General features: G+C 27.5%; 52 protein-coding genes and 3 tRNA genes (2 of these 55 cut by a window edge). 26 read left to right on the forward strand and 29 right to left on the reverse strand.

What is annotated here, in order from left to right; translation table 11 throughout:
* The 7 genes from F811_RS0114190 to F811_RS0114220 form a co-directional block, all read right to left on the reverse strand.
* A protein-coding gene (locus tag F811_RS0114190) for an Rpn family recombination-promoting nuclease/putative transposase (RefSeq protein WP_020005903.1) crosses the window boundary here: on the reverse strand, positions 1-29 show its 5' end (the start). 898 nt of this gene lie to the left of the window's left edge; 29 of the gene's 927 nt are visible here — the first part of the coding sequence; its start codon is at positions 27-29; the stop codon falls past the left edge of the window.
* Between the two features lie 111 nt (positions 30-140).
* A complete protein-coding gene (gene hydF / locus F811_RS0114195; protein ID WP_020005904.1) occupies positions 141-1,325 on the reverse strand; it encodes a [FeFe] hydrogenase H-cluster maturation GTPase HydF in 1,185 nt (394 codons plus the stop codon).
* 170 nt (positions 1,326-1,495) lie between these two features.
* Positions 1,496-2,920, reverse strand: a complete 1,425-nt coding sequence (gene hydG / locus F811_RS0114200) for a [FeFe] hydrogenase H-cluster radical SAM maturase HydG (protein WP_020005905.1) — start codon at positions 2,918-2,920, stop codon at positions 1,496-1,498.
* Between the two features lie 32 nt (positions 2,921-2,952).
* Complete coding sequence (locus tag F811_RS0114205; RefSeq protein ID WP_008727843.1) at positions 2,953-3,204, reverse strand: TM1266 family iron-only hydrogenase system putative regulator; 252 nt, start codon at positions 3,202-3,204, stop codon at positions 2,953-2,955.
* A gap of 143 nt (positions 3,205-3,347) precedes the next feature.
* Positions 3,348-5,174: a methyl-accepting chemotaxis protein gene (locus F811_RS0114210; RefSeq protein WP_020005906.1), complete on the reverse strand. Its 1,827-nt coding sequence runs from the start codon at positions 5,172-5,174 to the stop codon at positions 3,348-3,350.
* Between the two features lie 341 nt (positions 5,175-5,515).
* The gene (locus F811_RS0114215) at positions 5,516-6,379 is read right to left on the reverse strand and encodes a tetratricopeptide repeat protein (RefSeq protein ID WP_020005907.1); all 864 of its coding nucleotides are present in this window, start codon (positions 6,377-6,379) and stop codon (positions 5,516-5,518) included.
* Positions 6,380-6,397: 18 nt separating this feature from the next.
* Positions 6,398-7,813 (reverse strand): fibronectin type III domain-containing protein, encoded by a 1,416-nt coding sequence (locus F811_RS0114220; protein WP_020005908.1) that lies wholly within the window; start codon positions 7,811-7,813, stop codon positions 6,398-6,400.
* Positions 7,814-8,100: 287 nt separating this feature from the next.
* On the opposite strand from F811_RS0114220, the gene F811_RS0114225 reads away from it, so the two are divergent.
* Complete coding sequence (locus tag F811_RS0114225; RefSeq protein WP_020005909.1) at positions 8,101-8,736, forward strand: ankyrin repeat domain-containing protein; 636 nt, start codon at positions 8,101-8,103, stop codon at positions 8,734-8,736.
* Positions 8,737-8,810: 74 nt separating this feature from the next.
* Here the strand turns inward: F811_RS0114225 and F811_RS0114230 are convergent, their stop codons facing one another.
* Complete coding sequence (locus F811_RS0114230; protein ID WP_020005910.1) at positions 8,811-10,283, reverse strand: 4Fe-4S dicluster domain-containing protein; 1,473 nt, start codon at positions 10,281-10,283, stop codon at positions 8,811-8,813.
* A gap of 327 nt (positions 10,284-10,610) precedes the next feature.
* Here F811_RS0114230 and ald point away from each other — a divergent pair, with 327 nt between their 5' ends.
* The gene (gene ald, locus F811_RS0114235; protein ID WP_020005911.1) at positions 10,611-11,723 is read left to right on the forward strand and encodes an alanine dehydrogenase; all 1,113 of its coding nucleotides are present in this window, start codon (positions 10,611-10,613) and stop codon (positions 11,721-11,723) included.
* 326 nt (positions 11,724-12,049) lie between these two features.
* Here the strand turns inward: ald and F811_RS0114240 are convergent, their stop codons facing one another.
* Entirely contained in the window at positions 12,050-12,787 is a 738-nt protein-coding gene (locus tag F811_RS0114240) for a lysophospholipid acyltransferase family protein (RefSeq protein WP_026364471.1), read from the reverse strand.
* A 109-nt stretch (positions 12,788-12,896) separates the two neighbouring features.
* On the opposite strand from F811_RS0114240, the gene F811_RS0114245 reads away from it, so the two are divergent.
* The 10 genes from F811_RS0114245 to F811_RS0114290 all read left to right on the forward strand — a co-directional run bounded on the left by F811_RS0114245 (position 12,897) and on the right by F811_RS0114290 (position 25,084).
* Positions 12,897-13,766 (forward strand): NAD(+)/NADH kinase, encoded by an 870-nt coding sequence (locus F811_RS0114245; RefSeq protein WP_020005913.1) that lies wholly within the window; start codon positions 12,897-12,899, stop codon positions 13,764-13,766.
* Positions 13,766-15,490 (forward strand): DNA repair protein RecN, encoded by a 1,725-nt coding sequence (recN, locus tag F811_RS0114250; protein WP_020005914.1) that lies wholly within the window; start codon positions 13,766-13,768, stop codon positions 15,488-15,490. The genes F811_RS0114245 and recN overlap by 1 nt, the downstream gene beginning before the upstream one ends.
* A gap of 59 nt (positions 15,491-15,549) precedes the next feature.
* Positions 15,550-17,106, forward strand: coding sequence for an FGGY family carbohydrate kinase (locus F811_RS0114255; protein WP_020005915.1), 1,557 nt, complete (start codon positions 15,550-15,552; stop codon positions 17,104-17,106).
* Positions 17,107-17,247: 141 nt separating this feature from the next.
* Positions 17,248-17,487 carry an FmdB family zinc ribbon protein gene (locus F811_RS0114260; RefSeq protein ID WP_020005916.1) on the forward strand — a complete coding sequence of 80 codons (240 nt, stop codon included), beginning with the start codon at positions 17,248-17,250 and terminating at the stop codon, positions 17,485-17,487.
* Between the two features lie 61 nt (positions 17,488-17,548).
* The gene (gene rlmN, locus F811_RS0114265; RefSeq protein WP_020005917.1) at positions 17,549-18,577 is read left to right on the forward strand and encodes a dual-specificity RNA methyltransferase RlmN; all 1,029 of its coding nucleotides are present in this window, start codon (positions 17,549-17,551) and stop codon (positions 18,575-18,577) included.
* Positions 18,578-18,655: 78 nt separating this feature from the next.
* Positions 18,656-21,367, forward strand: a complete 2,712-nt coding sequence (locus F811_RS0114270; protein ID WP_020005918.1) for a DUF4132 domain-containing protein — start codon at positions 18,656-18,658, stop codon at positions 21,365-21,367.
* On the forward strand, positions 21,364-22,086 hold the full coding sequence (locus tag F811_RS0114275) for a polyprenol monophosphomannose synthase (RefSeq protein ID WP_020005919.1): 723 nt from the start codon (positions 21,364-21,366) through the stop codon (positions 22,084-22,086). The genes F811_RS0114270 and F811_RS0114275 overlap by 4 nt, the downstream gene beginning before the upstream one ends.
* Before the next feature lie 5 nt (positions 22,087-22,091).
* A complete protein-coding gene (locus F811_RS0114280) occupies positions 22,092-23,084 on the forward strand; it encodes an ABC transporter substrate-binding protein (protein ID WP_020005920.1) in 993 nt (330 codons plus the stop codon).
* 13 nt (positions 23,085-23,097) lie between these two features.
* Complete coding sequence (locus F811_RS0114285; RefSeq protein ID WP_020005921.1) at positions 23,098-24,084, forward strand: ABC transporter substrate-binding protein; 987 nt, start codon at positions 23,098-23,100, stop codon at positions 24,082-24,084.
* Between the two features lie 13 nt (positions 24,085-24,097).
* Positions 24,098-25,084 (forward strand): ABC transporter substrate-binding protein, encoded by a 987-nt coding sequence (locus F811_RS0114290; RefSeq protein ID WP_020005922.1) that lies wholly within the window; start codon positions 24,098-24,100, stop codon positions 25,082-25,084.
* On the opposite strand, the gene aroA is transcribed toward F811_RS0114290, so the two are convergent.
* The 4 genes from aroA to F811_RS0114310 all read right to left on the reverse strand — a co-directional run bounded on the left by aroA (position 25,079) and on the right by F811_RS0114310 (position 29,586).
* Positions 25,079-26,341, reverse strand: coding sequence for a 3-phosphoshikimate 1-carboxyvinyltransferase (gene aroA, locus F811_RS0114295; protein WP_020005923.1), 1,263 nt, complete (start codon positions 26,339-26,341; stop codon positions 25,079-25,081). The two genes, F811_RS0114290 and aroA, sit on opposite strands and share 6 nt — an antisense overlap.
* Positions 26,342-26,363: 22 nt before the next feature.
* Positions 26,364-27,323 (reverse strand): signal recognition particle-docking protein FtsY, encoded by a 960-nt coding sequence (ftsY, locus tag F811_RS0114300; RefSeq protein WP_020005924.1) that lies wholly within the window; start codon positions 27,321-27,323, stop codon positions 26,364-26,366.
* Between the two features lie 348 nt (positions 27,324-27,671).
* Positions 27,672-28,082 (reverse strand): ferritin family protein, encoded by a 411-nt coding sequence (locus F811_RS16145; RefSeq protein ID WP_020005925.1) that lies wholly within the window; start codon positions 28,080-28,082, stop codon positions 27,672-27,674.
* 316 nt (positions 28,083-28,398) lie between these two features.
* Complete coding sequence (locus tag F811_RS0114310) at positions 28,399-29,586, reverse strand: aminotransferase-like domain-containing protein (protein WP_020005926.1); 1,188 nt, start codon at positions 29,584-29,586, stop codon at positions 28,399-28,401.
* Between the two features lie 181 nt (positions 29,587-29,767).
* Here F811_RS0114310 and F811_RS0114315 point away from each other — a divergent pair, with 181 nt between their 5' ends.
* The 6 genes from F811_RS0114315 (at position 29,768) to F811_RS0114345 (ending at position 36,568) form a co-directional block, all read left to right on the forward strand.
* Positions 29,768-30,175 (forward strand): rhodanese-like domain-containing protein, encoded by a 408-nt coding sequence (locus tag F811_RS0114315; RefSeq protein ID WP_020005927.1) that lies wholly within the window; start codon positions 29,768-29,770, stop codon positions 30,173-30,175.
* A 262-nt stretch (positions 30,176-30,437) separates the two neighbouring features.
* On the forward strand, positions 30,438-31,391 hold the full coding sequence (gene arsS, locus F811_RS0114320; protein WP_020005928.1) for an arsenosugar biosynthesis radical SAM (seleno)protein ArsS: 954 nt from the start codon (positions 30,438-30,440) through the stop codon (positions 31,389-31,391).
* A 70-nt stretch (positions 31,392-31,461) separates the two neighbouring features.
* Positions 31,462-32,511, forward strand: a complete 1,050-nt coding sequence (gene mtnA / locus F811_RS0114325; protein WP_020005929.1) for an S-methyl-5-thioribose-1-phosphate isomerase — start codon at positions 31,462-31,464, stop codon at positions 32,509-32,511.
* A gap of 26 nt (positions 32,512-32,537) precedes the next feature.
* Positions 32,538-33,800, forward strand: coding sequence for an S-methyl-5-thioribose kinase (gene mtnK / locus F811_RS0114330; RefSeq protein ID WP_020005930.1), 1,263 nt, complete (start codon positions 32,538-32,540; stop codon positions 33,798-33,800).
* Between the two features lie 124 nt (positions 33,801-33,924).
* Positions 33,925-34,317 carry a rhodanese-like domain-containing protein gene (locus F811_RS0114335; protein WP_020005931.1) on the forward strand — a complete coding sequence of 131 codons (393 nt, stop codon included), beginning with the start codon at positions 33,925-33,927 and terminating at the stop codon, positions 34,315-34,317.
* 250 nt (positions 34,318-34,567) lie between these two features.
* Positions 34,568-36,568, forward strand: a complete 2,001-nt coding sequence (locus tag F811_RS0114345) for an OLD family protein (RefSeq protein WP_020005932.1) — start codon at positions 34,568-34,570, stop codon at positions 36,566-36,568.
* 69 nt (positions 36,569-36,637) lie between these two features.
* Here the strand turns inward: F811_RS0114345 and F811_RS0114350 are convergent, their stop codons facing one another.
* The 5 genes from F811_RS0114350 to F811_RS0114370 form a co-directional block, all read right to left on the reverse strand.
* Complete coding sequence (locus tag F811_RS0114350) at positions 36,638-37,837, reverse strand: pyridoxal phosphate-dependent aminotransferase (RefSeq protein ID WP_020005933.1); 1,200 nt, start codon at positions 37,835-37,837, stop codon at positions 36,638-36,640.
* 165 nt (positions 37,838-38,002) lie between these two features.
* Positions 38,003-38,075, reverse strand: a tRNA-Glu gene (locus tag F811_RS0114355).
* A gap of 26 nt (positions 38,076-38,101) precedes the next feature.
* Positions 38,102-38,174, reverse strand: a tRNA-Lys gene (locus F811_RS0114360).
* 86 nt (positions 38,175-38,260) lie between these two features.
* Positions 38,261-38,974, reverse strand: a complete 714-nt coding sequence (locus F811_RS0114365) for an RluA family pseudouridine synthase (RefSeq protein WP_026364472.1) — start codon at positions 38,972-38,974, stop codon at positions 38,261-38,263.
* 122 nt (positions 38,975-39,096) lie between these two features.
* Positions 39,097-39,169: transfer RNA gene (locus tag F811_RS0114370), tRNA-Phe, on the reverse strand.
* A gap of 183 nt (positions 39,170-39,352) precedes the next feature.
* On the opposite strand from F811_RS0114370, the gene F811_RS0114375 reads away from it, so the two are divergent.
* From F811_RS0114375 to F811_RS0114385, 3 genes are all read left to right on the forward strand, one after another.
* Positions 39,353-41,392 (forward strand): GldG family protein, encoded by a 2,040-nt coding sequence (locus F811_RS0114375; protein ID WP_020005934.1) that lies wholly within the window; start codon positions 39,353-39,355, stop codon positions 41,390-41,392.
* 5 nt (positions 41,393-41,397) lie between these two features.
* The gene (gene radA / locus F811_RS0114380) at positions 41,398-42,780 is read left to right on the forward strand and encodes a DNA repair protein RadA (protein WP_026364473.1); all 1,383 of its coding nucleotides are present in this window, start codon (positions 41,398-41,400) and stop codon (positions 42,778-42,780) included.
* Positions 42,781-42,926: 146 nt separating this feature from the next.
* Complete coding sequence (locus tag F811_RS0114385) at positions 42,927-44,063, forward strand: HD-GYP domain-containing protein (protein WP_020005936.1); 1,137 nt, start codon at positions 42,927-42,929, stop codon at positions 44,061-44,063.
* Here F811_RS0114385 and dxs read toward each other — a convergent pair.
* The 10 genes from dxs to F811_RS0114435 all read right to left on the reverse strand — a co-directional run bounded on the left by dxs (position 44,058) and on the right by F811_RS0114435 (position 53,093).
* Positions 44,058-45,914 carry a 1-deoxy-D-xylulose-5-phosphate synthase gene (gene dxs / locus F811_RS0114390; RefSeq protein WP_020005937.1) on the reverse strand — a complete coding sequence of 619 codons (1,857 nt, stop codon included), beginning with the start codon at positions 45,912-45,914 and terminating at the stop codon, positions 44,058-44,060. The two genes, F811_RS0114385 and dxs, sit on opposite strands and share 6 nt — an antisense overlap.
* 237 nt (positions 45,915-46,151) lie before the next feature.
* On the reverse strand, positions 46,152-46,553 hold the full coding sequence (locus tag F811_RS0114395) for a hypothetical protein (RefSeq protein WP_020005938.1): 402 nt from the start codon (positions 46,551-46,553) through the stop codon (positions 46,152-46,154).
* A gap of 407 nt (positions 46,554-46,960) precedes the next feature.
* On the reverse strand, positions 46,961-47,953 hold the full coding sequence (locus F811_RS0114400; protein WP_020005939.1) for a heterodisulfide reductase-related iron-sulfur binding cluster: 993 nt from the start codon (positions 47,951-47,953) through the stop codon (positions 46,961-46,963).
* A 10-nt stretch (positions 47,954-47,963) separates the two neighbouring features.
* The gene (locus F811_RS0114405) at positions 47,964-48,644 is read right to left on the reverse strand and encodes a TIGR04283 family arsenosugar biosynthesis glycosyltransferase (protein WP_020005940.1); all 681 of its coding nucleotides are present in this window, start codon (positions 48,642-48,644) and stop codon (positions 47,964-47,966) included.
* The gene (locus tag F811_RS0114410) at positions 48,645-49,304 is read right to left on the reverse strand and encodes a TIGR04282 family arsenosugar biosynthesis glycosyltransferase (protein ID WP_020005941.1); all 660 of its coding nucleotides are present in this window, start codon (positions 49,302-49,304) and stop codon (positions 48,645-48,647) included.
* Positions 49,305-49,709: a hypothetical protein gene (locus tag F811_RS0114415; RefSeq protein ID WP_020005942.1), complete on the reverse strand. Its 405-nt coding sequence runs from the start codon at positions 49,707-49,709 to the stop codon at positions 49,305-49,307.
* Positions 49,710-49,729: 20 nt separating this feature from the next.
* Positions 49,730-50,431, reverse strand: coding sequence for a YdjY domain-containing protein (locus tag F811_RS0114420; RefSeq protein WP_020005943.1), 702 nt, complete (start codon positions 50,429-50,431; stop codon positions 49,730-49,732).
* Between the two features lie 65 nt (positions 50,432-50,496).
* Entirely contained in the window at positions 50,497-51,195 is a 699-nt protein-coding gene (locus F811_RS0114425) for a YdjY domain-containing protein (protein ID WP_020005944.1), read from the reverse strand.
* 481 nt (positions 51,196-51,676) lie between these two features.
* Entirely contained in the window at positions 51,677-52,354 is a 678-nt protein-coding gene (locus F811_RS0114430) for a TVP38/TMEM64 family protein (RefSeq protein WP_020005945.1), read from the reverse strand.
* Complete coding sequence (locus F811_RS0114435; RefSeq protein WP_020005946.1) at positions 52,338-53,093, reverse strand: TVP38/TMEM64 family protein; 756 nt, start codon at positions 53,091-53,093, stop codon at positions 52,338-52,340. The genes F811_RS0114430 and F811_RS0114435 overlap by 17 nt, the downstream gene beginning before the upstream one ends.
* A 506-nt stretch (positions 53,094-53,599) precedes the next feature.
* On the opposite strand from F811_RS0114435, the gene F811_RS0114440 reads away from it, so the two are divergent.
* The 5 genes from F811_RS0114440 to F811_RS0114460 all read left to right on the forward strand — a co-directional run bounded on the left by F811_RS0114440 (position 53,600) and on the right by F811_RS0114460 (position 57,211).
* A complete protein-coding gene (locus F811_RS0114440; protein WP_020005947.1) occupies positions 53,600-54,217 on the forward strand; it encodes a CD3073 family putative ECF transporter S component in 618 nt (205 codons plus the stop codon).
* Complete coding sequence (locus F811_RS0114445) at positions 54,210-54,728, forward strand: CD3072 family TudS-related putative desulfidase (RefSeq protein ID WP_020005948.1); 519 nt, start codon at positions 54,210-54,212, stop codon at positions 54,726-54,728. Before F811_RS0114440 ends, F811_RS0114445 begins: the two co-directional genes overlap by 8 nt.
* Before the next feature lie 81 nt (positions 54,729-54,809).
* Complete coding sequence (locus F811_RS0114450) at positions 54,810-55,640, forward strand: energy-coupling factor ABC transporter ATP-binding protein (RefSeq protein ID WP_020005949.1); 831 nt, start codon at positions 54,810-54,812, stop codon at positions 55,638-55,640.
* Complete coding sequence (locus F811_RS0114455) at positions 55,625-56,458, forward strand: ATP-binding cassette domain-containing protein (RefSeq protein WP_020005950.1); 834 nt, start codon at positions 55,625-55,627, stop codon at positions 56,456-56,458. Before F811_RS0114450 ends, F811_RS0114455 begins: the two co-directional genes overlap by 16 nt.
* Positions 56,459-56,470: 12 nt before the next feature.
* Entirely contained in the window at positions 56,471-57,211 is a 741-nt protein-coding gene (locus F811_RS0114460) for an energy-coupling factor transporter transmembrane component T family protein (protein WP_020005951.1), read from the forward strand.
* 55 nt (positions 57,212-57,266) lie between these two features.
* Here the strand turns inward: F811_RS0114460 and F811_RS0114465 are convergent, their stop codons facing one another.
* Positions 57,267-57,671, reverse strand: the 3' portion of a protein-coding gene (locus F811_RS0114465) for a transcript cleavage factor (RefSeq protein WP_020005952.1). It continues 1,803 nt past the right edge of the window; only the last 405 of its 2,208 coding nucleotides appear in the window; its start codon lies off the right edge, out of view; it ends in the stop codon at positions 57,267-57,269.

Genomic DNA, 57,671 nt, shown 5'->3' on the forward strand with positions numbered 1-57,671 from the left:
TCATTTAAAACATTAATATCTCTTCTCATAATATTATTATACTAAAATAAATATAAATGTAAAGTTATAAATAAAAACATCATTACATATAAAAATACACACTATTTTTATTAATGAATTATTTTAATCACTTTATATTATTAAATATATTTCACCCCATTAATTTTAGCTATAGTCATACCATAATTAGTTATAGGAACATTCTGCTCTTCGCATATTCTTATCCTATTTAAAATATGCTTTCTAGTACCCATACACCCGCCGCAATGTATTACCAAATCATATTTAGACAAATCGTCTGGAAAATCATTTCCTACAGCATAGTCGATATCAAAGTCAAAACCAAATTTCTTTTTTAAAAGATTAGGTATTTTTACTCTTCCAATATCACCCTCCAAAGGAACATGGGTACAGCTTTCTGCAATTAATAATTTGCTCTCTTTTGTAAGATTGTCTATAAAGTCAGCACCTCTTTTATATACTTCTTCATTTCCTTTGTATCTTGCAAAAAGTACAGAAAATGAAGTTAAAAGACTTTCCTCTGGTTTTAACTTTTCTACTTCTTTGAATACTTGAGAATCTGTTATTATTACTTTAGGAGGCTTACTCAATGCTCTAATAGCTTTTTCAAATTTATCAAAAGTAGAAGCTATGATTACAGCTTTATTGTCTAGTATATCTCTTATAGTCTGCACTTGCGGAAGTATAAGACGCCCCTTTGGTGCTTGAATATCCTGAGGCATAACAAGCATTACAATATCATCTTCTTTAATTATATGTCCTGTTATACTAATTTCTTCTGTTTTTGGAATTGATAATTTTATAGCTTCTATTAGATTATCAATATTAAATCTATTATTTGCACTAATAGAAATAACTTCTAAATCGAACATTTCTTTTATATTCTGTTCTATATTTTTATAGTTATCGTTTAAATCTATTTTGTTTAATACAGCTATAACAGGTATCTCTAAACCAAAAAGCTCATTTTTCCATTTTAATTCAAGCAAATAATCATTATTAATAAAAGAAGCATCAAATACAAGCAAAGCAATATCAGTAGATTCCATAATTTTTCTAGTTTTATGTATTCTTAAAACACCAAGCTCACCCTCATCATCAAAACCAGCAGTATCAACTATGGCACATGCTCCTATACCGTTTATTTCTATAGCTTTTTTAACAGGGTCTGTAGTAGTTCCTGCAGTATCAGATACTATTGCTACATCTTGATTGGCAATTGCATTAATAATACTGGATTTACCTGCATTTCTTCTTCCAAATATTGCAATATGCGTTCTGTTTGAATTTGGTGTGGTATTCATATTTTATCCCATTTGTTTATAATATATATATATTTTATTAAAAACTTATTTTTTTATTTAATATTATTCTATAAAATACACCGAGCAAATAAAATTATATTTTTCTGCTCGGTGAAATAAATATCTCATAAAATTAAATCAATAATTTATACATCAATATATAAAATTAATTAAAATTTAAAATCTCTTCTTCCTTCATCTATGCCTTTTAAAGCATCAACCAATTTCATTTTTACCTTTTCATTAGGTACTCTCTCTATCTCATTTGCCATAACTTTATCTATAGATTTTTTAGTTTCTTCTTTGGCATAATCGTTTTCATATTCTTTTAAAGTTATTATAGCATTGGCCTGACAGAAATTTTTTATTTGTCCGCTCTTAGCAAAAGCCATAAATCTGTCTCCTGTTCTTCCTTCTCTATAGCAAGCTGTACAGAAACTAGGAAGATATCCAATATCAGAAAGCCATTTTATAATATCATCAAGCGAACGGTTATCAGATATTTCAAACTGTTTTGAGTTCTCTTCTTCCTCTTCAACATATCCTCCAACACTAGTTCTTGAACCTCCGCTTATTTGAGAAACACCAACCTCTAATGCCTCCTCTCTTGATTTTTGACTCTCTCTTGTAGAAACTATTATACCAGTATAAGGAACAGCAATTCTTAAAACCGCAACTATCTTTTTAAATAAACTATCAACAATAGCATTAGGGAAACTTTTAACATCAACATCATCAGCAGGTCTTATTCTAGGAACACTTATAGTATGAGGTCCGCAGCCAAAAGTATCTTCTAAGTGTTTAGCATGATAAAGCATAGCGGTAAAATCATATTTATAATCATAAAGCCCAAATAATACGCCTATACCTACATCATCAATACCGCCTTCCATAGCTCTGTCCATTGCCTCAGTATGATATTCATAATTGCTTTTAGGTCCGCTTGGGTGAACTTTTTCATAAGTAGGTTTATGATAAGTTTCTTGGAATAATACATAAGTACCTATTCCTGCATCTTTTAACTTTTTATAATTTTCAACTGTAGTAGCTGCAATATTAACATTAACTCTTCTAATAGCTCCGTTTTTATGTTTAATGCTGTATATTGTTTTTATAGATTCAAGTAGATATTCCATACTAGCATAATCTGGGTCTTCTCCAGTTTCTAATGCTAGTCTTTTATGCCCCATATCCTGCAATGCTGTAACTTCTGCTCTAATCTCATCTTGAGTTAATTGCTTTCTTGCTATATGGCTATTTTTAGCATGATAAGGACAGTAGACACATCCGTTTATACAATAGTTAGATAAATAAAGCGGAGCAAATAAAACTATTCTTTTACCATATATTTCTAATTTGATTTTCTTTGCTATTTCAAACATCTCATTTTCAGCATCTTTGTCATTGCAAAGAAGTAAAGCTAATGCCTCATAAGGTTCAAGACCTTTCATTAGACTTGCCTTATCTAATATCTCTCTTATATTATAATCGCCGCTTTCTACTTTGGATATGGTTTTTAATATCTCTTCATCATTAATAAACTCATTTGCATTTCTTGATTTAGAATCGTACTTGAATAAAGTTTCTAAAGACATAAAATATACTCCTATTTTATAATTAAACTGTATTACTTTTTACTGGCATAAAGTGCTTTAGCAGAAACATTTTCAATCATGCCAAGTTTGCCTGTTAAACTATTAATTTTATCGATAGGAGCATTTAATACTATGCTTATGATATTTATATTTTCTTCTCTGTAAGGTATGCCCATTCTTCCTATAACAAAATCACTGTAGCTATGAAGAATTTCATTCACCTTTGCCGCAGCATTGGTGTCTTCAATTATTATACCTATAACAGCAATTCTATTATTTTCCATAAACTAACAAAAAAGATAAATATAATTTTAAAATACATTCCTTTATGATAAACATTAATAGTTATTCACTTAGGTAATTTTATTATAAAACTATAAATTATTTTGTAAATAGTTTTTTATTAATTTTTTATTAACTTATTGCATTATTTTTCTATATGGAAAAAGCTAACAATATTTTGAAGTTCTTTAGCATCATTATAAAGCGATATAGAAGAAGCAGTAGACTCTTCAACTAAAGCAGCATTTTCCTGAGTGATAGAATCCATTTCCATAACTGCTTTATTAACCTGAGCTACTCCAGACTGTTGTTCTACGGCAGCCGAACTTATATCTTTTATAATATTTGCAGTTTCTTCAATTTGCTCTTTTATTCCTATAAATAATTGTTCCTGACTTTCTACTATCTCATTAGCCTTATTAATTTTTTCATATACCTGATTAATTAATTCTGTAATATCTTTAGCAGAAGTCTGACTATTTTGTGCCAAACTTCTAACCTCGCTTGCTACAACAGCAAAACCTTTACCTTGATCTCCAGCACGTGCTGCCTCTACTGCTGCATTAAGTGCCAAAATATTAGTCTGAAAAGCAATGCCTTCTATAACTTTTATTATATCTTTAATTTTCTCACTGTCATTATTAACTTCATTCATACTTTTTACTGTTTCTGATACCACTGAAGCTGCATTTTCTATAGATTCCTTACAGCTATTCATCATATTATTACCTTTTACAGAATTATTAGTAGCCATAGATATTGCTGAAGATATTTCTTCCATAGATGAAGCAGTCTCTTCAAGGTTGGCAGCTGTATTTTCTGCTTTAGCAGCTAAATTCTTATTTCCAGAAGCAAGTGCATTAGCCGCCTGAGACATCTTATCAGCATTATGCAAAGTAGTTTCTATTACTTCTATAAGTTTATATTTCATATTATGAAAAGAATGTGATAATTCTCCAAGCTCATCTTTTCTATTTAGCTTTCTTTTATGCATAATAAGTCTGCCGCTTTCTATCTCCTTAGCCTCTTCAACTACAATATTAAGAGGTTTTATTATGCTTCTAGTAAATAAAAATACTACTAATGTCATAATAACCATTGATATAATACCTATAATTATACTTATAACAATAATAGATCTATTAACTTCATATATCTCTTCAGTATCCATAGCATAAGCAACTACCCAAGGCTGAGCAGTCATTTTCCTATAAAATCCTTCTCTTACACCATATCTTAATTTTCCAGACACAGATGTATCTTGCATTATATTATTATATTCACTTGGAGCCTGATTATTTATTTCTTTAGGATCTGTATCCATTACAACTACGGATTTATTATTAACCGTTACTATTCTTCCAGATTTTCCTAATCGTACATTACTAAAATAAGCGTCATATATAGACATTATTTTTATAATAGAAACTAAATAACCTATTAATTGATCATTATAATCAAGTATTCTCACCCCTAAAGATATTGTAAGATCACCTGTAGCAGCTGATTTAACAATATCATCTCCAAAAGCCACTTCTTCTCCCGCTAATAACTTATTCATCATAGTGGGTCTTAAATCCATGAAATTTCGGCCTATTAATTGCGAGTTTCTATCAAAAACTATCACACCTCTTGTATCCATTATAGATATGTTTTCTATAAAATTATTATTTTCTACAAATGATGTTATATCCAAATAAACATTATTACTATAGGCAGCGGCATTTGAAAAGAAATTTTTTATATTAGCACCGCTCGTATATGATTTGTTAACCATTACCTGAGCATTTAATATAGAATCAAACAAATTAGCATATCCGGCAACAGTATTCTCAAAGCCTGTATTAGTACTTTCAGTTATTCCTTTATTTGAAAAATATACTGATGCAGATAACAAAAATCCTAGCATTAATATAGACATTAAACTAATAATAACAGGCAGTTTAAAAGATAAACTATGGATTTTCTTCATAATAGACTCCTAAATAATTAGATAAATTTGTATTAAATGAATGATAAGTATAAAATTTTATAAATTTAGTATAGTAAAATTATATATGAGTGTCAATAAAATAAATTTAATTTTTATAATTATGAAATTATAAAAGTTTTATTACTGAATGTTTAAAAATAAGTAATAATCTTAATATTATACTTGCAGCAAAACTAATAATTATTTTAGTAATTAAATTAAACTAATGAAATATTATTATATATATTAGAAATTATATTATTTTATAATATAATTAATATATAACTCAGATTTATAATAAAAAGTTTTATTTATATGTAATTGCCGAAATAAGCTGTTATTTAAGATACGCAGACTTTCTCTTCATAAACTTCTTTAGCTTTAGAATAAAACTCTGCTGCTTTTTCATAATTTCCATTAATAAATTCAATATTACCTAAATGGAAATAAGAACTAGAATCAGGATTTTCTTTTATTTTTTTAGTATATTTAGCTTTGCTTTCTTCCAAATTAGGATAATTATCTCTTAAACTTTTACTTCTAAGATTTTTAAGAGCAAGAATCTCTGGAGTATCAGCAGGATACATAGCCAAAGCCTGCAAATACATATTTTCAGCTCTTTTATAATCTTTAATTTCATGAAGACATACACCATAATAATGATAATCATTATGGTCAGCCAAATTATTATCTACCAATATTTTATAAAAATTCATAGCCTCTTTATAAAGTTCATTTCTAAAGAAGTAATTAGCCATATAAACCAAAGCAACTCTGTCTTTTGAATTAATTTTAAGTACATTTTTAGCAGCTTCCAAACCCTTATCTTCTTCTTTAAGCATAGTACATAAAGATAAAAACTCATAATAAGGATCTAGATTCTGAGAAGTATATAATGTGATACCTTTTCTATAAAGTTCAAAAGCCTCTTGAAGTCTGTATTCTTTTTTGGCAATAGCTCCTAAAATAAAATATGCTTCAGCTGCCATCCAATATTCTAAGAAAGTGTTTAAAAATATTTTAGCATGTTCATAATCGCCGTTTTCAAATAAGGAAACAGCTACCTGTAAATACGACTTCATATCTTCAGAAGTACTTAATCTCATACTTCTTTTTAAAGCCTCGATAGCCTCTTCGTTTACTCCTTTCTTTAAAAGTTCCTCTGCAAGATTACTTAATTTCATTGCTTTAGTATTAGTAGACACGTTAATCTCCTTTTTATTTTAATGAACTGGTCTAACATAAACTTCTTTGGAAAAACCGCTCTCCATATTTCCGCCCTCGCCGCCTATAGCAGTTATAGTAAAATAATAAACCTCATTGCTATTAAGTCCTTTTATATAGTATTCACTCTGATTTCCTATCTGTATAGGAGTATACTGAGCATCATTGTAAACCCCAGACTTTGTACCGTAATATATTTTATATCCAACAACATCTTCATGAACAGCATCCCATTTTAGCATAACAGAATTATTATTAACCGCTGATGCTGTTAAATTAACAGGTATCTGCGGAAGTCTTCCCTTATGATATGAAATATCAACATTATTTAATATAGGTGTTATATTTCTATCAATATTACTCTTTAATACAGCTCTTATCTGAACATATTTTACATTTGATGTAATAGTATTTGTGTTATTATCTAAATACTGCCAAGCTATATTATTATCATCTGGAGCAAAATAATAGTCTGAAGTTCTATAATAAACATCTATATAAGAACCATTTGTAAAACTTCCTTTATAATTTATAGAGTCTATAAATGTATTTTTATCTTCAAAATCTATAACTCTGCTTATTATTTCTCCGTTTGATGAATATCTATATAAATTAAAATCTTGTTTATAATTAGGTGTAAAATAGAAAGAATCCAAACCTCCTATAAAACCTTGTCCTAAATAGAGAGGATCTAATTTTATATTGTCAAACTCTGCTACATAAGGAGATCCGTTTCTATCACCTGTACTTGTCAAATAAACAACTTCTTCTTCAAGCCCGTCTATATATTTTACTAATTTTCCAGTAGAAGCATCAAAACTAACACTATGATGTCTCCATTCATTTTCTTTTAAGTACTCTCCTCCTGATAAAGTAACATTCGTATATTGACCATTATAAGAAAATATATTATTAAACTGCCAAACTAATCTGCCATTAATAATATTTGCTCTTATACCTGCATACTTTGTAACACCATTATCATTATATATAGCCATTTTTGAAAGTACTTTAGAGTTCATTCTTACTCTGTAAGGATTTAAATAAAATTCAAAAGTAAAACTTGCTGTAGAAACATCATCAGAACTATCTAAATAATGATCTATTTTCACATAAGAGCGAATATTTGGGAAAAATACGGCCTTTCCTCCATTAGCCCCTGTAATATACTTGATATCAGGGCTATAGCTTAGTCCATGAAAATATGAAGAACCTAAAAGTGCTCTTTCAAATATCAAATTAATGTCATTTGAAACTTCATCTGAATTCCCATTATTTAAGACAAAGCTATTAGTAATATTATCTAATGAACTGTAATAAATATTATTTGTATCTGAAAAAACGTTAATAACAGCCGCATTTAGATTGACTGTACAAAATAAAATAAACGCTATAAAAATACCTATATAACGCACTTTCAATTCCTAATTATTTTTATAATTCTTTAATAATTCTTCGGATATTTTTTTAATTCCATTATTAAAAATATAATAAAAACCTTTATTTACAACTATATATTTATACTAACTGTAAAAATATACTAAAATAAATACTATATTTTAAATATAAAAAAAAATTAAAATATGTTATCATAATTTTTATATTTGGAAGTATTTTTCAGTTATTTAATAGTAATGTTATTTTAGTAATATAAAAATATATTGTTTGAATTGATAAAAAGAGTACAATTTAAGGACTAAATATGAGAGTTTTAATTATTATCAGTTTATTAATATCAAATGCGATACTATTTGCAGATATAAAAATAGGTTTCTTTTCGGCCATACATAGCGGAGATATAAAAACTGTACAGGAATATATAGAAATGGGTATTAATGTTAATATACAAGATGATATGAAAAGAACACCATTAATGATAGCAATGTATAAAAATGATATGAAAATGGCTAAACTTTTTATTGATAATGGAGCAAATGTCAATATACAGGATAATAAATTTAATTCTCCGTTTTTATATGCATGCGAGAAAGGATATATAAATACAATAAAAATAATGTATGGGAATGCTGATACTAAAGTAGTTAATATATACGGAGCAAATGCACTAACACTGGCATGTGAAAAAGGACATTGGGAAACTGTTCAATTTCTGCTTGAAAATACAGATGTGGATGTTAATCATATAGATAATTTATCAAGAACAGCTTTGCTTGAAATAGCAATATTTGGAAAAGACACTATTAATTATGTAGAAATAGTAAAACTACTATTAGAACATAATGCTGACAAAAACATAAAAGACAGTAAAGGAAATGATGCTTTATACTATGCAAAAGAAAGAAATTTGAAAAATATAGAAAAATTATTGGCAGAATAATTAAATACATAAAAAAGGCAAGAGTAATGATAATATTAACTCCTGCCATTATTGTTACTTATTTTAATAAATCATCAGTCTTTTTTTACTTCAGTACCAGTAGAAGCATATCTTTGTAATTGAACCGTAGCAGCTTTAGGGTTTTTTACTACGCAAGGACCGCCTACACAGCCTCCATTACAAGCCATAACCTCAACAAGATTAGGTGTATCAGCGGTAATAGGAGTTTCTCCAGACTGAACTTTACCGTATCCTTTAAGCTGTTTCATACCCTCTTTATCAAGTCCGTTAATAACAGCAGCTTTTAATTTTTCAGGGTGTTTTAATCTTATTTTAACAGCTTCAGCTACACCTCCGCTCATAGCATATTTTCTTCCAGAAGCAGTAGGAACAGTTTCTATATCCAAATCTGGTTCTTTAGCAACTTCTGTACCTGTAGCTATAAATAAAGCATCAAGCTCTTCCATAGATAAACAATAATCTACCAATTCATCATCTATGCTTTCTCTTCTTTTAGCAAGACAAGGACCTATAAAAACATTAACAGCCTCAGGATCTTCAGCATGCATCATTTCAGCAGTATAATGCATAGGAGTTTTAGTTTCAGATACACAAGGAATCAATTCAGGTACATGTTTTCTAACAGCTTTAACATAAGCAGGACAGCAGGAAGTAGTCATAAGTTTATCTCCCCTCTCCATTCTCTCTTCAAATTCAGCTGCTTCTCTGTCAGAAGTAACATCAGCACCTAAAGCTACCTCCCAAACTTTGTTAAATCCTATCTTTAATAAAGCACTTTTTAATTGTCCAGGTTTAGCATTAAACTGTGAAGCTATTGCAGGAGCATACATAACATTAACTTTTTTATCTTCTTTTAGGTGTTTTAAAACATCTACAAGCTGTCCCTTATCCATCATAGCACTGAAAGGACATTCTCTCATACAATTACCGCAGAATATACATTTATGATAGTCTATTACTTCTTTACCCTGTTCATTTTTATTAATTGCTCCTACAGGACAAGATTCCTCACAAGGAACAGGTATATATATAATAGCATGATAAGGACAATTTTTTAAACATAATCCGCAGTTTATACATTTGCTGCTGTCTATATGTGCCCTTTTTTCATCTAAAATAGTAATTGCATTTTTAGGACAGTTCATCATACAAGGTCTTGCCAAACAAGCCTGACAAGCATTAGTAACCATAAAATTTGCCCTAACACAAGCATTGCAGGCCTCGTCAAGTACTGTAAGCATAGGCCAAGTTGTTTTTTCCCTTTCTAATGCCAATTTAGCATACTCAGACAATGGTATTCCGCTGTCTTCTTTACCTTCAACACTTATTCCAAGTCTGGCCATAATTCTATTTTTTATGATTTCTCTGTCGTTATGTATACAGCATCTTATAGATTTACTGTCTCTTGGTATAATTTCTATAGGCAATCTATCTATATCCTCTATTAATCTGTCTTCAATAAACATTAATGCTATTTTTACCAAAATTTCTTTTTTTAACTGAGAGGCATTATTATTAATATTCACCTTTATATTCTCCTATTATTTTTAAGTGATTTGATATTAAATTAAATTAAGTAATATCATTTTTATTATTATATATTATAATATGAAGTCTAATTTTTTCAAGTATAATATTCAAATTATGTACAAAAATTTATTGTATATAGTATTCATATTAAATGTGTAATAATCAAATAAAAATGAAAAATAAAAATATATTAAACAAAATAAAAAACAGATTTATTTCTTGACAAACCGTAATTAAATAACTATATTGTATACATATAGAAGTTTATATACAATATAATATACTTCTATATAAAGTAATTTTAATTTTAAAGGAGTTTTTATATGCTTATAGGATGCCCAAAAGAAATTAAAAATCAAGAATATAGAGTTGGATTAACACCAGCTAATGCAGCTGATTATATACTGCATGGTAATAAAGTAATTATGGAAAAAGGTGCTGGAGAAGGGTCTGGATTTAGCGATGAAGAATATAAAAAAGTCGGTGCGGAAATAGCTGACAAAAAAAGAGTATTTGAAGCAGATATGATTATTAAAGTAAAAGAACCTATAGAAGAAGAATATGAATATTTCAGAGAAAATCAGATATTATACACCTACCTACATTTAGCTGCCGATAAACCTTTAACTGAAATGCTATTAAAGAAGAAAATAAAATCTATTGCATATGAAACTATGAAAGATGAGATGAATCAGCTGCCTTGTTTAGCTCCTATGAGCGCTATAGCTGGAAGATTATCTATTCAGGAAGCTGCTAAATACATGGAAAAGAAATTCGGAGGAGAAGGAGTATTATTAGGAGGCGTTCCTGGAGTACAAAAAGCAAATGTTGTTATATTAGGTGCTGGTGTTGTAGGGCTTAATGCTGCTCAAATAGCTATGGGATTTGGGGCTAATGTATCTATTACTGATATTAATGTAGCAAGACTATCGTATATAGATCAAATATTTAATATGAGGATAAATACATATTTTAGTGCTCCTTCAACTTTAGAAGAATTATTTAAAACTGCTGATGTTGTGATTGGAAGTGTACTTATACCTGGTGCCAAAGCTCCTAAACTTTTAAGAAAAGAGCATCTAAAAATGATGAAAAAAGGGGCTGTAATAGTAGATGTTGCTATTGACCAAGGAGGCTGTTTTGAAACATCTCACCCTACTACTCATGATGATCCTATATTTATAGTAGATGATATTGTTCATTACTGTGTTGCCAATATGCCGGGAGCTGTGGCAAGAACTTCTACTATAGCACTTACTAATTCTACAACTCATTACGGAATAATGCTTGCCGAAAAAGGATTAGAAGAAATTTGCAAAACAAATAATACTTTTCTTACTGGACTTAATACTTATAATGGAAAATGTACATTCAAAGGTGTTGCTGAAGCATTTGGCATTGAATATACAGATCCTAAAGCTGCATTAGGCAACTAAAAATAAATAAATTTTATATAAAGTGCCGTAAAGTTTTAATGAGCTTTACGGCTTTAATTTAAAATTATTAAAAAAACACATATAAATATATTGACTTTAATACTTATTTAATATAGTATTACTACTAAAAATAACGGTTTTTTAATTTACTAAAAGCCTTTTACTAAAAAAGAAAATTATCAATTTTTTATAAGTACATAAAACTCCAAAATCGCTATAAGTTATACTTGTAGCGATTTGCTTTTTAAAGTTATAAATTATTTTTTATTAATAAAATTTATTACTAATTCATATAAACTTGTAATAGATAAATATTTTTTAATACTTTATTTTCTATTTTTAAGTTCATTATAATTCCTATCCATAATTTCATACCAATAATTTAATTTGGCATTATCATCTCCATCTATATCTTTTAAATAGAAAGGTTTTAAAAATCTTACTTTTATTTTTCTAAAAGGATTAATTTTAATACTCTTTGCTTTCATAATATCTTTAGTTCCATATATGACAACAGGGAGTACTTCTACATCAGGACATCTCTCTGCTATTTTTAATATCCCTCTTTTAGGTTTTCTTATTTCTCCGTCAGCACTTCTGCTTCCTTCTGGATATATAACTATACTAGTACCATTTTTTAATCTGTCTTCCATATCGTCTATAGATTTTACAGCTCCTACTGTACCGCGTTTTACAAATATATAATTGGCAAGAGACATACCAAAACCTATTAAAGGTACTTTTCCATAAGTGTCTTTTGAAACAAAAGCATATGATTTTTTAAATATTGAAAAACATGCAAATATATCAAATGAACTTTGATGATTAGGAGTAAGAAGGTATGTTTTATTAGGATTATAATTTTCTTTTCCTTCAACATCAAATGATATAAAAGCCATTTTCATAAGTCCTCTTCCCCACACTTTTGCTATCGAATGCACCCAGTATTTTGCTTTCTTCTTACTAAAAATACGGATAAAAGGATAAATAGGAAATGCTACAATAACGCATAACAATGTATGGATAAATCCCAACAAAAAATAAATTAAACTAAACAATATCATATCAATAGTTTATTATAAAAATTAAAAATTATCAATATATAACTTGATATATTAATTACAGTTTGATATAATCAAATGAATTATTTTTAGAGTTTTTAATTAAAGTAATATGAATAACAAAGCAAAAAAGCAAATAGGAATTATCGTAAATACGCTTAGGGGTGATCCTGCTTGCATTCTAAAAAATATTAAAAAGATATTAAAAAAATACAATATAGAACCTATTATAATAGATTATGATATATCTACTTATATGAATATTAAGAAAGCAATAAGAAAATTAAGAGATGTATCAATGCTTATATCTATTGGCGGAGATGGTACTTTATTATCCGCTTTAAAAATCGCTATAAAATATGATATCTCCGTACTTCCAATATATAACGGTACACTTGGTTTCATATCAGAGATTCCTCCAAATGAAGCATATATGATACTTAATGAATATCTTGAAGGTAAAAAAACTCTTTATGAAATAGAGCCTAGAACTTTATTATCTGTAAGTCTATACTCTACTAACAAAAAAATTATTAAAGAATATTTAGCTGTTAATGAACTTGTACTTAGCAAATGTTCTGGAAGGGCTATATATATTAATATTATGATATCAGGCAAACTTATATCTTCAATAGTAGCTGACGGAGTAGTGATAGCCACACCTACAGGATCTACTGCATATGCATTAAGTGCTGGAGGACCTATATTATCACCTAGTATTGATGCTATATCTTTTGTACCTATAGCTCCGCATTCACTTACGTTTAGACCATTGGTTGTTCCAAAACATGATACTATAGAATTAGAATTAACAGAAAAATCTCTAAAAGCTATGGTTATTATAGATGGATATGATATATGCCAATTTAAAAATTATGATAAAATAAAGGCACAAATAAGTGATAAAAACTGTTACATATTTCAAAGTGCTAACAGACTGTTTTATGATATACTTAGAAATAAACTTAATTGGGGCAGATAATGCTTAAATATCTTGAAATAAGAAATTTTGTTTTAATAGATAAATTAAAAATTAATTTCAGCAGCGGTTTTAATGTACTTACTGGAGAAACTGGAGCTGGTAAAAGTATTATAATCAGTGCTTTAGAACTTATTACAGGTGAAAAAGGCTCTATAAGAATGGTAGGCTCTAATGGAGACAGACTTATTGTTACTGGTAACTTCAAACTTCAGTCATCTTCAGAAATAGTAAAAAATAAATTAAAAGAATGGAATATAGAAATTAATAATGATGAGCTTACTATAAAAAGAGAAATTACTAAAGACGGAAAAAGCAAATCATTTATAAATAATGTTGGTGTAAAAGTTGCTGAATTAAAAGAGCTTGGAGATTTAATAGTTGATATTCATGGACAGCATGAACATCAGTCTCTTTTTAATCCTGCAAATCATATTAACTTTTATGACAGTTATCTAAATATAGAAGATAAACTTGAAAATTATAAAAATCATTATTATAAATTAACAAAACTCATAAGACAATATAATGAAATATCTCAAAATAAAAACTCAATTCTAAAAGAAAAATCTTTTTTGGAATATGCAATAGATGAAATAGAAAAAGCAAAATTAAAACCCAATGAAGATGAAGATATAAAAAACGATATAACAATGATGTCAAATGCTGAAAGTATAGCTTCATCGCTTTCTTCTATAAATAAAGATATATTTGGGAGCGAATCTGGGGCTTATACAAAACTCACAAGAAGTATAGGAGCATTACAAACGGTATCAAAATATGACAGCAGACTTTCAGATATTGCCTCACAGATAGAAGGAATAACATTAAATCTTGAGGATATAAAAAGCGTATTGACAGAGATAAGATCCAAAACAAAATTTGACCCTGAAGAGCTTCAGATGCTTAATGAGAGACTTTTCTTTATAAACAATCTCAAAAAGAAATACGGCTCTAATATAAAAGAAATTGTATCATATGCCAAAGATGCAAAAGAAAAATTGGAGTCTTTAAATTTTTCAGAAGAAGATATCGAAAATTTAAAAAAAGAAATAGAAGTTCTAAGAGAAAAAGCTTCAATACTTGCTAAAGAAATATCTGATATAAGGCATAACAGAAAAGATGAATTCATAAAGGCAATAGAAAGCGAGATGAATGATTTAGGTATGTCATCTACAAAATTTGATGTTGAAATAACTTTAGATGAAGATGATGATGGAATACTAAATATTGACGGCTCAAATATAAAGGCCAATTCTAATGGAATAGATAATATAGAGTTTATAATAGCACCAAATAAACAAAGTATATATCAGCCTCTTAGAAAAATTGCTTCTGGAGGCGAAATATCAAGGATAATGCTTTCATTAAAAAATGTACTTTCTTTAGGTGACTACTGTGAAACATGCGTTTTTGATGAGATAGATGTAGGAGTTGGCGGAAGAATTGCTGAGGTAATAGGAGAAAAAATAGCTGCTCTTTCAAAAAGGAAACAGGTATTAAGTGTTACACATTTGGCACAAATTGCAATATATGCTAATAATCATTTTAAAGTTACAAAAAATGAAGGTGAAGATACTGTAACTTCTACTATTGAAGAATTAGATAATTCTATGCGTGTTAATGAAATTGCAAGAATGATAACTGGAAAAGAAATTACAGAAGCAAGCATAAAACATGCTGAAGAATTATTAGAACATGCTAAAAATAATAAAAAAATTATATAAATAATAATACATATCATAAAAAATAATACAATCAATTTATAAAATATCAGGAAGTAAAAATGTATACATTGGGAATAGATTTAAGCACTCAAAGTGTAACTTTAAGTATTTTAAATTATGAAACTAAAAAAAATGAATTAAATATATCTATAGCTTTTAACTCATTAGAAGAAATAAAAAAAACATCTATGAATAAAAATAGCCTTTTAATTTATTCTAATGTAAGAGGAAAAGCTGAACAAGACCCTAATATATTTTTGGCAGCATTAAATAGAGCATTTGATGAACTCAAAAAAAAATGCAGTATAAAAGACATAAAAGCAATACAAATATCAGCACAGCAGCATGGACATGTTTATTTATCTGAAAAATATAAATATAATTTAGAAAAGTTGAGAGATAGATCATCAGCAAATCAAAGTTTAATGGATATGTTTAAAGATTCATATTCATATAATGCCGCACCTATATGGAGAACTTCCTGCACACAGAAAGAGGCTAATGAATTAAGAGAAGCGGCTGGCGGAAAAGAAAAAATGATACAAATAACTGCCTCAAACTCTCCTCTTAGATTTACAGGTGCTGTTATAAAATACTATTTTGATCATAACAAAGGTTTATCAGAAAATACATACAAAATATTTTTATTAAATACATTTATAGCCTCAATATTAACTGCTAAAGATGATGTACCTGCAGATTTTGGAAATGCTTCTGGTACAAGTTTAATGGACTATAATAAAAGAGAATGGAATGATACATTATTAAACACTATATCAACTGATTTAAAACAAAAATTAGGAGAAATCGATGCTCCCTCTAGTTTTGCAGGTTATATATCTGAATACTTTATGGAAAGATACGGTTTTGATAGTGAATGTATAGTTGGTATAGGAAGCGGTGATAATCCTCAGACAAAAGTTTTATATAAAGGAGATATATTATCATTAGGAACAAGTTTTGTTTATATGCTTGATATAGATGAAAACACAAGAGATTATTCAGGTGCTGCTAACAATATGTATGATGGTATAGATAATCCTTTTATGATATTATGCAGAACAAACGGAGGCATAGTTTTAGATGAAATTATGAACTCTTATGACAGAACATACAAAGAAGCTGAAAAATCTTTAGAAAAAAATGCTGATAATCTTCCAATAATGCTATGGCAGAAAGAATATGAGTCTGCCCCTATAAGCAAGGCATTTCCTATAAAAAGATATTATGAAACTCCTTCATTTGATGATGATTATAAAGGTATAGTTTTAAGTTCTTTAGGATTATTAGAAATATATTTGAGCAAATTTACTCATAAAAACAGAGATGATAATAAAATAGATCTTGCTGTTACAGGAGGCGCTTCAAACAATAAAGAGATAGTAAAAATAATAGCAAATATTTGGGAATCTACTATAAAAATACTGCCTTCAGCTGGTGCTTCTTTGGGTGCTGCTTTATCTGCATTACTTCTTCTAAAAAAGCAAGTTTCTTTAGATGAGATTAGAGAATCTTTAATTGATAATAATATAATAGAGCCTGATTTGATGCTTGCAAATAAATATCATAATTATATGAAAATTTTAAAAGAAAGATATGAAGATATTATTAAATAGCTATAATTTTAATTTGTAGCAATATTTATAGGTATTCATAAGCAATTACTTATATAATCTGTAAATAAATATACTTGACATATTTTTATTAACATAATATATTTATCAGCAATTAATTTTTTAAAATTAAAAGGAAAAATTATGCCAACTTATGAATATAAATGTGAAAACTGCGGTCATGAATTTGAAGAGTTTCAATCAATAACTGCAGAAGCTAAAGCTACTTGCCCAGAATGTGGCAGCGAAGCTAAAAGAATGATATCTTTAAATAGCGGTATCATATTTAAAGGAAAAGGCTTTTATGTAAATGATTATAAAGCTAAAAACAGTGCAGCAGGCTCTTCAAATTCTTCCTCTACTCCGCCTACAAAAAGCTGCTGAGGGGTTTGATTAAAACTTATAGGTTATAAGTTAAATAAAATAAAAATATATACAAAAAACTATGTCAAAAAAAATATCTATAATGAATGTTTCAGAAGAGGATTTATCTAAATTCTGTGAGGATAATAATTTCCCAAAGTTCCATGCTTCTCAGGTGCTTGATTGGATATATAAAAAGTATGCTGTAAGTTTTGAAGATATGAGCAATATACCAAAAAATTTAAGAGCATTACTTGATGAAAACTATTTTATACATAATTCCAAAATAGAAACTATATCTGAAGATGAATACGGAACAAAAAAATTATTAATTTCATTATATGATAAGAAAAAAATAGAATCTGTTATTTTACAAAAAAAAGATAGAGTAACTTTTTGTCTGTCATCGCAGGTAGGATGCGGTTACGGCTGTGCTTTCTGTGCCACTGGAAGTATGGGCTTATCACGCAATCTTACTGCTGATGAAATACTTGCTGAATTTATTTTAATGAGGGCTGTTACAAAAAAGGTAAATTCTATTGTATTTATGGGTATGGGCGAACCTTTAGCTAATACCAAAAATCTTTTCAAAGCCATAGAAACTATTAACTCTTTTAAAGGCTTTAATTTGGGTATAAGACATATTACTATATCAACTTCAGGAGAGGTAGTTGGAATAAAACAGCTTATAGAAAAAGATTTGGACTGCCGTCTTGCCGTTTCTCTGCATTCATTAAAAAATGAAGTGAGAGATAAGATTATGCCTATTAACAAGAGATATCCTATTGAAAACCTTATGGCTGTACTAAAAAGATACAGTAAAAATGGAAAAAGAATGATAACTTTTGAATGGGTACTTATCAAAGATATTAATGATTCTGTTAATGATGCCTACAGACTTGTAAATTTAAAAAAAGAGTTCCCTTTCAAAGTAAATGTAATTCCTATGAATCCAGTAGAACATGCCCCAGAACTCCAAAGACCTAATAAAGATATTATATTAAGATTTAAGTCTATACTAAAAGATAATGGTATTGAAGTAGTAGAAAGATTTAAACAAGGTCAGGAAATTTTGGCAGGCTGCGGACAATTAGCTGTAAAAAATTTATAAAATATATACTATTTATTTTTTGTGTAAATAATAGTATAATAGTATTAGATAAAAGTTAATAACAATTAAGAGTTTTTTATGGAAAAATTTAATAGTTCTTTATTTAGCAGAAGATATGAGGGCTATAATTTAGAAAAGGAAATATGCATAATTAACAGAGGAATAGTAGAAAATGATATATATGCCCTAGATTTTCTAAGAGAAGCTAATTATACATACGGCAAAGACAGGGATTATTTCTACACTCTCTATTCTAAACTAGAAAAAAGTAATAACTGCGGAATATATTTAATATTAACTGCCATTCTCTTAAAAAAAGGAGATGAAAAAGCAAATATAAAAATAGCCGAAAAAAAAATAGATATGCTTATGCATAAAATATATGACTCTTATTATGCCAAATACAATATAGTAGAACATTTAGGCACTCCAAATAGTATTACAGTTATTAATGATGATATAATATACGAAGATGATAAAAGATATGAACTTATTAAAAGATTTCATGTAAAAAAATCAGCTTTCGGATATTTTAGTGCATTAAAACCATATGCCCCATATAATTTAAAAAAAACTCCAAATTCTAATGATATTTTATTCATAAAAAAATCTCTTCTTACAAACTATAGAATATATTATATACTTTTATTGGCTGAATATTCTAAAAAAGCAAAAAGGCTTCTCAATATTATACTAAAAACTAATAATTATAAAGCCTTAATATATTTAATATTGATAGCAAAAGAAGGATTTAATATAACATATAAGGAAAGCCTTGATTATTTAAATGACTTTGATATAACTTTATCAGACATAATCATATCATATATATTTTTCTACTCCTATAATGACAGAATATCGTATTATGATTCATTTGCTGTACAGATAAAAAATAAAGAGTTTAATAATTTTTTCTATTCTCTTATAAAAGACAACAGCGACTATTTTGAAAACTTATTCTCTAATAAAAACTTTACAAAAAGAATAACAAAAAACAGCAAAAATTTTATACCATTTTTAAATGAACTCTATAGTAAAGAAGTAAATTTTAGTTCAAGTAAAGTACTATGTTCTTTGCTCGAAAATAAATCAAAAAAAATAAGACAAGCTGCTATAAAAATCATTAATCGAAAGAAAAAAGAATCGTATGAATATTTGAAAGGTTTGGATAGTGATTTAGCAAAAGATATATTAAAAAAATGGAAAAATAAAAAGATTATTAATTCTGGTTTTAAAGATATCAATACTCTTGTAAACTTTGTTAATAAAAACTACAATAAAAAATATGAAAAAAATCTTCTATGTATAGATGAATCTATGCTATATGGTGTTGTAAGCAAAGACACTAATCAAAATATTCCAATTATAGTAATGAAGTATATATATATGGAATATTCAAGGTTAAAAAATCCTATAAAGATAAAAGATTTGGATAAACTTATATCATATTTTGATTTTAATTCATTTATAACAGTGATAAAAAATGTATACGAAAAATGGATTTATGAAGGTGCTGATACATCTTATAAATATGTGATGATACCATATTTAGTATATGAAAATGAATATAAAATAGATAAGATAGTTTATAAAATAAAAGAATGGTGCGAATCTGGGAGAATATCACTTGCCAATTATGCCATATCAGCATTAGCTTCTAACGGCAGTATTAATTCTCTTATAGTTATTGATTATATATCTAGCAACTTTAAATATTTCCAAATAAAAAACACATCAAAATTGGCATTTAAATCAGTTGCTAAAAGATTAAACATATCCGAGGACAAATTAAGTGATAAGATAATACCAGATTTTGGAATAGATTTAAATGGTACAAAAACTCTTAAAGATGAAAAATATTCTTTTACTATATATTTAAATGAAAAATTGGATATAGATAAAATATTAGATAATAACACTAACAAATATATTAATAAATTAGATAAATACAGCAATTTAGATAAAAACATATTAGATGAATTTAATAGTATCAAAAATCATATAAAAATATGCTATAAATTCCAAATAAGCAGATTGTACAAAGCATTAATGACTGGAAAAAGATGGACTATTGAAGATTGGAAGGAAGTTTTTGCAAACAACTATATTATGAATATATTGGCTGATATGTTTATATGGACTCTCTACAATAAAAATGGCAAAATAGTAAAACATTTAAAATACAATAGAAATGATAATTCATTCTATACATTGGATAATGAAAAGTATAAAATAAATAAGCAGTATCAATTATCATTAGCAAGTCCGATAGAGATGTCTAAAGAAGATATAGAAAAATCAAAAGCAGTTATATCAAAATTAAAAATTAAACAGCCTTTTAATCAAATGCAGGAAATAAAATTCCATTTTGAAGAAGGCGATATAAAAGAAAATATAATAGTAAAATATAGAAATAAAGAAGTAAAAATAAAAACTTTTAAAAGTTTAATAGATACATTAGATATGGAATTAGATTATGAAAACTCTTATATAGTAGGATATAAAATCATAGATTCTTCTATATCTATAGGAGTAAAAATAAATTTAATAGGAATGGATACTGCCATAGAAGATAATGATATAATATTATTCGGAGATATAGTATTTTATAAAGTAGATTCTAATGAAGTATTTTCATATAAAAATATTATAGACCCTGCAGCATCAAATTTAAGATATGTGCACTATATAATGTTTAACATAGATAATCATATAAAAAAGAATGCAAACAAAACAAAAAAAATAGAAACCATACAAAATAGGAACAGAAGGATAACAGATAATAAATGAAAGCTATTATAGTACTTCCAACATACAATGAAAAAGACAATATAGAAAAGATGATAAACACAGTGTTAAACCTTCCTGAATATATAGAGCTGCTAGTTGTAGATGATAATAGTCCTGATGGAACGGCTAGTATTGTAGAAAAATATCTTAATAATGATAGAGTTCATCTTTTAAAAAGAGAGAAAAAAGAAGGATTAGGACCTGCATATATAGCTGGTTTTAAGCATTCATTTCAATATAATCTAGACTATATAATAGAAATGGACGCTGATTTTTCTCATGATCCTAATTTTGTAATTAAATTTATAGAAAAAATGGAAGAAGAAAAACTTGATTTAGTTATAGGTTCAAGATATTGTAATGGAATAAGTGTTGTTAATTGGCCTTTGAGAAGACTTTTTTTATCATATTACGGAAACAGATATGCCTCATTTGTATTGGGTTCAAAGATTATGGACATAACAGGCGGATTTAAATGTTTTAGAGCTTCTGTATTAAAGAAAATGAATTTTGATAATATTCTTTCTGCAGGATATTCTTTTCAAATAGAAATGAATTACTCTTTTGAAAGCAACGGATACAAAGTAAAAGAAGAGCCTATTATATTTTATGAAAGAAGAAACGGACAATCTAAAATGTCTAAAAATATTATAGCGGAAGCATTATTTAGAGTTGTGCGTTTGAGATTCAGAAATAAAAAGAAATATTTTAATGGATAGTTAAAATGAAAAAAACAATATACCTCTTAATAATAATTTTTATAATATTATCCTGCAGTAATAATGAAAATAATATTGATAATAATATTATAAAAATAAAAGTGGGGTATTTATCAGATTTTGCTGGGGCTTCTGCAATTGCAATAGCCAAAGGAAAGGGATTTTTTGAAGAGGAAAATTTAGACGCAGAAATAATAAAATTCGATAACGGACCTTCTGAAATATTATCAATGATAGGGCATGAAATAGAATTCGGATATATAGGAAATGGAGCACATTCTCATGCCATAAAAGGATATGTAAAAGTATTGTTTCCTAATGGTATAAGTAAAGCTGAAAAAATAATAGCAGGAAAATGGACTAATATAAAAACTATATCAGACTTAAAAGGAAAAACTGTAGCTACTCATCTTGGTACTTCTGGAGAAACAATGCTCAATATAGCTTTAAAAACTGCCAAATTGACAAAAGATGATATAAACTTATTAAATGTAAATATTACAAACTTGGCTAATATGATAATAAATAAAAAAGCAGATGCTGTTTCTATTTGGGAGCCGCATACAAAAGAAATTATTGATGCTATACCAAATCAATATGTTGTAATATCTAGTATAACAAACTATTCAAATGAAGCAGTATTCATAAGCAGCTTTATAACAACCGCTGAATATATTAATAATAATCCGTATGCTGCAGCAAAATTTTCAAGAGCAATATTAAAAGCTATGGATTATAGAAAATATAATATAAATGATGCAGTAAAAATCACAGCTGAAATAACTGGAATAGATGAAAATATGATGAAGCAGGAAATAGATACTGCTGTTTGGTTTTCATCATCTGATTTAAAAAATTCATGTAAATATAAAAATATAGAAAAATGGTATAATACCCAGCAAAAATTATTTTTAGATTCTGGTATTATTAAAGAAAATGTGCCTATTACCAATTATCTAGAATTAGATATGTTAAAAAATATATTATCAGATTTATGATTTGGATTTAGATATGAAAAAAGCAGTATGTATCATTATTTCTATAATTTTCATTATATCATGCAATTCAAATGAAATTAAAGAAACTGAAAAAGAAAGTATAGAAAATAATTCTATAAAGATAAATGTAGGTTATTTATCAGATTTTGCAGGAGCTTCTGCAATTGCAATAGCCAAAAATAAAGGATTTTTTGAAGAAGAAAATTTGGATGCAAAGTTATATAAATTTTATAATGGTCATTCTGCCATATTATCAATAGTTTCTAAAGAAATAGATTTTTCATATATAGGTCATGCTGCTCATAATTTAATCATAAACGGCAAAGCACAAATTTTAGTTCCAAACGCAATAAGTAAAAGTGAAAAAATAATAGTCAATAAGGATTCTAATATTAATAGTATACAAGATTTAAAAGGAAAAACTGTAGCCACTCATTTTGGAACATCAGGTGAGGCTATGCTTTATATATCTTTCAAAAAATCAGGATTAAAGAAAAAAGATGTTAATCTTATGAATATAAACATAACCAATTTGGAAAACTATCTAATCAATGGAAAGGCTGATGCCATATCTACTTGGCTGCATTTTACAAATGATTATAAGGTGCTCGCATATATTACAAACTATTCAGATGATATTGTATTAACAAGCAGTTTTGTATCTAGTTTAGAATATATTAATAAATATCCGCAAATAGCAAAAAAATTTTCAAGAGCAATATTAAAGGCAATGGATTATAGAAAATACAATATGGACGAAGCAGTTAAATTAGCGGCAGAACTTATAGGAAGTGAAACAGATGAAGTAAGAAAAGAAATTGACAGCGGTGTATGGTTTTCATCATCAGATATAGAAAATGCTTTAAAATCAGGAGATATATTAAAATGGTATGAGGCTCAAGAACAGGTATTTTTATATTATGATACAATAGAGCAAGCTGTACCTGTAACAAATTATATACAATTAGAAATGCTTAAAAATGTATTAAACAATTTATAATAAGGATAATTTTATGAAGAAAATAATTTATATGATTTTTATAATGATAAGTATTATATCATGCTCTAATAAAGAAGAGAAAGAAAATAAGGTTCAAAAAACAAAAATAAGAGTAGGATATTTATATGAATTTGCTGGAGCTTCTGCTGTAGCGGTGGCTAAAGAAAAAGGATTTTTTGAAGAAGAAAATTTAGACGCTGAATTATATGAGTTTTTTAACGGACATGCTGCTATTTTGTCTATGATATCAGAAGAAATTGACTTCGCTTATATTGGACATGCAGCTCATAATCTAATAATAGATGGAAAAGCACAAATTTTAATACCAAACGGAATAAGCAAGGGCGAAAAAATAATAACAGCTAAATCCAACAATATAAATACAATATCAGATTTAAAAGGAAAAACTGTAGCCACTCATTTAGGTACATCGGGAGAAGCTATGCTGCTTATAGCTTTAGAAAATGCAGGACTTACAAAAAAAGATATTAATTTATTAAATGTTAATATTACAAATTTAGAAAATACCCTTATAAATAAAGAAGCTGATGTTATATCTACTTGGGAGCCTTATACAACACATATAAGAGGCAGTAATTATAAAATGCTTGCTGATATTACTAACTATTCTGATAAAATTATATTAACAAGCAGCTTCGTTTCTACTTTGGAATATATAAATAATCACAGAGAAACAGTATCTAAATTTTCAAGAGCAATATTAAAAGCAATGGATTATAGAAAAGATCATATAGATGAGGCTGTAGAGTTTGTATCAAAACTTAATGGAAATAGTATAGATGCAGTAAAAGAAGAAACAGATACTGGAATATGGTTTTCTTCATCAGATATAAGCAATGCCTGCGAATCAGGAGATATAATAAAATGGTATGAAACTCAGCAGAAAGTATTTTTGCATTCACAGATAATTGATGAAGATGTAGCAGTAACAAATTATATACAATTAGAACTATTAAAAAGTATCTTAAATACTTTATAATACCATATTAACACCAATACTTCTAAACTGCTCTATAAAGTTAAAAGATGATTTATTAATAGACTGAGCATCATCTATTGTTATAGGATTATTTGAAACTATAGCAGCAACTGCAAGAGACATAGCTATTCTATGATCATTATGAGAAGTTGTTTTACCGCCTTCCAATTTTTCTATTCCCTCTATAAAAATCTCATTTTCTGTAACTTCTATTTTTGCTCCTATTTTACTAAAACTATCTTTAAGATCATTTATTCTGTCGCTTTCTTTATATCTTAATCTTGAAGCATTATATAATTTTGTTCTTCCTTTTGCCGTAGAGGCAAGAGAGGTTATTATAGGTGCTAAATCTGGTATATTTGCAATATCTATGTCCATAGCATTAAGCCTGTTTGCTTTCTTTATAGTTATAGAATTATCATCATTATAGATTATAGGTGCCCCCATAAACTTAAGTATATTAAGTATTTCCTTATCACCCTGAAGAGAATATTTATTAAGCCCATACAAAGTAACCTCGCCTCCCAAAGCACCAGCAGCAGCAAAAAAAGCGGCATGCGACCAATCAGATTCTACTTCATAGTCACTAAGAGAATACCCCTGATTACCACATACTTCTATTATATTTTCACCCTGTCTTGAAGTTTCTATATTTGCATGTTTAAGCGTCTTTAATGTCATCATAACATAAGGTGCAGACTCAAGCTCCCCTTCTATTATAATCTTAGAATCTCCTTCTAACAAAGGCAATGCAAATAAAAGCCCGCTTACAAATTGACTGCTTACATTACCAGCAACTCTAAACTCACCGCTTTTTAATTTACCAGATACTTTAAGAGAATCCTCATTAAGAGAAAACTCTAGTCCCTGTTCTTTCCATATATTTTTATATACTTCCATAGGTCTTGAAAATAACTTTTTAGAACCTATAAAAGTACAGTTAAGTCCAAGTGCCGATACAATAGGAATTAATAGCCTCAAACTAGTACCTGATTCTTTTACATCTATAGTTAATTCTTTTTTATATTCTTTTTTAGGAACAACTTTAAGCCCGTCATCAATAACTTCTAAATCTGCAAAATTAGAAACAGCCTCTTTAGTAACCTCTATATCTATACTTACATTATCAATCCAAGGCTTTATAATATTAGGATTTTTAGATAAAGCAGAAGCTATCAAAGCTCTATGGGCATCACTTTTACTCATTTGAATATAAACAGAACCAAAAATTTCTGAAGGTTTAATAGTCAAAGGCATAAAAAACTCCTAAATATAACTTTTACTGCAATATAGAATCTACAAAACTTTCAGCATCAAATTCTTTAAAGTCATCAACCTTCTCACCAAATCCTCCGTAATATATAGGGAGAGATAAATAATGAGCTATACTTATAGAAACCCCGCCTTTAGCAGTGCTGTCTAATTTTGAAACTATAGCACCCTGTATATTCAAAGCATTAGTAAAAACTTTGGCTTGCTCTATTCCGTTATGTCCTACATTAGCATCCAATACCAATATAGGTATAAAATTAAACTCACTAAATCTTTCAGTAGCTATTTTTTTCATTTTTTCAAGCTGTCTTACCAAATTTTCCTGATTATGAAATCTTCCAGCTGTATCAACTATTACAATATCAGCATCTGTAGCCTTAGCTTTATCTAAAGCTGAAAATAATACGCTTGCTGGATCTCCTGCCTGCTGACCTTTTACTATTGTAACAGAAAGTCTATTAGCCCACTCTTCTAACTGCTCTATAGCTGCTGCTCTGAATGTATCTGCTGCTGCCAGTATTACTTTATGATCTTTCTTTAGTATATTGGCTAATTTTGCTATTGATGTGGTTTTTCCAACACCATTTACTCCAACTATAAAAAGTATATTTTTATCTTTTAATTCTATTTTTTTAGATATAAACTTTGATATTAAAATTTCTCTTAAATATTTTTTTGCTTCTGAAGGCTCTTTTATATTTTCTTTTTGTATAGCTTCTCTTAATTTTGAAATAATATCTTTTGTAGTTTCCACTCCAGCATCGGCTGTTATCAATGTATTTTCCAAACTCGCAAAAAACTCATCATTAATAGATGAAGTGTTAAAAATTGATGATAAAGAAAATTTGCTTTTAGCACTGGTTAAAGATACTTTAGGTTTGCTTTTAGATTTTTTCATTAAAACTAAAAGTATAATAAGTACAACTATAACAGCACAAGCTATTATTATAATATTCATAGATGACATTTATTTCTCCAATTAAAAAAATTATTGAAAATATTATATAGGCTATTGATATTTTTTCAAGTTATAATTTGTATATAATAAAAAAAGCATCGATAATAAAATTACTATAAATACTTCTTTTGCCTCTTTCAATAAATTGAAAAATTATAATTTTAATTAATTAAAAACTTGAAAAGAACTAGTTGTAGCGTTACAAAGAGAACATTTGCTAGGAGCACTTCCTGCTTCTATATATCAACAAAATAGGCATAGATAATATCCTTCTGGTAAGTTTTATTAGCATTTAAGTCTTGCATAGTTTAGTATATAAACTAGTATGAGTTTTTTCTACAGCACCTGTTATGTTCATTAAATCAGCAACATTTTTATTTTTTTTTCAGCAGAAGCTACTTTACTGAATGCATGATACATTTTTGTATATTCATAAGTTTCGCCAGCTATACTGCTTTTAAAATTATCAACATCAGAAGAAGTTTTTACAGCATTGATTGTAGCTTTCAAAGGAGCTGTTGATAATTTAGAAGAAATAGCAATCTCATTTAAAAGTTTAGCATGTATAGCTTCAGCTGCAGAAGCTGCTCTAAACATAGCTGCTACGCTTTTATTTTTTGCTGCTTTAGCATATTCAGCATAAGAAGCAGAAGCATTCATTTCACCATTATATGATTGTGATAAACCGTCTAATGTAGATTTAGCTGTTTGTCCGTATACAAAACTAGCAAAAACAAATGATAATAATAAACTAATTTTTTTAATCATACTTTTTTCCTTTTTTTAATATAGTGTTTAGATTTTTATATGCAGAGGCAATCATATACGATATAAACAGTTTATATCAAAAAAGCTAAATAAAAATCTAATATTTTTATTATATTATATTTTTTATTTAATAATGAATACATTAAAATATTGTAAATTAATTAAAACGTATATTAGATATATATTACATTTTTTTATATACTTCATACCTGTATGATGTTTATAAAAAATTACATATTTTAAAATATAAAATTAATTATTATGCAATAATAAAGGGGCCTTATAAAGCCCCTTATATCATTTTATTATAAAAATATTATTTACGCATATCTTTAATAACTTTTGCAAGTATAGACATACCTTTATCTATATCTTCTGGTTTAGAGTTAGTATAATTAAGTCTTAAAGTACCTAATCCTCTTTTAGCCTCATAGAAAGGCTCTCCAGGAACAACCGCAACTCCAGCATCGGCAGCTTTCTTATAAAACTCAACAGCATCTATTCCTTTAGGAAGTGTAGCCCACACAAACATACCGCCTTCTGGGTGAGTCCAATGCATATCATCAGGTAAATGCTTATCCATAGCTTCAAGCATATATCCGCATTGTTTTCCATACATGTCTATGATTTTTTTGATATGGGCATCATAATCATTGTCTTCAAAATACTGACTAACAACTACTTGAACAAATGTGCTGGTATGCATATCTATAAGCTGTTTATACTCTGTCATTTTCTGCATAAGCTCTTTAATACCGCAAACTATCCAGCCTATTCTCAAACCTGGTGAAACTGTTTTTGAGAAAGTACCCAAAAGTATAGCCTGATCTCCCAAATATGTATAAAGTGATTTTTGATGTTCGCCTTTAAATCTTAATTCCCCGTAAGGATTATCTTCTATAAAGAATGTATCCTTGCCTTTCATTATTTCAGCTATCTTTTCTCTTACAGCATTTGTATAAGTTATTCCTGTTGGGTTTTGGAAGTTAGGAACTGCATAAAAGAATTTATGGTCATATTTATTCATAGATTCTCTAAATTGTTCTACATCTGCTCCGTCTTCATTTAAATCAATAGTTTTAATATTAGGATTATATAGATGAAATGACTGCAAAGCTGCTAAATATGACGGATCTTCTACTAAAACAGTATCACTTGGGTCTACCAAACATGAAGAAATGACATCTAACGCCTGCTGTGAACCGTTTGTAATGAGAATATCTTTTGCTTCCACATTAACGCCTTGTTTTCTGTACCTATTGGCAATAAACTCTCTTAAAGGTCCATATCCTTCAGCACTATTATACTGAAGAGAATAACTGCCTTTAGTTTCCAATACTTTAATAGCTGCTGCTTTTATTTCCTCTACTGGGAAAGAAGCTGGATTAGGCAATCCTCCTGCAAATGATATTAAATCACCTTTGGCAGCTACTTCTAAAATCATCTTAACAAAATTACCCTGAAAATCTTCTTGTAATGCTCTTTTTGATAATCTTAATTTCATAATCCTATCCATTTAAAAAATTTGTTAAGTATTATACACTACTATTAATAATAATGCTATATTACTTTACAATTTTTTATCAAAAAGATAAATAAATTATATAAATAAAATTCTAATTGACTATAATTGTTTGTATGATATTATATAAAAAATTTTATATAAAAAAAGGAGAATTTTATATATGAAAAAAAATATTATTATCACTTTTAGCCTATTGTCTATCATATTATTAATTGCAGGCTGTCAGAAAAAAGAAACTTCTGAAGCTGTAAACTACAAAAATTTAAACGTAGATGAGGCTGTTGAACTAATAGCATCTAATCCTAATATTATAGTAATAGATGTTAGAACTCCAGATGAAATCAAAGAAACAGGTACTATAGAAAACGCTTCTAACATAGATTTCAAAGCAGCTGATTTCAAAGAAAAAGTATCTGAATTAGATAAGAGTAAAGAATATTTATTATTCTGCAGAACAGGAAACCGCTCTGGTCAGGCATCTCAAATAATGGCTGATTTAGGATTCACTAACATTAATAATTTAAAAGATGCTGGATACGATGAGTTTTCTAAAGCATTAGCTAAATAATTTATCATTATTTTTTTATTATGAAATATAATTTTTATAAATACAGAACATTACATTATAAAAATAAAATCCCTCTTATTTTCATTTAATTAGATCGTGAATCTATAAAAATAATTCAAAACTATTATTATCATTATTATTTTATATAATTAATTACAGATAAAACAATCATATAAATAAACAATTAAAAAAATTAACAAGTATAGTAATATGATTTATTATACTTGTTAGTTAACATTAATAAAATATTTACGGAGATATTATGACTCATTTTTCAGAAATGTTAAAAAAATACTCAATTAAACTAAATAAAAAAGAGATTAAAACAATACAAATCAATACTGGATATGCCTGCAACCTAAATTGTGCTCACTGCCATGTGGATGCTAATAAAAATAGAACAGAAACCATAACAAAAGAAGTAATAGACGACTGTTTAAAATTTATAAAAAACTGTAGAAAGGAAATTGATATTGATATTACTGGAGGAGCCCCTGAAAAATCAGAGTTTATAGAATATTTTATAAAAGAGCTTAGAAAATTAAAAAATGTAAAAAGAATAATATTAAGAACAAATTTAACTATTTTAGAAGATAAAAAAGAACTTATAGATGTTTTCAAAGAAAATAATGTAGAATTAACTGCATCCCTTCCATGCTACACGAAAGAAAATGTAGATGAACAAAGAGGAAACGGCACTTATGAAAAATGTATAAATATGCTTAAGTATCTAAACTCTATAGGATATGGTATAGATGAAAACTTGATAATAAATTTAGTTTATAATCCTTTGGACGATTATCTGCCTTCTTCTCAAAAAGAACTTGAAAAAGATTATAAAACCAATTTAAAAAATGATCATAATATAGTGTTTAATAATTTATATACAATAGCAAATATACCTATAGGAAGATTTGAAGAAAAACTAAAGAAAAATAATAAATACGAAGCATATATGCAGCTTCTTGAAGATAATTTTAATGCATCAAATGCATTTAAAGTAATGTGCCTTGATACCATTAATATAGGATATGACGGAAAGGTTTATGACTGTGATTTTAATCAAATGAAAAATCTTTTATCTCAGAACGGAAAATCTTATTATATAGGAGATTTAACTATTGATGATTTTAAAGATAATAATATACCAGTTGAAGATTACTGTTACGGATGTACTGCGGGTGAAGGAAGCAGCTGTCAGGGTAATTTATCTTAAATAATTATTGAAATTAAAAAATCATTTTACTATACTTTATTATAATACATAAACTATTCGGAGACTTTTTATGCAAAATAAAAATATACCTACTGTAAGATGGACTGGGGAAGAATTATATATACTTGACCAAACATTGATACCCATAACAGTAAAAGAAATAAAACTATCAAATGAAGAAGAAGCATATAATGCGATAAAAGAATTAAAGGTAAGAGGTGCTCCTGCAATAGGTGTTGCTGCTGCATATTCTTTGCTTATAAACTTAAAAAATAAAACTAATTTAAATACTAATGAGTTTATAAACTTTGTAGAAGAGAGAGCAAAATATTTAAACTCTTCAAGACCTACTGCTGTTAATTTAAGCTATGCCTTAAATAGAATGATAAACACTATAAAAGATAAAAAAGACAAATCATCTTTAGAACTATATAACATACTAGAAGAAGAAGCCAAAAAAATACATTCTGAAGATATTGATATATGCCAGAAAATAGGAGAATACGGTTCAGAGCTTTTAAAAGATAACTGCGGTATATTAACACATTGCAATGCAGGAAGATTAGCTGTAAGCGGAATAGGAACAGCACTTGCCCCTATGTATATAGCTCATCAGAAAGGAATAAAAATAAGAGTATATGCTGATGAAACAAGACCGCTTCTTCAGGGAGCTAGACTAACTAGTTTTGAACTTCAGGAGGCTGGTATAGATGTTACTTTAATATGCGATAATATGGCTGCTTTTATAATGTCGAAAGGACTTGTTGACTTGGTAATAGTAGGCTGCGACAGGGTTGCTGAAAACGGAGACGCTGCAAATAAAATAGGAACTATGGGTGTAGCTATTTTAGCTAAATATTTCAATATACCTTTTTATATAGCATGTCCTTCTACAACATTTGATTTAAATACTAAAACTGGAAATGATATAATAATAGAAGAAAGAGATGCTAAAGAAGTTATTAATTTTGCAGGAGTACAAACTGCTCCTTTAGATATGAATGTAAGAAATCCAGCTTTTGATGTTACGCCTAATGAACTTATAACAGGATTTATCACTGAAAAAGGCATAATAAAACCGCCTTACATAGAAAATTTAAAAGCACTTCTAACTAAATAGATAAAATATATAAAGGAGATATAAATATGGCTTATAAACAATTAAATATTAATACTATATCAGACTATTTAAAAACAATTGATGAAATGAAAAATATATTCTCAAGTTTTGATGATTTAGTTATAACAGAAATTGGAGATGGAAATTTAAATTATGTATACAGTATTACAAATAAAAACAATGATAAGGAAACTGTAATATTAAAACAGTCCGTTCCTTTTTTAAGATGCGTTGGAGAAAACTATCCATTAGAAAAAGACAGAATGAAAATAGAAATAAAAACACTCAAAGAACAGTACAAATTATGTCCTAATTTAGTGCCTAAAATATATTATGATTCTGATGATATGTGCGTTGTTATAATGCAGAACCTAAATAAACATAAAGTACTCAGAGGAGAAATAATAAACGGAAGAAAATTTCCAAAAGCTGCAGAAGATTTAACCGATTTTCTTTCAAAAACATTATTTTTCACATCCGATTATTATTTAGACAGCAAAACAAAAAAGGCACTTGTCTCTGAATATATGAATGCTGAATTATGCAGTTTAACAGAGGATTTTATTTTTACTCACCCTTTTGAAGATAATGAAACCAATGTGTTTTATGATGAATTAAATATAGAAAAAGTAAAACAATTTCAAAGAGATTCTAATCTAAAAACAGCAGCAGCTGAAATGAAATACGCCTTTATGACAAAAGCAGAAGCATTACTTCATGGAGATTTTCATTTGGGAAGTTTTATGGGCAATGAAGAAGAAACTTATGTAATAGACCCCGAATTTGCATTTTATGGTCCTATAGGTTTTGATATAGGAAAAGCAAGTGCTAACTTTTTTATGGCTTATATATCTCAGGAATATCATCAAAAAAGACTTGGTACAAATTCTATAGAGTTTAGAAAATGGCTTTTTGATACTGCTAAATATATGATAACAGGTACTTTAGAAAAATTTGAAAAATTATGGAAAAAACACTTAAAAGAAACTAAACCTCTATATTGGAATTATGATGAAGGAGAAAAACATTCTGAAGAGTATATAAAAACTGTATTAAACAGAATATTTAAAGATGCTGTTGGTTTTGCAGGCTGCGTACTTATAAGAAGAACTTTAGGACTTGCTAAAAATAAAGATATTGCTTCAATAGAAGATTTAAAAGAAAGAGCAAGGCTTGATTGGATATGTTTAGAAATAGGAAGAGAGTTTTTAGTAAATAGAGATAGTATTGAAAATATAGAAAAAGTTTCTGATATTGTAAATAAATATTCAAGCATAGATAAAATTTAATCTATTTTAAGCTTATAACTATAACTTTGATTACAAGGTGAAATGCATATTGTAGAAATTATTGACTATAATATTTAAAGTGTTATCATTAACATAAACAATTTATTAAAAGGAGTTTTTTATTATGAAAAAACATATTAGTATTTCATTTATTATTTTATCATTATTACTTTTTAGTATTCAGGCATTCTCTCAGGCAAAAGCAAACGGATTGGATTTAAAGAAAACTGTATCATTATTAAAATCTGATTCAAGCATTGTAATACTTGATGTGAGAACACCAGAAGAAATTAAAGAAACAGGTATTATCAAAAATGCTGTAAATATAGATTTTAAAGCAAACGATTTTAAAACAAAAGCATCAGCATTAGATAAAAATAAAACATATGTAATATACTGCAGATCAGGCAACCGTGCTGGTCAAGCTGCTCAGGTTATGTCTGATATGGGATTCAAAAATATCAGTTATCTAAAAGGTGCTGGATATGCTGAATTATCTAAAGAATTAAATAAATAATTTCATTTTTTATTAAAAAGGGCTGTAGTTAAAGCTGCAGCTCTTTTTATAAATTTTAGAAAAAATAATAAATTATATACAGTCATAATTAATAAAAATCTCCATAAAAAATTAAATCAATTATACTATAAATGACATATTAATACTTTAAAACTATATAAAAATATATTGCCTATTGCAACATAAATCTATATAAAGTAAAATGCTCAAAAAAACAATATAAAAAAATATAAAAATTGAGGAGAAAATTATGAAAAGGTATTTAACAATAAAAAACTTTAGGAACATTAATCCAGTTTTGGAAAATGAGGGAAGCAAAGAAAATGAATTAAAGTACGGAAGATTATACCTTAACGGAGATATGAAACAGGGAGCTTTAATAAGTATAATAGGAGCTAACGGCATTGGAAAAAGTAATATACTTTCTGCAGTAGAAAAAGCTTTTACAGGCTGTATAGACGATAAAAGAGATAATCCCAAAATAGAAGGCTTTATAAACTGTAAACCAGAAATTTCAATATTTATAGAAACTGATGAAGGAATCATATATAAAGGTAATGCTCAGAATAAAAATATTGTATGGACTGTTATAGAAAACAAAGATTTATATGATATTGTCTTGAAAAAAAATTATATATATAAAATACTTAATTATATATTTAAAAGTGATGATGAAGCGTATAAAGATAATGAGCTATTTTATATTTATAAAAATAATTATAATGTTGATAATAATATAAAAACTGATAATAATGAAGAAGAAAATTTTAATGATATATTAAATTATTCTTCAGAAAAAATTTTGGATATAATTTCTAAATACAAAGAAAATAAGAAAGTAGATAAATTAAAACTATTAATAAGCATACTTAAAACAGAATATTATGAACTTGATAAATGGAATAATTATTATAATATATTATTAGACGAAGATAAAATAAATAAGAGCAATTTACAATATTTAACAGATATACTAATAAAAATTGACGGTATAGAAAACTCTCAAGTATATGTTCATAAAAACAATATAAAAAGTGATGAACTTGTGGTATCATGCTATAAAAAAAATGAGAACTCGATTTCAAAACATAACAGAAAAAATAACAATAAAAACTTTATTAAAGAATCTAATTTTCTATATTCTTTATTTAAATCAGCCAATAACTTGGAAATGTATGAATATATATCAGATAATTACAGCAATATACTATCTGATGTAGCATTTGCAAAACAAACAGAAAATGAAATAAATAAAATATTAGAAAATACTATATCTAAAAGATTTAATGATTTATATATATCAAACAATGAATTATACAAATCAAATAGTGATTATAGTTTTAAGATATCATTAGAAAAAGAATTCATAAAAATATATTTTGAAAGCAAAAACGGACTTACAAATTTAGAAAATGAGTCTGAAGGATTTAATTGGTTTTTCAGTTTATTTTTCAACACATTGAATTATAATGAGTTTAAAAAAGGAGATATTATTATAATAGATGAGCCAGAGCAGCATTTATCAGTACCAGTAATAAAAGAACTTAGAGAATTTTTAAAACAGTTTGCAAAAGACAATGGAGTTACAATTATAACATCTGTTCAAATTCCATATTTTGCTGATATAAATTATTTAGACGAATTAAAAATAGCCGAAATAAAACAGGACGGTATAGGAATAAAAATTGAAAATGACTTCTCTGCAACTTACGGCAAATCAGATACTCTTGAAAAAATTATAAATGCATTTGGTATAAAACATATAGATATTACCAGAGATACAAAACTGATATATGTAGAAGGAATTATAGACTATAATTATTTTACGGCCTTTAAAATACTTATGGAATATATAGAAAATAAAGAAATAGATATAGCATTCATGCCTATTAATGGTATAGGAAGAGAAAATGATGAAAAGCAAAAAAATATCATAATAGAAGGATTATGCAATATATCAAAAAAACCTTCTATATTAATTGACGGTGATAACTCCGCTAATCAATTTAAAGAACTCGCTAAAAATACAAATCTTAAAGTAACACAGCTAACAGATATAAACAGCAATTTTGTTACTATAGAAGATTTATTTAGTGATGAGGATAAACAAATTTACAAAATAGATAAAAAAAATAAAGATGCACTTTATTCAAGTTTATTTAAAAATAATATAATAGACTATTATAATAAAGAATTAATATCTAAGGAAACAATAGATAATTTCTTTAAGGTGATAAGAGAAATAGATTAATAGAAATAATTTATAATAAATAAAAGGGACTATTTTTTAATAGCCCCTTTTTTAATTTTAATATAAAAATTATTTTTCTACTTCTTTTTTATATTTTATTAAGCCTTGTTTTAATATTTCCATAGATCTTTTTAAGTCTTTAGCTTCCAAAGCATAACACATTCTAACTTCATCTTTACCCAAACCTTCAGTAGCATAAAAACCTTCACCAGGAGCAAACATTACAGTTTCATTATCAAGATTAAAATCTTTTAAAAGCCATATAGCAAAATCCTCAGCATTTTTTACTGGAAGTTTTGCAAGTACATAAAATGCACCTTCAGGTTCTTTCATTACTACGCCGTCCATCTTTGTAAGCTCTTCAAATAATATTTTTCTTCTATTATCATACTCTTTTCTAGCAGCTTCAAAATAGTTCTCTGGTAAATCATATAAAGCAGCAGCACCAACCATTTCAAGTGTAGGAGCTGATAATCTAGCCTGACATTCTCTAAATACTGCATTACTGAAATCTTTGTTTTTGCTTATTATACAGCCTATTCTAGCTCCGCATGCTGAGAATCTTTTTGATATAGAATCAATTATTACAACATTATCAGCCAAATCTTTATAAGTACCAAAACTGATTGCTTTTCTCTCTCCGTAAACAAATTCTCTATATACTTCATCGCTTATGATGAACATATTATGTTTTTTAGCAAGATAAGCTATATCATCAAGCTCTTCTTTAGTAGATACAACACCAGTAGGGTTTGAAGGGTTAGAGAACATATATGCTTTTGTCTTTGGAGTAATATGTTTTTCTATCTCATCGCGTTTAGGAAGATGGAATCCGTTTTCTGCATAAGTTCTAACAGCATTACGTTTTATATCAAGCACATCATAAAAACTGTTATAATTAGCATAGTAAGGCTCTGCTACCAAAATTTCATCACCCTCATCAAAAATAGCAAGCAAACTAAATAATATTGCTTCACTTCCGCCGTTAGTAATAGTTATTTCATTTTCTTCATAATGAACACCTAATTTATCATAATACTCCTGAATCTTATTAATAAGCGGCTTCATACCTCTTGAATTCTCATATTTAAGAGTTTTTCCTTTATATTTGGAAATAGCTTCTAAAAATACACTTGGTGTTTCAATATCAGGCTGTCCTATATTAAGATGGTATATTTTTATTCCTCTTTTTACAGCCTCTTCAGCATATGGATTTAACTTTCTTACAGGCGAAGTTTTAAGCCTTTGAATTCTTTTAGATATATACATATTTCTCTCCAAATTTTTATATATAGTAATCTAAAAAGAGAGAATATACCAAAGTATTAAAATTGTCAATACAATTTATTTATAATATTAAAATTTTTGTAATTGATTACATAGAAAATATAAAACATAAAAAAACCATACTCTCTAAAGTATGGTAAGAAAATGAACCGGTGACGGGTTTCGAACCCGCGAATGCAGGAATGAAAATCCTGTGTGTTAGCCACTTCACCACACCGGCATATTAAATAGAATATAAACTCTATGTGAGCCAAGAAAGGTTCGAACTTTCGACAACCGCCTTAAAAGGGCGATGCTCTACCGACTGAGCTATTGGCCCGTTTGTTTCATTCATTTGAATGTTTGTATATAATAGCATATTATTATTTTTTGTCAAGTACCAAAAATAATTTTTTTCATAATTATTTATTCAAATATATTCCAAGGATTATAATTAGGTAAATCCGCCTCGGCATAGATATATTCATCTTTTGTAGGGTGAGGAAATCTCAAACTTTTGGCAAATAAGGCTAAAGGAACATCATCTCTGTCATATTTTATATAGTTTCCGTATTTCCTGTCTCCATATATGGTATGACCTATATTTGAAAGCTGAACTCTTATTTGATGAAACCTTCCTGTCTCTAATTCTATTTTTAATAGGCTCAGATTTTTTATTAAATCTTCTTTTACAACCTCGTATTTTAATTTTGCTATTTTGGCATTTTTAGTATTTTCAAAAACCACCTGAGCAATATTACCCAATTTATTTGTCTTTTTTATAAGATAGTTTTCAAGCCTACCCTCTTTATCTAAAAGTATGCCATTAACAACAGCATAATAAGTCTTTTCAAATTTTCTATCTCTTATAGCCTCGCTTAATCTTGAAGCTGCCTTAGAAGTTTTGGCAAAAACCATTATTCCAGATACTGGTCTGTCTAATCTATGAACAAGCCCCAAAAATACATTTCCTTTTTTATTGTATTTTATTTTTATATAATCTTTTATATTATCAAAAAAAGATAAATCTCCAGTTATATCACCCTGAACGGGTATATTAGGAGGCTTCACTGCCACTATTATATGATTATCCTCATATATTGGATTAATGTAATTTGTCATTTCTTTTTCTATATTCATATTTTTACCGCTATGTATTTTAATAGTAAAATATTTTAAAGCATTAGAAGTTATTGTCAAGTGTATAAAATTAATTATTAAACTAGTGAATAGATTATTTGATTGGGAAAACAAAAGAAATGTGCCCAGTCAGGGAATCGAACCCTAGACACAAGGATTTTCAGTCCTTTGCTCTACCTACTGAGCTAACTGGGCAAGTGATAATTATCATAACATACATATAAAAAATGTCAAGTATTAATATAAAAATTATTACAAAAAATATATTTTTGGGTTTATATTCTATATATTTTGACAAATAATAATGTTAATATATAATATGTTCTTTAATCTAAAATATATTAATTAAATAAAAAACACTTAATGAGCAGGTAATACATGACAAAGAAAAAAGACAGAATAATAACATTTTCATTAATAGTTGTAATTATAATACTTATAAACGCTATAATTAATCAATTCACCCCGATGATAGATTTAACAAAAGATAAAGTATACTCTCTAAGTAAAGAAAGCAAAAACTTGGTTAAAAATTTAAAAGAACCTATGAGTATAAAGTTTTTTGTTACACCAAATCTTCCGCCTCCTTTTTCAACTTATGAGAAATATGTAAAAGATTTGTTTGAAGGATATAAAACAGCAGGAGGAAAAAATATAAGTTTTGAGGTAATAGACGCATCAAAACATTCTGAATTAGCTTCTCAGTACAGAATAAATCCAACTCAAATAAGTGTTTTAGAAAAAGATCAAACACAAACTAAAGTAGCATATATGGGACTTTCTTTTATATACGGCGACTCTATAGAAACTATACCTTTTATTCAATCAACTGAAGGTTTAGAATATAATATAGATACTATCATAAGAAAAATGATGGATAAAAACGACAGATTAAAAAGACTTGAAAATAATTTAAATGTTTATTATATATCATCGCCTGAAATATATGATCTACTTCAAATAGGAGCAATGGAAATTATACCAGACTCTATTATGCAGGCAGTGGCTGAAGCAAATAAAGACTTAATGAACAAAGTAAAGTTTATTAATGTAGATATGACAAACCCTACTAAAGAAAATGAGGAATTGATAAAAAAATTAAATGTAGAAAAGATAGAATGGGAGGATATAAAAGACCCAGACGGAAATATAGTAGCAAATAAAGGAAGTGCTTATTTCGCATTAGTTTTAGAAAACGGAGATGATATAAGACATCTTTCAACATCATATATATTATATGGAGCTTTTGATCAAATAAAAGATGAAATATCAAAAAATATAGACAGTATGCTAGGACTTAAAGCTACTATAGGATATATACAAGGTCATGAAGAAGCAAACTATATAACTATACCGCCTCAATTTGGAGGAAACCCTAATGATGCATATGACAGTGTAAGTGAGTATGTATCAGAGATAGAAGGAAATTATAATTTTGAAGCAGTTGATATTTCTTTAAATGATATACCTTCTAATATAGATGCTTTAATAGTTTTAGGAAGCAAAACTGCATTCAGCGACTATGAATTATATAAACTAGATCAATTCATTATGAGCGGAAAGCCTGTACTATTTATGCTTAATGGGGTACAGATAAATCAAGACGATCCAGCTGCTCAAATGTACGGACCTAAACTTATACCAGTTACAAACAGACTTAATGAAATACTTCCTAATTACGGATTTACTGTAGCAGAAAATATGATATTTGATGATAATTCATATAAAGCACAACTTCAGCAAGGTATGCCAGAACAGAAAATGTATTATATACCTTTAATAGCTGCAGAAAATATCAATGCCAAAAGTGATATAACTAAAAGCATTAATTTAATGCTTACACCTATATCATCAGAAATTATCACAAATACAAATAATACAGATATAAAAATTACACCTCTAATTTATACTAGCGATAAAAGCTGGGTTGAAACGGAGAACTTCACTGCATCTATGACTGGAATGCCTACTGATTCAAGTAAATTATCAAAAAGATTATTAGCTTCTGTATTTGAGGGAAAGATGAATAGTGCATTTGAAGGAAAGGATATACCGTTGTCAGATAACACTCAAAACAATATTAATAATGATATAAACAGAATTAACTCCACTACAAGCGGAAAAGTTATAGCTGTAGGCTCTTATGAAATGGCTAAAAATAGTGCCTATACTGCAAACAAAATTTTCTTAATGAATCTAGTTGATTATATGGTAGGAGATAATGGACTTATGAGCATAAGAAGAAAAGGTGCTGTATATAATCCTCCTTATCAAGTACCTGAAACTATAAAACTATTTGTAAGAGTTATAAATATAGTTATGCTTCCTGCTGCTGTTATAGTATTTGGGCTTATGTTATGGAGCTCAGATAAAAAGAGAAGAGAGAAAATTTTTGAAAAGTTTAATAATAAAAATTAATAAATATGGCAAAGAAAAATAACACAATATTTGTCTGCGATAACTGCGGAGAAAGCACTATTAATTGGATGGGTAAATGCCCTTCCTGCGGTTCTTGGAATAGCTTAAAGCCTTTTACAGAACCTACAGAAAATACAAATAAAGCTATAAGAGAAAGAACTTCCGTTTCTTCAGATAAAGCTCAGTTAACATCTATAAAAAAAATAAAAACTAATGAAAGTGCAAGAATATCAACAAATATAGATGAGCTTAACAGAGTTTTAGGAGGAGGAATTGTATCTGGAAGTGTCATACTTATAGGAGGCGAACCGGGTATTGGTAAATCTACTTTGCTTTTGCAGGTTGCTTCAAATATTGCTAAAGATGAAAAAGTTTATTATTTTACAGGCGAAGAATCTATTGAGCAGATAAAGTTAAGAGCTGACAGGCTTGCTTTGGAAGATTCAGATTTTTTAATATCATCAGAATCCAACTGCGATAATATAATAAATACATTATTAGATAATCCTCCTACACTGGCCATAATAGACTCTATACAAACAGTATACAGCCCCTCAACAAATAGTATAGCAGGCTCTCCAGCACAAATAAAAAACTGTGCATGGGCTTTAATGCAGACTGCAAAATTAAAAAATATAACTATATTTTTGGTAGGACATATCACAAAAGAAGGAACTATAGCAGGACCTAAAATTCTAGAGCATATAGTAGACTGCGTTCTTTATTTTGAAGGTGATGATAAAGGAATATACAGAATATTAAGAGCTGTAAAAAACCGTTATGGGGCAGTAGATGAAGTCGGAATATTTGAAATGGCTGAAAAAGGATTAATGGAAGTTAAAGATCCTTCAAGAGTTTTTACTAGAGGATTAAATGAAGCAGTATTTGCAGGAAGCGTCATAACCCCTGTAATAGAAGGAAGCAGGGTATTTTGTGTTGAAGAAGAGGCATTGGTAGGAAGCAGTGCATTCGGCTATCCTAGAAGGCTTACTATAGGTTATGATCAGTACAGACTTCTTATAATAATAGCAATACTAGAAAAACGTGCACATCTAAATCTTTCAAATCAAGATGTATATATTAATATAGCAAACGGACTTAATGTAAAAGAAACAGCAAGTGATTTATCTATAGCAATGGCAATAGCTTCCAGTATGTCTGGAATATCTATTCAAAGAACAACTGCATATATTGGTGAATTAGGACTTTCTGGAGAAATAAGACCTGTAAGATTTATAGAAAGACGCATAAAAGAAATGAAAAAATTTTCTCTCAAAGAAGTATATATTTCTAAGCGTGCATTAAAAGAAGTAAAAAATATAGATGGAATAAAAATTATAGGATTAGATCATATTTCGGAAGCCGTAAAAAGATTAGGTATATCATAACTCACATATTTTTTATTAAAGAAATGAAAAAATTACCGTTAATAATAATTTTAATACATGCATATACAAAAAATATAATTGAAAAATATAATATAATGATATATAATATTACTATATAAAATATTATATTTGTCTAAGGAGAAATTTTGAGTATAAAAGCAGAAGATTTTTACAATAAATTCAAATTTTGCATACCTACAAATAAAGAAATAGCTAATAAAGAAATAAATATACTTCAAAATATTATTAATAAATCAAATAAAGAAATACAGAATTATTTAAGACAATATATAGCAAAACTCACTTATTATCGTAAAAACTTCTTAGACGCTGAAACCGCATCAGCCATCTCCAAAATGCTTGTAGAAATAGCTTTCATATTAAGGCTTCAATATATAGATTATTTAGAAAAAAAAGAAAACAATACATTAAGCAATGATGAAGAAGATATAATAAACCTATCAAAAATGATAAAACTTTTAATATCTGAAATATCTATGATAATATATAAAAAAGAGTATGAAACTAATAATATTTTTGAAAATATGGAAGCATTTAAATCTGACTCCACAATAGGACATATTAATAGGGTATTTTTGACAGCAATAGAAGCTATACTCTTTTTTAATGAAAAAATGAGTCAGGGACTAACTAATAAAATAAGAGTAGATTTCAAAAAAACTTACTACAAATATTCTGAGAAAATATATAAAATGTACAATATAGATACAGAAAACAGTTTGGAAACAAATGTTAAACTTGGAATAAGAAAGTTAGAAGCTAATACATTGCTGGATACAGCTATAGGAATATTAATGCATGATATTGCACTTGAAAATAATCATGACTATATACCTATACCTGAAGAGAAAAAAGATAATCATTCCATAAAAGACTACAACTTTACAAAATATTTTATGCGCGGAAGCGAAGGAGTATCTTTAACCGTTTCTTTACATCATGAATATTACGGACATGGATACGGACTTTTCAGTGAATTATATAAAGCAGCTTTAAAAAGAAATCCAAATCATTATATAGAATATATAGTCTCTTATGATTATAAAGATATATTAACACTTCAAAGTTTAACATATCTGCCTGCTAAAATTTTAGAAGTTCTAGATGTATATGACACTTTAACACATAGCTTTAATAAATCAAGCAAAGAAGCTGTAAACTATATGGTCGAAAACTTTGTAGAAAAAAATATAATGCTTGATCCTATTATAACGGATATGTTTATACAATTTCTAAAAGAAGTAAAAAAAATCAAATTATAAAAAATAATTTTTTATTACCTCTTTTAATCCATCTTTATCAAGTTTATACATATTTAGAAGTTCTGCTCTTGACGCCGACTCAAAAAATTTATCAGGCAATGCATGAAGTTTTACCTCTTTATATATTTCATTATCTGATAATAATTCCAATATGGCACTTCCAATTCCTCCTGCCTCCAAAGCCTCTTCAATAATTAAAACTTTATTAGCTTTTTTTATCTGTTTTAAAATAGTCTCTTCATCTAAAGGTTTTAAAGTAGAAAGATTAATAATAGTAAAATCTGTATTAAGTTCATAAGCCGCTTCTGTTATATCAATGAGCGTCTGACCATAGCTTATTATAACATTATTATTTATTTTATCTTCTCTAAGAATATATGCTTTTCCTATTTCTATATCATCTAATAGTTCATCATTTTTTAATTCTCTTACAGAAGATTTATTATATCTTATAACAACAGGACCTTTATATTCTACAGCTTTTTTTACCATACTTCTAAAATCTTTTTCACATATAGGAGCCATGATAGTAATATTTGGCACAATTCTCAAAAAAGATACATCAAATACACCCTGATGAGTATCTCCATCCTCTGGTACAAGACCTGCCCTATCTATCATAAGTTTAACATTGGCATTCATAATACCAACATCATGTATAACCTGATCATATGCCCTTTGAAGAAATGTAGAATATAAACAAACAAAAGGTATTATACCGCTTTCAGCAAGCCCTACTGCAAATGTTACTGCATGCTGCTCGGCTATTCCCACATCAAAAAATCTATCAGGGAACATTTTGGCATATTCTGTTAATCCTGTTCCAGATTCCATAGCTGCGGTTATTGCTGCAATATTTTTATTTGATTTCGCAGCATTTACAATACATTCGCCTGCAATGGCAGAAAAAGTTTTTGAATCTTGTTTTGTTTTCAATTCTCCAGTTTCTATATCAAAAGGAGCTATTCCATGAAATTTTGAAGGATTTTCTTCAGCTATCTTATATCCTTTTCCTTTAACTGTGTTAACCTGAACAAGTCTAGGACCTCTTATAGATTTTACTTTATTAAAAGTATTTATAAGATCATCATAATTATGCCCATCAACAGGACCGAAATATTTAAATCCCATCTCTCTAAAAGCTATACCAGGTGCAACAAAAGTTCTAATAGCACCTTTACCTCTATCTATAAACTCATTTGCAATATCCCCGAAAGGAAGAGTTGAAACTATTCCTCTAACCTTTTCTGAAGCCTCCTGAACTAATGAATCATTTAAAGTTGTATTTAAAAACTTTGATATAGCACCTATATTTTTACCTATAGACATTTCATTATTATTTAATACTATAATTATATCAGTATCAGTATTTGCAATATTATTCATAGCTTCAAGAGCCATACCACCAGTCATAGCCCCGTCTCCTATTATGGCTATAACATCGCCTTTAATACCTAGTATATTTCTTGAACAAGCAAGCCCATAAGCAAATGATAATGAAGTAGAGGCATGTCCTGTTTCTTCTATATCATGTTCAGACTCAGATTTTTTAGGAAATCCAGAAAGTCCTCCGTATTTTCTTAATGTATGAAATAGGTCTTTTCTTCCAGTGAGAATTTTATGAGTATATGACTGATGACCAACATCAAATATAAAAGCATCTCTTGGAGAAGAAAATAAATAATGAAGTACAATAGTTAAATCCACTACTCCTAAATTACTTCCTAAATGTCCCCCTGTATTGGAAACATTATTTATCAAAAACTCTCTTATCTCAGAAGATAAAATTTGCAATTCTTCTACTGTTAATCTCTTTAAATCAATAGGACTATTTATTCCTTCTAAATACATTACAATACCTTATAATTAAAATATAAGCCAATTATAACTATAAAATATTTTATTTCAATAATTAAAAACTAAAATTTGCATAAGATACATACATATTGCCTTTTAGTATTTATGAATTTATTAAAGTAAACATACAGTATATACTAAAGCTATATTAAATATAATAATATATACTTAAATATCTTTATTCAGTTAAGTTATTTATCAATTATATTTTTTCATTTTCAAATATTTTATTTAGCTTACTTTTTCAAAATAATAAGTTATACCAGATACACTTCCATAACTTATTTCACATTCATTGTCACTTTTAAAATAAAAAGTCATATTTCCTAAAATTGGAAGATTTGGTATAATTAACTCATAATAACTTTTTTCATTATACTTCTCATTATCCCAATTCTCAATATAATGATGGCTATATGAACCATCAGCATTATAAGAAGTTAATATACCATCATAGGAAATAGTAAATTCTTCTCTGTAATCGTCCTTATTTCTCCAAGTACCTCTTAAATCATAAGGTCTGAATTTTGATGCAGAATCAAATAGTGATGAGCATGATGTAAAAAACAAAGATGTTAATGAAAGAAATAGCATTAACAATATAAATTTCACAATTCTTTTTTTATTAATCATATAAACCTCCTAAATATTGTTATAATACAATATACCTACCTATAATATATATTATATAGATTTTGTCAATACAGTAAAAAAAATATATAATCTAACAAAATTATATTATTTAACATAAAATCAAACACATATAATGTAAATATTTTATACATAAAACTTGATGAAAATTAGTAAGTCTGAAAAAAATATATTTTTCATTTTGGTTATTTGTTGTGACTACGGCTATAATACCTACATATAAGGTACGCATCACTTTGGTGCAGTATGCAGGAGAGAAGTAGGCAAAAGCAAGCATTTTTAAATAAAATATAGTTGTTATAATATATTTTATCGAATAAATAATAATCGCATTCATAAATAATTCAAATTTGAAGAACTGTATTTGTTTAGGTATATACTAAATTTAATCAATAAAATCTAAACATCGCCCTATTAATAATAGAACTCTTATTTTTTATCTCTAAATTATCAATACCAAGTATACTAAGAAGCAAATGCCTTACATTATTTATTTTGTTTCTATTAAAATTACCCGCACAAGTAGCACAGTAAACATATAAGTTGTTTAATCTTTTACTCTTTAATTTTTCTATAAATCCAGACGCTATTTCTTTTTCATTAACTATAGCACAGCCTCCTAATCCGCAGCAATTAATATCATTTATCTCTTTAACAATTATATCTCCGTCTATAATATTTAATATAGAGTTCTTTATATGTTTTGTTTTTTTATCTGGGCAAGGTATGAATAAATTAATTTCCTCATCAATATTTAAATTAAATCTTAAACCAAGCTCATTAAGTTTTTCGTATATGCTTATAATTCTAATACTATTTATTCTAGGACTTAAAAAATAATAACAGTTGGGGCATAATGTTACTATCTCCTTTACACCATGCGAAATCATTCTATCTTCAAGTTTTTTAACAATACTCTCTTCATCTATTCCAAGTTCAGCTATAGGTTTGCCGCAGCAGTCAAATACAGAACCTATATTATATTCTTTTTTAAATTTATTTAATATATATTTCAAAGCATCAGGATAAAATGATGAAAAATTACAGCCTGAAAATATTACAGATTCGCTTATAACATTTTTATAATTTTTAAAAATATAATCAGTTTTTTCAAGCATAAGAAATTTATATTTTTTTTCTATTTCTTTTTTATTTTTTATATCAGAGTTTATTTTATTTATCCTCATACACATAGATATTTTATTTCCGTCTATATCTTTAGGACAAACTATATTGCAGTCATTGCATAAAAAACAATGATAAGCTAAATCTTCTCTTTTTGAAAATGCTTCCAAATCTATATTATACTTGCTTAAAAAACTGCATTTCTTCACACATTTATTGCAGTGTATACAGTCTTTTACATTATCAGGCATCTGCATAAAAAACTCCTCACTTCATATTATTATATATATCTGCTATTTTTTCTATATCATAACCTTTTCTAAACATATGCTGAAGTTTCTGCATACAGATAATAGTTTTTATAATACCATTTTTTTCAAAACGTCTGGAAGAAGATATGATATAAGAATCAATATATTTTATAGGATAAAGTTTTTTTAATTTTATAGATAATTTATAGTCTTCCATAAGTGCTATATCATCAAACATTCCTATACTCATAAATAAGTCTTTTTCTATAAATATTCCCTGATCCCCGAAGGCAATATTTCTAAACTTTACTCTCAAATTAGAAAAAAATCCGCATATACTCATTAATATTTTTTTACTGTCAAATTTTATTTTTAAACAGCCTGTTCTATTACCATTTTTGATAAACTTCTCTATTTTTATTATAACATCTTTTTCTATAATACTGTCAGCATGCAAAAATAAAAGTATATTATGTTTACTCTCCAGAGCCCCCCTATTTAACTGTTTAGCCCTTCCTTTTTCAGAGCAAACTATTTTATAATTACTCATTTCTTTTATTATATTCAAAGTTTTATCTGTGCTTCCTCCGTCAGAAAATATAACTTCAAAATCACCTTTCAAAACTTTTAAATCATTTATTAGTCTCTCTATTATATTCTCTTCATTTAAAATTGGTATTATTATAGATACTGACATTTATAAAAGTCCAATATTTTTCAAAAAATTTCCAGTATTTTCTAAAAGTGCCTCTCCATTATTTATTCTCTCACTTAAAGAAAGTAAATCCTCATACTCATCAATATCATGCTTTTTTTCTATAACTGAATATTTAAAATTGTTTTTTTCTATAAAGAATAAAATATCTTTCAAAATACCGCTTTCAGACTTCACTATAATATCGCTGTATTTATTCATACCCACAAGATAATATCCGCCGTCAAAACTCTCACCAAATACAAAATCATTATCACTGAGTATATTAAATGCATCTATAATGTTTTCTTTAGTTATCTCTGGTATATCAGCACCAATTAAAACGCATTTATCATACCCTAAAAATAATACCTCTTTAATAGAATTATATATTTTTTCATTAAGATTACTGCCTTCCTGTTTAATATACTCAACATCATTATTAAATATTTCTTTTAAGATATTAAAATCACCTTCTGGATTATATGATACTATAACATCGATATCATATTCTTTTAATCCTATCATTTCTTTATATATATCTTTTAAAAAACATTTATGAATATCGGCACATTCATCTGGAGTTAATTTTGTCTGAAGTCTTGTTTTTGTTTTTCCAGCTATTGGTATTCTAGTAAATATTATAAAGGCATTTGATTTCATTTATTTATTACCTTTATCTATTACTTTTTTAGAATATATAAAAATAAGTCCCCCAATAATAAATAAAAGCAGAATAATATTGATAGTATTAAGCTTTAATAATTTGCCAGCATGTAAACCATCTCTTATAATAGATGCTGGAACATATGCAGCACTTTTAGGAGACAATATTATTAGAGTAATTACCAAGAATAATATAAGATTAATAGATGAAAATATTTTAAAATTTTTAAAAATGTTTTTTTTGCTTCCTACAAATAAAAATATTATAAAAAACAAAGCCCATACAATAAAAAAACATAAACCTATATTAACTCTCATCTCAAGCCATACATTTTTAAACATAATAAAAGCAATTATCATAGCCCATAAGAAAGTATTATAAAGTATAATAAAATATTTCACCTATCAATCCCTTAAATTTTTTAATTATTATTGTCAGCTATTCTAAAAATCACTGATACTCTTGTTCCATCTGGCGGAAGTACATCTTCTCTGCCATATCTTCCTATTTTTTTCACCTCAACAGCACCTGTTTCATAAGCAGCATCGCTTGTAATACCAACTGCACAGCTATCAAGACATAGTATGCAGCCTGTTCTTTTAGATTTAGCAGCCTCAAAATTTCCGCCGAATCTAATATCCATAGGTCTTTCTTCATCTGATCTTATTATATCTGAAAAAGGAATTTCTTTACCCAAACCGTCCCAAGTAACAAATACATCTAATTTCTGACCATCTACTGTTTTTTCTAATTTCATATCTTCCATAGTAAGATTGTTTCCAGCTACTGCTCCTATATCTATTAATGCCTGATAAAATTCTCTCTCATCTGACAAACCTCTCAAAACTGATTTATCACCATTAACACCTCTGTCAAATACTACACCATGTCTTGTAGGACTGTTAAAATATTTGCCGTTTACTTCTGCTGGAATGATAACTTCTTTTTTCTCTATATCAATAACAACAGGCTCAGCTCCTTCATCTCTAAGTATTACGCTTCCCATAGAGTTAGTCAATTCTGCACCATTGCTGTTTACTGATGATGATTGTTGTTTATTTCCGCATGATGATAACATTAATGCCGATAATAAACATAACATAATAATAATTTTTTTGTTCATACATTACTCCTTTTAAACCTTAAAAATATTTATTTCATATTACTTATACTTAAACTAAATAAATATTATTCTGCTATTCTAAATATTACATAAACCTTGCTTCCATCAGCTGGAAGTACATCTTCTCTTATATATTTATCTATTTTTTTACTGTCAAGTTCTGCAGTCGCAAAAGCAGCATCACTTGTTATAGCAATAGGACAGCTGTCAAGACATAGTATGCAGCCTGTTCTATTAGCTTTAGCAGCCTCAAAATTTCCGCCGAATCTAACATCAATAGGTCTTTCCTCTGAAGATTTTATTACTTCAGAAAAAGGTATTTCTTTATCCAAGCCGTCCCAAGTAACAAATATATCTAATTTCTGACCATCTACATATTCACTTACTTTACCATAATCTTCAAGTTTAAGATTATTTCCTGCTACTGCCCCTATATCAATTAAAGCCTGATAAACTTCTCTTTCATCTGTTAATCCTACTAAAACAGCTCTGTCTCCATACTTACCGCCTTTAAATACTATGCCATGATGTCTTGAAGGCGTATTAAAATATTTACCATTTACTGTTGCTTCTATAATGACTTCTTTATTATCATTATCTATCACAACAGGAACTGCATTTTCATCTCTTAATATGACGCTTCCCATCGAATTAGTTAATTGAGAATTTTCTGAAGCTGACTTATTTGATTCTTCAGATTGTTTACTTCCGCATGATGAAAACATAAATGCAGAAAGTAAAATAATAATAATTTTTTTGTTCATATATTACTCCTTTTAAAAACTTAAAAATATTTCGCTTAAAAGTTCTGAATACTTACGCATTCAGATGCTAAATATTTTTAAGATTATTAGCATATTAAAAAATCACTATACAAAAACTCAAAAATATACTGAAAATTTTTAAGTTTGTCAATTTTTATGTTGTTCTTTTTCCCGCCGCAAAAAGAACCAAAAAGTGCAAGTCTAAAATAAAACTAAATCCTACTAATTATGTTTTATATGTAGAATAAATTATTAAATTTAACCTAAAATATAGCCTTTCGCTACTGATGGCTGTGCCTGCTTCTCGCCGCAGACGTACTTCATATGTGGCACACATGCCTACGGCACGCAGAGCAAGGCGGACAGCGTCACAAAAGAAGTGGGGTGGCGGCACGACTGTGTACTTCGTAGCAAAGCCCTGCAAATATTTTAAATTAAAAAAATTAATTTTTGACAAATTATAGTTGTTTAGGTATACACTCTAAACAGATTTATCATTAATATATTTACTCTTCAAAAATAAAGATAATACTAATACAAATATTAAAATAATACCTGCAATCAAAAAATATAAATATCTGTTATTATCAGAAACTATACCTACAGAAGCTATAGTAAATAAAGATATACCCGGAAGCATAAATAAAAATGTATACAATGAATACTTCACAAAGCTTACATCAGTTATACCATAAGCAAAATTCTGTATATTATAAGGAAATAAAGGTACTAACCTAGTAATCATCAAAAGGATCATGGCATTTTTATTTCCTTCCTCAAATAAAAGTTTATTTAAATATTTATTTTTCTCTACCAATGGCTTTATAGTATCTTTTAGAAAAAACCTAGCTATTAAAAAAGAAATTACAGCAGCCAAAGTAGCAGAAAAAGAACATAATATTATGCCAAGTACAGGACCAAACAGTAATCCAGAAAATAAAGCAAATGCTATACCTGGTAAAGCTAACACAGAACTTCCTATAGCTGTTACTACAATATATATGATAGAAGCCCTAATTATATTATCTCCAAGTATATTTCTAAAATCTTCCAAATTATGTATTCTGTCATGCAGTTTATAATGATGATTTAATATAATAACAGCTATAACTGCTGCCAAAAATATAATAAGTTTTATATATTTAGTTTTTAACTTCATTATTATTTTCAGCCTTATTTTCTGCTTTTTGAGTTTTATCTTTTCTATTTTTATATATCTGTCTTAATAAAATTATCAATGCAGACAATGCAAACAATATTAAAAGCCCAGTAACAAACAGTTTAGCACCTCCAGTGAGCATGCCTCCTACATATGAATATACTATTGTAGCAGGAAGCTGTCCTATTCCAGTAGCTATAAAAAAACTTAAAAAATTCATAGATGTCAATCCTGCTGCATAGCTTACTATATCAAAAGACATAAAAGGAAGAAGCCTTGCTATAAGCACACTTTGTTTTCCATATTTTTCAAAAAACTCATCTATTTGTTTTAATCCAGTCTTGCTTGTAAGTTTTTCAACAAAATCTCTTCCTAATATTCTTGCTATATAAAAACATACAGCAGCACCTGCCATAGCACTAGACCAAGATAATAATGCTCCAGCTTTCCAGCCGAATAAATTAGCATTTGCAAATGTGAGTAAAAATGCTGGCAAAGGTGCTATTACAGACTGAAGTACCATAAGTATAAATGAAACTGCCATAGCATAATGTCCGTAAGAAGCTACAAATTCCTTTACTACATTAAAATCACCAGAGGCAAACATTTTAAATATTGTATTAAGATTACTATTTACCTGCGGTATAAAGAAATAAGAAAGTACTGCAAGCAAAATTATTAATATTAAAATTACTTTTTTTATTATTGATTTTTTATTTGAAACATTTGACTGTTCCATAAAATTAAACTCCTAAAAATGATAGAATAATTTTTTATTATGATTTTAAAGCCGCACGGACTAATATTTTTTATTTAAGAGGAAATTTATGATTGTTAAAAAACATACAAAATAGCAGTTTTTTTGATAAAAGAATAAACATAAGAAAAATCCAGTAAAGTTACTTTATAAGTATGATAACAAAAATAATAAAAATATCAAGCATAAAACCGTAATATATAATTTTTTTGTAAACTATTGACATTTTATTATCTAAATTATATTATTAAAATATAGTTTTCAAAAAATAATAATCATTAAAGGTATTAATTTCATATGAATATTTTATCGTCATCACAAAATATGCATTTCAGTAATCAATACCACTTTCCCCAGATAATCTAAATAATGCAGGCAGGCTGTCTGTAAAAACATCAATATTCTCTTCTTATTTTAATGAATATAAATAAATATAATTGATTAATTTTTTAATCAGTTAAAATAAAAAAACTAAAAGGATTTACACAATGAAAACAAAAGCGTATTCATTAACTTTTTGTGCTATAGGCGTAGCATTAAACATAGTGCTTTCATTTATAGCAAAACACTTAAATATCCCATTTGTATTTTTCGATGTAATGGGTACAGTATTAAGCGGTGCAGTACTAGGGCCATTATACGGAGCTATTACTGGATTCGTTACCAATTTAATTACTTCTATGGTTAATAATCCTGCAGAACTTCCTTATGCTATTGTTAATATGATGATAGGTATAATAACAGGATTTATTTCTATTAAGTTCGGATTCAAAATTCATACAGCTATAATAACAGGTGTAATACTTGCTGTTGCAGCACCTTTAGTAGGAACTCCTATAACAGTAATATTATACGGCGGATTAGCTGGCGGAACTATGGATATTATGACTGGATTCTTAATTCAAAGCGGTCAGAAAATATTTACTTCTGCATTTATACCTAGAATAATATCAAATATTATAGATAAGCCTTTATCTTGTATAATAGCATATATTATAATTTTAAGAATGCCTAGCTCTCTTCTCTCTAAAATAACAACAAATAAAAAATTATTAGCTCAAAAAAATGCTGCTTCTTCAAAAGATGAGGATATAGATAATGAATAGGTCAAAAAAATTGGCTGTATTATCGCATTGCATATTAAATCAAAATGCTGTTGTCAAAGGAGAATACAAAGATATGAATGTATTTTTTTCATTTGTACAAGAGCTATTTAAAAATAATATAGGAATACTTCAGCTTCCATGCCCTGAAACAGAATGCTACGGATTAAAAAGATGGGGACATGTAAAAGAACAATTCAATAACTCTGGATATAAAAAATATGCTAGAGAAACTCTGAATTCATTTGCTGATACTCTTAAAGAATATATTAACAATGGATATGAAATAGTAGGAATATACGGAATAGCTGGAAGTCCTAGCTGCGGAGTTAATCTTACATGCTCTGCTGACTGGGAAGGAGAAGTAGGACTTTATAAAGATAAAGAAGATATTACATCAAGAGTAAAAATGATAAATGAAAGCGGTATATTTATGGAGATGTTTAAATCTATACTAAAAGAAAATAATATAAATATACCTTTTTATGATGTTGATGATTATTTAAAAAAATAGATATTTTTATTAACAAAAATATATTGGGGTTTTATTATTAAAACCCCAATATTAATTTTTTATTTATTAGGAAAGTTTATAATGAGTAAAGCTGTAGAGTTTAAAAACGTATGCTTTTCATATATTCAAGATGATGAAAACTACTTTCTTGACAATATTAATCTCTATATTGATGAAAACAGTTATTTAGCACTTCTTGGAAAAAACGGAAGCGGAAAATCTACATTAATAAAACTTATGTTTGGAATAGAAAAAGCAAATAAAGGCGAAATAAAAATATTTGATATGAATATAAATGAAAAAGCATATGAAATATATAAAATAGCAAGCCTAGTTTTTCAAAATCCTGATGATCAAATAGTAGCGGACACTATAGAACTTGATATCGCTTTTACTATGGAAAATTATTCTATACCAAGCAAAGAGATGCATAAAAGAATAGATGAAGTACTTGAAATAGTAGAACTTTCAAATAAAAGAAAAGATAAAGTACATTCATTATCAGGAGGAGAAAAACAAAGACTATGTATAGCTTCATCTTTGGTATTAAATCCTAAAATACTTGTATTAGATGAACCTACATCTATGCTTGATGCTGAAAATAGAATGAAAGTAATTGAAGTATTAAAGAAAATACATTCAATGGGTACTGCTATAATTATAGTAACTCATCATATTAATGAAATAGAACATTGCAATGAAGTTGTATTTATGGATAATGGAAGTGTATCTTTTAAAGGCTCTTCAGATGAATTTGTAAGGGCTTTAATAAAAAATGATGAATTTCATAAGCTAAATATGCCTATTAATTTTAAGTTGGCTTATGAATTATATAAAAATAAAAATGTATTAATAGATAAAGATATTTTTAACTATAAAAAGGTTTGTGAAAGTTTATGGAAATATGTTTAAAAAACTTAAATGCAGGATACATAATAAGCAAAAAAGAAAAAAAACTAATAACTGAAAATTTAAATGCTGTGTTTGAAAGCGGAAAATTTCATTTTTTGGCAGGAGTATCTGGAAGCGGAAAATCTACACTTCTTGAAACTATATGCCTGCTTATAAAAAAAATATCAGGTGAAATATTATTTGATAATAAGAATATAGAAGACAAAAATAATCTAAAAGAGTTTAGACAATCATCTGGAATAATGCTTCAATACACAGAAAAACAATTTTTTAATAATACAGTAAGAGAAGAAATAACATTTAACCTAAAAAGACAAAAACTTGATAATAAAGAAATTAATAAAAAATTAAGAGCAACTCTAGAAATATTAAATATTGATAAAAAAATATTAAAAGCCTCTCCGTTTGAAATAAGCGGCGGTCAGAAAAGAACAATAGCACTAGCCTCTATAATAATAACCTCTCCTAAAATATTATTTTTAGATGAACCTACAGCAGGACTTGACTTTGAAAGCAAAAGTACATTCATGAATACTATAAAAAATTTAAATAAAACTTCTAATATTACTATTATACAGTCATCTCATATACTAGATGATATAATAGAATACGGAGATTATGTTTTTATTATTAATAAAAATAAAAAATATATTCAAGGAAAACCAAAAGATTTATTATTTTCAAAAAATATACTTAAAGAATATAATCTAATAGAACCTGAAATTTTCTTATATATAGAAGAGCTTAAAAAATTAGGAATGAATAATATTGATAATGTATCAAATGCTGATGAATTAATACAAAAATTATTTTATTAAAAGAGTATCATTATGACAAAAAGATTTGACCCAAGAACTATTTTTTTATCCACATTATTTTTAGCTGTATCATTAGTAGTAATGAATAAAATAAATCAAACTATATTCTGTGCTTTAGCTATAATTTTGCATGTACTTCTTATAGGAATAAATATTAAAAATATTATAAAAATATTTATAGCGTCTATATGGCTTTTGCTTTCAATTATATTAATTAACTATTTTTTGATAGGAAGAAATATAGATTATATAGCAAATACAGCTTTCAGATTATTTGGGATTATAATACTTGCAGCAGTAGTTCTATCATCTATGGATATAATGGATATAGGTTTTGCCATAGAAAAAATATTTTATCCTTTGAAATATCTAAAAATACCAATAGAAAGCATAAGCATTATAATAGCATTATCATTAAAGTTTATACCATTAATAAAAGATGAAGCTTTAAGAATAAGAAAAGCTCAAAAAGCAAGGGGGCTTGATTATCAATTAATGCCAATAGGAGAGAAAATAACTAATTCTGCCAACCTTTTTATACCAATAGTAATTTTGGCTATACAGTCATCAGTAAAAACAGCCATTGCTATGGAAGTGAGAGGATACAGTGCACCTTATGACAAGACAAGGCTATATGAGTCATTTATTAAAGCAAAAGATGTTTTATATATATCATTCAGTATTTTATTTTTAGTATTCATTATTTTAGTGAGGCTTAATATAATAAAAATACTCGAAAATATAAAACTATAATAAAAAATAAAGGGCTTAAAAAAGCCCTTTATTTATATTATTTCCATATTATTAATTATATCTTCCAATCAGGGAAACGCTTAATAACAGCAGAAATTATATCAGTTTTATAATGCTGCTCTAAATTAACCAGCTTTTGGAACTCACTAAATATAACTTTTACATCATCTTCAGATTCATTTTCTATAAACTTGAGCAGATAAGCCTTATCAAATACCAAATCATACACCACTTTCAAAAGTTTTCTAGCCTGTGCAGATGTTTCTTTTTTATCTACCATTTTAGAAAGATGAGGGATAATGCTAAGAAGCCCTATCATAAGAGAGTTTTTATTTATTTTAATGTCTCCCTCTATATCATCATAATATTCCCCATCAAGTATCTTCTGAGCAAAATATACAAATGCCTCTGGATATTCTCTGTAATGAAGAAATATATCATCAATAGTCTTAGCAAGCAT

Source organism: Brachyspira innocens ATCC 29796 (assembly GCF_000384655.1).
GTDB lineage: Bacteria > Spirochaetota > Brachyspiria > Brachyspirales > Brachyspiraceae > Brachyspira > Brachyspira innocens.

Coding starts and splice junctions, on each gene's coding strand:
- hydF (WP_020005904.1), bottom strand. CDS start 1,325: ATGAATACCACACCAAATTCAAACAGAACGCATATTGCAATATTTGGA.
- hydG (WP_020005905.1), bottom strand. CDS start 2,920: ATGTCTTTAGAAACTTTATTCAAGTACGATTCTAAATCAAGAAATGCA.
- F811_RS0114205 (WP_008727843.1), bottom strand. CDS start 3,204: ATGGAAAATAATAGAATTGCTGTTATAGGTATAATAATTGAAGACACC.
- F811_RS0114210 (WP_020005906.1), bottom strand. CDS start 5,174: ATGAAGAAAATCCATAGTTTATCTTTTAAACTGCCTGTTATTATTAGT.
- F811_RS0114225 (WP_020005909.1), top strand. CDS start 8,101: ATGAGAGTTTTAATTATTATCAGTTTATTAATATCAAATGCGATACTA.
- ald (WP_020005911.1), top strand. CDS start 10,611: ATGCTTATAGGATGCCCAAAAGAAATTAAAAATCAAGAATATAGAGTT.
- F811_RS0114240 (WP_026364471.1), bottom strand. CDS start 12,787: ATGATATTGTTTAGTTTAATTTATTTTTTGTTGGGATTTATCCATACA.
- F811_RS0114245 (WP_020005913.1), top strand. CDS start 12,897: ATGAATAACAAAGCAAAAAAGCAAATAGGAATTATCGTAAATACGCTT.
- recN (WP_020005914.1), top strand. CDS start 13,766: ATGCTTAAATATCTTGAAATAAGAAATTTTGTTTTAATAGATAAATTA.
- F811_RS0114255 (WP_020005915.1), top strand. CDS start 15,550: ATGTATACATTGGGAATAGATTTAAGCACTCAAAGTGTAACTTTAAGT.
- F811_RS0114260 (WP_020005916.1), top strand. CDS start 17,248: ATGCCAACTTATGAATATAAATGTGAAAACTGCGGTCATGAATTTGAA.
- rlmN (WP_020005917.1), top strand. CDS start 17,549: ATGTCAAAAAAAATATCTATAATGAATGTTTCAGAAGAGGATTTATCT.
- F811_RS0114270 (WP_020005918.1), top strand. CDS start 18,656: ATGGAAAAATTTAATAGTTCTTTATTTAGCAGAAGATATGAGGGCTAT.
- F811_RS0114275 (WP_020005919.1), top strand. CDS start 21,364: ATGAAAGCTATTATAGTACTTCCAACATACAATGAAAAAGACAATATA.
- F811_RS0114280 (WP_020005920.1), top strand. CDS start 22,092: ATGAAAAAAACAATATACCTCTTAATAATAATTTTTATAATATTATCC.
- F811_RS0114285 (WP_020005921.1), top strand. CDS start 23,098: ATGAAAAAAGCAGTATGTATCATTATTTCTATAATTTTCATTATATCA.
- F811_RS0114290 (WP_020005922.1), top strand. CDS start 24,098: ATGAAGAAAATAATTTATATGATTTTTATAATGATAAGTATTATATCA.
- aroA (WP_020005923.1), bottom strand. CDS start 26,341: ATGCCTTTGACTATTAAACCTTCAGAAATTTTTGGTTCTGTTTATATT.
- ftsY (WP_020005924.1), bottom strand. CDS start 27,323: ATGTCATCTATGAATATTATAATAATAGCTTGTGCTGTTATAGTTGTA.
- F811_RS16145 (WP_020005925.1), bottom strand. CDS start 28,082: ATGATTAAAAAAATTAGTTTATTATTATCATTTGTTTTTGCTAGTTTT.
- F811_RS0114310 (WP_020005926.1), bottom strand. CDS start 29,586: ATGAAATTAAGATTATCAAAAAGAGCATTACAAGAAGATTTTCAGGGT.
- F811_RS0114315 (WP_020005927.1), top strand. CDS start 29,768: ATGAAAAAAAATATTATTATCACTTTTAGCCTATTGTCTATCATATTA.
- arsS (WP_020005928.1), top strand. CDS start 30,438: ATGACTCATTTTTCAGAAATGTTAAAAAAATACTCAATTAAACTAAAT.
- mtnA (WP_020005929.1), top strand. CDS start 31,462: ATGCAAAATAAAAATATACCTACTGTAAGATGGACTGGGGAAGAATTA.
- mtnK (WP_020005930.1), top strand. CDS start 32,538: ATGGCTTATAAACAATTAAATATTAATACTATATCAGACTATTTAAAA.
- F811_RS0114335 (WP_020005931.1), top strand. CDS start 33,925: ATGAAAAAACATATTAGTATTTCATTTATTATTTTATCATTATTACTT.
- F811_RS0114345 (WP_020005932.1), top strand. CDS start 34,568: ATGAAAAGGTATTTAACAATAAAAAACTTTAGGAACATTAATCCAGTT.
- F811_RS0114350 (WP_020005933.1), bottom strand. CDS start 37,837: ATGTATATATCTAAAAGAATTCAAAGGCTTAAAACTTCGCCTGTAAGA.
- F811_RS0114365 (WP_026364472.1), bottom strand. CDS start 38,974: ATGAATATAGAAAAAGAAATGACAAATTACATTAATCCAATATATGAG.
- F811_RS0114375 (WP_020005934.1), top strand. CDS start 39,353: ATGACAAAGAAAAAAGACAGAATAATAACATTTTCATTAATAGTTGTA.
- radA (WP_026364473.1), top strand. CDS start 41,398: ATGGCAAAGAAAAATAACACAATATTTGTCTGCGATAACTGCGGAGAA.
- dxs (WP_020005937.1), bottom strand. CDS start 45,914: ATGTATTTAGAAGGAATAAATAGTCCTATTGATTTAAAGAGATTAACA.
- F811_RS0114395 (WP_020005938.1), bottom strand. CDS start 46,553: ATGATTAATAAAAAAAGAATTGTGAAATTTATATTGTTAATGCTATTT.
- F811_RS0114400 (WP_020005939.1), bottom strand. CDS start 47,953: ATGCAGATGCCTGATAATGTAAAAGACTGTATACACTGCAATAAATGT.
- F811_RS0114405 (WP_020005940.1), bottom strand. CDS start 48,644: ATGTCAGTATCTATAATAATACCAATTTTAAATGAAGAGAATATAATA.
- F811_RS0114410 (WP_020005941.1), bottom strand. CDS start 49,304: ATGAAATCAAATGCCTTTATAATATTTACTAGAATACCAATAGCTGGA.
- F811_RS0114420 (WP_020005943.1), bottom strand. CDS start 50,431: ATGAACAAAAAAATTATTATTATGTTATGTTTATTATCGGCATTAATG.
- F811_RS0114425 (WP_020005944.1), bottom strand. CDS start 51,195: ATGAACAAAAAAATTATTATTATTTTACTTTCTGCATTTATGTTTTCA.
- F811_RS0114430 (WP_020005945.1), bottom strand. CDS start 52,354: ATGAAGTTAAAAACTAAATATATAAAACTTATTATATTTTTGGCAGCA.
- F811_RS0114435 (WP_020005946.1), bottom strand. CDS start 53,093: ATGGAACAGTCAAATGTTTCAAATAAAAAATCAATAATAAAAAAAGTA.
- F811_RS0114440 (WP_020005947.1), top strand. CDS start 53,600: ATGAAAACAAAAGCGTATTCATTAACTTTTTGTGCTATAGGCGTAGCA.
- F811_RS0114445 (WP_020005948.1), top strand. CDS start 54,210: ATGAATAGGTCAAAAAAATTGGCTGTATTATCGCATTGCATATTAAAT.
- F811_RS0114450 (WP_020005949.1), top strand. CDS start 54,810: ATGAGTAAAGCTGTAGAGTTTAAAAACGTATGCTTTTCATATATTCAA.
- F811_RS0114455 (WP_020005950.1), top strand. CDS start 55,625: ATGGAAATATGTTTAAAAAACTTAAATGCAGGATACATAATAAGCAAA.
- F811_RS0114460 (WP_020005951.1), top strand. CDS start 56,471: ATGACAAAAAGATTTGACCCAAGAACTATTTTTTTATCCACATTATTT.